This is a genomic window from Aquimarina latercula DSM 2041 (assembly GCF_000430645.1).
GTDB lineage: Bacteria > Bacteroidota > Bacteroidia > Flavobacteriales > Flavobacteriaceae > Aquimarina > Aquimarina latercula.
Window position 1 is genome coordinate 300596 of sequence record NZ_KE387186.1, and the last position, 57671, is coordinate 358266.

The window sequence follows — 57671 nt, forward strand, 5'->3', positions numbered from 1 at the left end:
GGGTTATTTTTAGCACCTAAAGCAAGTCAGGGATTTAATGAGTTTAAATATACCTACTTAAAAAAGGGGAAGAAAGTTCAAGAAACCAGAAATGTATACCGTCAATTAAATGATAGTATATTTTTATATGCCAGTGATTTTAAGCCACTTAAGAAAAAGGCAACAAATTTCACATTGGAATATTTTGATGGAAATAAATTAGTTACAAAAATTTCAGCTAGAACGATAACCTTTATAGAGAAAGATAGTATTTATGAATTAAGAGACTTTGTGAAACGTACAGTTTTAGAAGACAGAGATATCATAGAGAAAGCAAGGAAAAAAGACACGATTTTACCTTTTGATATAGATGAGTTTACTCCTGTGACTTATGTAGCAGAGACACTAAATTATATGGAATTAAGTAAGTTTATAGAAAAGGAAAGTAAAAGAGGTTCTTCAGATATAAACAGATATAAAGTGGTAGCTTATAAGAGATGGAGTATTCCTGTTTCAGCATTTATACTTACCGTTATAGGTGTAGCAGTTTCTTCAATGAAAAGAAGAGGAGGAATGGGTATAAATCTAGCTGTCGGTATCTCTTTAGCCTTCGTTTTTATCTTTTTTGATAAAGTTTTAGGTACGTTGGCCAATCAATCTGATTTTCCACCTTTAGTAGCAGTGTGGTTTCCTAATTTTTCTTTTGGGATATTAGCAATTTATCTTCTTTATAATGCCAAACGTTAAGCTCCAGAATTATCTTCATTTTCATTTTATAGTATTTATATGGGGGTTTACTGCAATACTTGGAGAGCTAATCTCTATTGAAGCACTACCTTTAGTATGGTATAGGATGTTGATGGCTTCAGGATTTATTTACCTTTATATTCTCATTAGAAAAATTTCTTTAAAGGTATCTAAAAAGCTTTTGTTTACATTATGTATTGCTGGTGGGATTATTGCATTACATTGGATTACTTTTTTTGCGGCAATAAAAGTTTCTAACGTTTCTATAACGCTTGCTATTTTGTCTACGGGTGCATTTTTTACTTCAATTTTAGAGCCGATTTTTTATAACCGAAAACTTATTTGGTATGAGGTTGTATTTGGTTTGATGGTAATTGTAGGTCTTTATACTATTTTTAATGTAGAAGGTGATTATTTTTTAGGAATTGTATATGCACTATGCTCAGCTTTTTTATCATCTGTTTTTTCATTAATTAATGGTAAGATTGCTCAACAATATTCTCCTTCAATGATTTCTTTTTATGAATTATTAACTGGAGTGGGTTTTGTGACAATTTACTTGACAGGAATGTCTTTTTTAGGAGCAGAAAATGACGGTTTTACAATTGGTTTCTTTCAGTTATCAACCTCGGATTGGATATTTTTAATAATACTTGCTTCATTTTGCACGGCTTATGCTTTTATAGGTTCAGTTCAGGTTATGAAATACTTAAGTCCATATACAGTAATGTTAACGATAAATTTAGAGCCTGTTTATGGAATTGTATTAGCATTTTTAATTTTTGGAGATTCAGAAAAAATGAACCCAGGATTTTATTACGGAGCCCTTATTATACTTAGCACAGTAGTGTTGAATGGTATATTTAAAAATATTAAAAAAATAAAAAGACAAAGGTCTTAATACTAGTTTAACAAGTATTGTTTTATATTTGTCTGCTAACCCTAGTTAAAAAAAACAAAATATATTCTTGATATGGAATATTTAGAATTTGAACTCCCCATAAAAGAACTCGAAGAACAATTTGAAAAAGCTTGCGCTATAGGAGCAGAAAGTGATGTTGATGTCACGGATACCTGTAAGCAAATTGAAAAAAAGTTAAATGAGACTAAAAAGGAGATTTATAAGAACTTGACTGCTTGGCAGCGAGTACAATTATCTAGACATCCATCTAGGCCATATACATTAGATTATATAAATGCTATATGCGGAGATTCTTTTTTAGAATTACATGGAGATCGTAATGTTAAAGATGACAAAGCGATGATTGGAGGTTTAGGTAAAATTGGTGATCAAAGTTTTATGTTCATTGGTCAACAAAAAGGATACAATACAAAGACAAGACAATATAGAAACTTTGGGATGGCTAATCCTGAGGGATATAGAAAAGCACTTCGTTTGATGAAAAGCGCTGAAAAATTCAATATTCCTGTAGTTTGTTTTGTTGATACTCCAGGAGCATATCCAGGTTTAGAAGCTGAGGAAAGAGGACAAGGAGAAGCTATTGCTAGAAATATCCTAGAAATGACACGTCTTAAAGTTCCTATTACTGTTATTATTATTGGAGAAGGTGCCAGTGGAGGTGCATTAGGAATAGGAGTTGGTGATAAAGTATTGATGCTAGAAAATTCTTGGTATTCTGTAATCTCTCCTGAGAACTGCTCTTCTATTCTATGGAGAAGTTGGGAGCAAAAGGAAATTGCAGCCGAAGCATTGAAATTAACTGCAAAAGATAGTGCTAAACTTAAAGTTGTGGATGAAATCGTAAGAGAACCGCTTGGTGGAGCTCATAGTGATCGTGAAAAAACATTTAAAGCTGTTCGAGACAAAATTTTGTCATCTTTTGAAGAGATGAAAAACTTATCACCAGAAGAATTGGTAGAAAAGCGTATGGATAAATATGCAAATATGGGGGTCTTCAAAGGCTAACCCCTAATAAATCACTTGACACAAAAATCTGAAGTTTTTGACTTCGGATTTTTTTATGCTTATTAACAATATAATTAAGTTATCAACATTTCATTTGTTGAAGACTGGTGGACATTGATTACCTTTGTATAAGGTCCACCTCTTTACAATTTTTTTACATTCGTGGTTATGGAAAAAGTACAGCAAGCTCAGCAATCTAATTATGGTCGGGGGAACGTAATTTCGCTGGAAAAAGGAAAAATACCTCCTCAAGCAACTGATTTAGAGGAAGTTGTGCTTGGGGCGATGATGATAGATAAAAAAGGAGTCGATGAAATTATCGACATTCTTAATCCCGATGTTTTTTACAAAGAATCTCATAAATATATTTTTGACGCTATATATAAGTTGTTCGAAAACTCAGAGCCGATTGACTTATTAACGGTTTCGAGTCAACTTAAGAAAGATGCAAAACTTGAATTAGCAGGTGGGGAATTTTATCTAATTCAACTTACCCAAAAGGTAGCATCTTCAGCACATATCGAATTTCATGCTCGTATAATTTTGCAGAAATATATACAGCGTAGTCTGATAAAAATATCGAATGAGATTATCGAAGAATCATACGATGAGACCGCAGATGTCTTCGATCTTTTGGACATGGCAGAATCTAGATTATATGAGGTAACTCAAGGAAATATAAAAAGATCCACAGAGACTGCTCAAAGTTTAGTAATTCAAGCAAAGAAAAAAATTCAGGAAATATCGAATAAAGAAGGAATGAGTGGAGTTCCTTCTGGTTTTGATAAATTAGATAAGCTGACCTCTGGTTGGCAACCAAGTGACTTGATTATTGTTGCAGCACGTCCTGGTATGGGTAAAACTGCTTTGACATTGTCTATGGCTAGAAATATGGCAGTTGGAGCTAATATTCCTGTTGCATTCTTCTCATTAGAGATGTCATCAGTACAGCTGATTACACGTTTAATATCTTCAGAAACGGGTCTTTCTTCAGAGAAATTACGTACTGGTAAGTTAGAAAAACACGAATGGGAACAACTTAATGTAAAAGTAAAAGACTTAGAGAAAGCTCCTCTTTTTATAGATGATACTCCTTCTCTTTCCATTTTTGATTTACGAGCAAAAGCAAGACGTCTTTCTTCTCAGCATGGTATAAGAATGATTGTTATAGATTATTTACAATTAATGACAGCAGGTGGTAGTGGTAAGAATGGAAACCGTGAACAAGAGATTTCGACAATTTCTCGTAACCTTAAGGCATTAGCAAAAGAATTGAATATTCCTGTTATTGCATTATCACAGTTATCACGTGCTGTAGAAACTCGTGGAGGTAGTAAGAGACCGTTATTGAGTGACTTGAGGGAATCTGGAGCGATTGAGCAGGATGCGGATATTGTAGCATTTATATTTAGACCAGAATATTACAAGATAGATGAGTGGGATGATGAAGAAAGATCACCTACTCAAGGACAAGGAGAGTTTATTGTTGCCAAACACCGTAATGGTGGTTTAGAAAATATTAGGTTAAAATTTATTGGTCACTTAGGTAAATTTGATAACTTAGATGACTTTAGTACTCCTTTTGAGTTTCATTCTAAGATGAATGATGGTAAAGAAGAAGATGATCCTTTTAGTACAAGCCATCTTCCTAGTGCCGATGAAGCCTTTGGGAGTAGCATAAATGACTCTAATGATGATGATGACGTTCCTTTCTAAAATGAAGTGTAAATTTTTGATTTACACACTATTATTTTTCTTTACTTTTCAATCATACGCTTCGTATGTGTTAATTCCTATGGATGCCGAAGGTCAGCAAAACCATTTAAAAGCCTATGGAATTACATATTGGACACTTAGCAAAGATCTAAAAGTTAAATGGCTACTTAATTATAGAGGAGGTTCTTTTTTATTACCTGATACGGATGACATTAAAAAAGAATGTACGATTCGTGGGGTTTCTTATGAAGTTCTGAGCAACGCTAAAACAGAAGAAATTTTAGAGGATATAAGTAGTCCCTCTAAAAATATGGAAGCTGTTATTTTAGAAAAAGCACCTAAAATAGCGGTGTATTCTCCAAAAGGGAATCAACCTTGGGATGATGCGGTAACAATGGTTTTAACGTTTGCCGAAATCCCGTACGAGACTGTATATGATAAAGAAGTTTTAGAAGATAATCTTATTTTATACGATTGGTTACACTTACATCATGAAGATTTTACTGGACAATATGGTAAGTTTTATGCATCTTATAGAGCGGCACCTTGGTATATACAAGAAAAAGCCAATGCAGAGAAATTGGCATTTGAACTAGGTTATGAAAAGGTTTCTCAAGAAAAACTTGCAGTAGCACTTAAGATTCGAGATTATGTAGTAGGTGGTGGGTTTATGTTCGCTATGTGTAGTGCTACAGATAGTTTTGAAATAGCTATAGCTGCAGAAGGAGTGGATATTTGCGAGCCAATGTTTGACGGAGATCCAAGTGAACCAGGTTATCAGTCTAAAATCGATTATAATAAAACATTTGCGTTTAAAGATTTTACGCTCGAACGTAGTCCAAATGTATATGAGTTTTCTTCTATAGATATGACTAGAAAACGTCGTATTTCTAAAACTACAGATTATTTTACGCTAATGGATTTTTCTGCGAAATGGGATCCGATTCCTACGATGCTTTGTCAAAACCATACCGCATTGGTAAAAGGCTTTATGGGGCAGACCACGGCATATGACCCTAAGGAGATTAAATCTAATGTATTAGTTCTTGGAGAAAACAGAACTAATAACGAAGCTAGATATATTCACGGAATTAAAGGAAAAGGTTTCTTCACCTTTTACGGAGGTCATGATCCAGAAGATTATCAGCATAGAGTAGGAGATCCAAAAACTGAGCTAGAATTGCATCCTAATTCTCCTGGATATCGCTTGATTCTTAACAATGTTCTCTTTCCCGCAGCCAAAAAGAAAAAACAGAAAACATGATTACTTTGATTTTGTTTTAAAGAATTAAATCACTGTTTATAGGGTAATTTGAGGATTAAACATTTTGTAGTTTTGATTCTATGGTAAAAAAAATCATAATGATAGTTGCTATTTTGTTTATATCAATAGGTGCCTTGTGTATTTATGGATTGTATCGTTTTTTTAATCCTTTTGGGAGAGAAGTAAATAAAGAATTATCGGACTCTTATTATTATACTAGGGATAAAGAAGGTATTATTTATAGTCCAATGGGTAATTGGTTTGAATTAGGAAAAGATGAAATGGAAGTTGATATGCAAACATTTCAGGTACTAGCAAGGGACTATGCTAAAGATAAAGATCAAGCTTATTTTAAATCAAGAGCAATTAATAATGAAATAGATCTTGCATCATTCGAAGTGCAGTTAGGGTATACACCTATAGATAAAAATCATGTATATGAATTAAACGATAATTATTATCATATAGGTACAAAAGATATAAAAGCACTAAAAATTCTAGAAGGAGCAGATGCAAAAACTTTTACTCAGATAAGTTTCGATTTTGCTAAAGACAAGAATTTTGTATATCAAAATTATAAGAGAAATGACTCCCTAGATGTTGCATCCTTTGAAGAGATTAATAGTCACTTTTGTAAAGATAAAAAAGGAGTGTATTATTATTCTTATGGAAATCCTACATATAAGATTGAAGAAGCTAATATCTCAGGAATTGTTTCTTTGACAGACTACTATATTCGAGACGATAATAATGTGTATTTTTATGTGGGATATCAAAATTCAGAAAGCCTAGATGAAGTTATTACTATTCCTTTTAAAAATAGTAACGCTATTAATTTTTTTGAGGATAATGGATTAGTGAGAATAGACGATAAGATATTTTATCAAGGAGAGGCAATAGAAGAAGTAGATGTTACTACTTTTAAAGAACTAGAGCATGGGTACACAAAAGATAAAAATTACGTCTTTTTTAATGGAAAGATAATCGATGGGGCAGACACAAATACGTTTAGATATAATACGAATACTTATACTTTTTCGGATAAAAATCACATTTACGAAGTTGGTGAAATTGTAAAAAGTAAAAAGTAAATTTTGATTTTTGTAAGGTTGTAAATAAAAGACGACTATTGTAAACTTAAACAATAACCTTACATCCAAAAATGGAAAAAATAATAGTATCCGTACTAATTCTCAGTGTTTTATTTTCTTGTAAAGAAACACCTAAAGAAGAAAAAGAAATTGTTGTAGAAGAGAAAGAAGAAATAATTATTCCTGATCGCTCTAGTGATTTCCCAAAAGATATAGCTGCTGTTTTTAAAGCTCACGGTGGGATTCAATCTTTTGATGAAAAGAATTCCTTGGTTTTTGAACTTTCTAACCCAGAAGGTAATGAAAAGCATACTACGGATCTTAAAACTAGACATGCACGTATCGAAACAGACAAGTTTCAATTAGGTTTTGATGGGAAAGAAGCATGGATTGAGCAAGATTCAACTTATTTTAAAGGGAACCCACGTTTTTATCATAACTTGATGTTCTATTTTTATGCAATGCCTTTCGTATTGGGAGATGATGGTATTTCTTATGAAAAAGTGGACGATTTAAAAGTGGGAGAAGTATCATATCCTGGTTATAAAATATCTTATGGAGAAGCAATTGGTGATTCTCCAAAGGATAATTACTTTGTATACTATGATTCAGAATCATATAAGATGAAATTTTTAGGATACACAGTAACATTTTTTAGTAAAGAAAGTAGTGAGAAAATTAGCCTTATAGAATATTCAGATTGGAATGATATTGATGGGTTATTGTTGCCAAAAACCTTAAAATGGAGATCTTATAAAGATGGAATTGTAGGAGAAGTTAAAAGTGAGAGAAACTTCGTAAATGCCTCTGCGAGTAAAGAAAAAATGGATGCTTTTATATTTAGTAAGCCGAAAGATGTGAAATAGGTCTTCTATAAATTATAAGATATTAAAAAAGAGCTCTGTTAGTTTTTGTCTAACGGAGCTCTTTGTTTTTTCAGAAAGCGAAAACTTTTTTTGATAAAAATACAGGTATGATTTTTAGTATTTGATAATTATATAAGAGAATACTCTTTGTTTATTGCGAAAAAATCATAAGTGGTGCACTTTTAAATAAGAATACCTTAAAGTCTATTCAAGTACATTTTTAGAATTAATTAATTTTATATCCTTTATCTAATTCTATTTACGAAAACGATATAGTAACACACACAAAAATAATTTTATGTATAAAGAACTAACAACGAGTAATAGGATTTTGATGGGACCTGGACCATCAGATGCACATCCTAGAGTACTTAAAGCAATGTCTACACCATTAATTGGGCATTTAGATCCAGAATTTGTAACCATTATGGATGAGGTTAAAACGATGGTACAAGATACTTTTATGACTAACAATCATATGACTTTTGTAGTTTCTGCTCCCGGTAGTGCTGGTATGGAAACTTGTTTGGTTAATTTATTAGAACCTGGAGACGAAGCTATTATTTGTATCAATGGAGTTTTTGGTGGTAGAATGGCGGATATAGCCGAAAGATGTGGTGCTAAAGTACATAAAGTTGAGGTAGCTTGGGGAACAGTGATCACTCCAGAAGATATAAAAAAGGCCTTGGACATATGCAAAAAACCAAAATTAGTAGCACTTGTACATGCAGAAACTTCTACCGGAGCTTTACAACCTTTAAAAGAAATTAGTGATCTGGTTCATAATGCTGGTGGATTATTAATGGTAGATGCTGTAACTTCTTATTGTGGTATGGAACTAAAAGTGGATGATTGGAATATAGATGCAATATACACTGGTACACAAAAGAATTTAAGTGCCCCTCCAGGTTTATCACCTGTAAGTTTTTCTGATAATGCGCTAAAAGCACTAGAGAATAGAAAAACAAAGGTGCAAAGTTGGTTTTTAGATTTAAGTTTAGTTAAAAACTACTGGGGAGGTGCTAAACGTGCTTATCATCATACTGCACCAGTTTCTTCGGTATACGCTTTAAGAGAATCGCTAAGAATCGTATTAGAGGAAGGTTTAGAAAACAGATGGAAAAGACATCAAGAAGTACACGAGGTTTTAAAAACAAAACTAGAATCTTTAGGATTTAGATATTTAGTAGAAGAGCAATATCGATTACCCAATTTAAATGCAGTTTTTTTACCAGAAGGAAATGATGAAGCAATATTGCGTAAAAAGTTACTAACTAAATATAATATTGAAGTAGGAGGTGGTTTAGGCGCTTTCGCAGGAAAGATATGGAGAATAGGAATTATGGGGGAGAGCTGTACACATAATCACGTAAATATGTTGGTTAGTGCATTGCAAGATATGAAAGAATTTAAAAGCTGATATATCAATTGTAGTGTATAGAGTTTCACTGAAAACAGGGTGTGATTTAAGGTTGATTTTCTTGATTTTTGTGTAAATAAATTAGTTCACACATTTTTTAATCTCTTAAAACCTTATTCAATGAGTTCTATTAGTAATGACCAAATGGTAGTAGAAATTTTAAACTTTTTTTATCCTAAGAATACAATCTCAGAACATGATGTATCAGATCAATTAGGTGATTTGGCGGCAGAAATGTATGCAGAAGCATTAGAGGCTTCTGCTGCAATGCATTTAGTCCCAAGACCTACGTATACTCCATCAATGTCTTGGTTAGTAAAAGAAGGTGTGAAAGCTTTCTGGAGATCAAGAGGAGAGGATGAAATATATGAATCCGTAAGAGCTACAGTCGCGCTTAAATATAAAAGTAAACATCAGATGAGTAAATTGGGAATTTAAAAAGAAAGAGGCACTTCTATGAAGTGCCTCTTTCTTTTTAATGAAATAAAGCTTTTTTATTTTGTATACTTATCGCTATAGCGTTTCCATAGTTTTGTTTGGTGACTTTCTAAGCTGATATCTCTTCCTTGGATAAAGGCTTTTTCTAACTGATTGGTTCTCATGTCTAAAGCATCTCCAATACTTATAAATAAAGTAGCATCTTTACCAACTTCTAAGGTGCCTACGATATTATCAATGCCTAAAATTTTAGCACTATTACCAGTAATTAGCTGTACAGCCTTTTCTTTATCTAATCCGTGAGCAGCCACAGTTCCAGCTTGGAAAGGGAGGTTACGCGCATTGGCGCGTTCCATCTGACCGCTGTTTTGTAATGCTACTAACACACCTGCATCTACCAATAACTTTGCATTTTTATATGGCAAATCATAATCATCATCTTCATAATTTGGTGTAGAGTGTGTTCTTGTAAGTAGTACAGGAATGTTTTGTTGTTTAAGCTGTTCGGCTACTTTATAAGCTTCATCAGCTCCTACCAATACTACTTTTTTAAGTTGTTGTTCTTTAGCAAAACGCAATACATCCAAAATAGCTTTTTCCGCTCCAACATGAACAAATAAGGTCTGTGTACCATCAAAAACTTTTTGCATTGCTACATGAGGTAAGTTTTCGTTACTAGTGTTCGATTGCATAGTAGCTTTGGCTTGATTCATATAATCTGCTAGAGCAGTTACCTGTTCCTGATATTTTTTATTAGGTTTAAATCCAGGATCTTCTCCTAGCCACCATCTACCTCTAGTAAAAGGACTTGGCCAATTCATATGGATCCCATCATCGGTTTTGATGGCAGCATCTTCCCAATTCCAAGCATCTAATTGTACAATAGAAGAAGTGCCAGAAATCCATCCGCCACGTGGTGTGGTTTGCGCAATCAATACACCATTTGGACGCATACTTTCTACAATTTTACTTTCTGCATTGTATGCTATAATACTTCGGATGTGTGGATTAAAACCTCCAATTTCACTGTCATCATCGGTAGCTCTTACGGCTCCGATTTCAACCAACCCTAAGGTAGAATTAGGTGCTATAAATCCTGGGTATATATGTTTTCCAGTTGCATCAATTGCTTTTCCTTTGGTAGCAACAGTACCATTGGTACCAACAGTAGTAATTTTACCATTTTCGAAAATAATAATGCTGTTGGCAATCACTTCTCCATTACCGATATGAGCAGTAGCTCCGGTAATAGTAATTGCTTCAGTCTGGCTTTTTGCCGGAGTTTGTTGTGCAGTTACACTTCCGAATGTAACCATTAGCAACAATAGTATATATGATATTTTTTTCATTTTGTAATCGGTGTTTAGTGAATGTGTTCTACAGTATCGCAGTGAAAATGTTGTTTTTCTTTTTTCTTAGGCGGCTGTGTTTTTAATCCACTATTTTTTGCCTTTAATAACATGGTAGACAGCTCGTTTCTTTCATCAGCAATTGATTTTCGCATAGCTTTGTCTTTTTCTAAATCAAAATAAGTAGCTCCATCAATCAACGTTTTTTCTGCTTTGGCATATATAGAAAGAGGGTGATCTGTCCATAAAACAACATCTGCATCTTTTCCTACTTTAATACTCCCTACACGATCATCAATGTGTAACATTTTTGCTGGGTTTAGCGTAACAAATTTCCAAGCTTCTTCTTCACTAATTCCTCCATATTTCACGGATTTTGCAGCCTCTTGATTTAATCGTCGAGACATCTCACCATCATCACTATTAATAGCAACAAGTACTCCTTGATTATGCATAATGGTAGCGTTATAAGGAATGGCATCATTTACTTCATATTTATAAGCCCACCAGTCAGAAAAAGTAGATCCAGCTACACCGTGTTTAGCCATTTTGTCTGCAACCTTATATCCTTCAAGAATGTGGGTAAACGTGTTGATTCTAAAGTTGAATTTTTCAGCCACTTTCATCAGCATATTAATTTCACTCTGCACATAAGAGTGACAGCTTATAAAACGTTTGCCATTGAGGATTTCAACTAAGGTTTCCATTTCTATATCTTTTCGATATGGCTTTCCACTATTTTTTAGTTTTTCATATCGCTTAGCACGTGTAAAATAATCTACATACAATTGTTCTACACCCATACGAGTCTGTGGGAAACGTATTCTTTCTGCATCTCCCCAATTACTTTGTTTCACATTTTCTCCTAAGGCAAATTTGATAAACTTAGGTGAGTTATTGAAAATAAGATTTTCTGCACTTTCTCCCCATTTTAATTTTAGGATTGCTGATCTACCGCCAATAGGGTTAGCCGATCCGTGTAAGATTTGGATAGAAGTTACTCCACCCGCAAGGTTTCTATACATATTGATGTCATCTGGTGAGACCACATCCTCTATTGTTACTTCTGCAGTTGAATTATGGCCAGCTTCATTAATTGCTGCTGCTGCGATATGAGAATGCTCATCAATAATACCGCTAGTTAAATGTTTTCCAGTAGCGTCTACAATTTTAGCATTTCCAGCATTTAGATTTTTTCCGATCCCGGCAATTTTTCCATTTTTGATTAAGACATCAGTTTCTGTCAGAATTCCATCAACTTCGTTTGTCCATACAGTGGCATTTTTGAATAATATGTTTTCAGATTTAGGAAGTTTACTATTTCCGTAGGCGATATTTGGATAGGTTACTGGCAGTACCTTTGGGGTCTCCTTTTTGTCTTCAGATTTTTTTCCATCTTTTTTAGCAGCATCTTTTGGCTTTTGTTTTGCCGTAAAAGTTGTCTCTGATCCGTTTGGCAAAATCGCCTTTCCGCTCCAAAATTTAGGGTTTTTATTAATTGCAGTTACTATTCTAGTATATTGAGTTTTTGTAGTATCAGCGTCCGTAAAAGTAAGGGATACCCAATCATTAGTGTATGTCATTTTACTTCCTAATTTAGTTTCTCCAAGTTTTACTTCGGCCTTTGGTTTAGCAGGTTTTCCCGAAATGGATACATCATACGTTTTTCCGGCAAGTGTTAGTTCATATGCACCATTGATATCCGTGGTATTCATATCATTAACAATGTTCTTATGTCCCTGTACCCAATTTTCATAGATAATATTATCCTTGGAAAATAACTCTTGACTAGTAATTAAAAAATTAGCATATGCCCCTTTTTTAAGAGTTCCTAGTACATCACTTTTTCCTAAGATCTGAGCAGGAACTGTAGTCAACGCTTCTAATGCAATTTTTTTGTCTAATCCGTGCTTGATTGCTTTTTCGATTCTTGCATTGAGATCAGCAATCTTTTTTAGCTTGTGTGTAGTTAGTGAAAATTGAACTCCATTTTTAGCCAAAATAGATGGGTTTGTCGGTGCTTGGTTCCAATGGCGCATATCACCTAAGCTTACTAGGTTAGCCATATACGGGTCAGATACATCATAAGCTTCGGGAAAATCAAGCGGAATTATATATTTGGCATTGGTAGCTTTTACTTTATTGATTCTAGCATATTCGTCACCACCACCAACGATGATGTATTGAATATTAAATTCGTCACCTACTTTATCGGCTCTAAAACCATTAATTCTACTTCCTGCTTCAAAAATTTGAGGTAAGTTTTTGTTTTTATTCAAAGCTTCTATAGATAGATCTTTATAATCTGTATCATTAGTGGTGTACCATTTGGCATCTAAATATACTTGTCTTAGCAGTGCCATCGAACCCATTAGTGATGTAGGGTACATTTGTTTGCTTTTATTGCTTTTTGAAAAAGAAAGTAATTGTGATGATGCATCACTTAATAAACGATCACCTTTGGTGCCATCATTATTAAGAGCGACTAATAAACCGGTTCCTCTCATAATTCCATCAGGCATATGAGTATTTAATGTTCCAAATCCAGCTTTGATAAACTCATCAGCCTTTTTCTTGTCATAAGTAAAATCATCTAATGAATTTGTTTCTGGACGGATATGGTCATTCCAATAATATCCTTCTCTAGAAGCATCATATTGAGGATTGCTTCTAAAAGAACCTCCTTGTCTTTTAGGCTTTTTAATTCCGAAGCTAGTAAAAGGATCAATGAAGGAAGCATATATGTGTTTCCCTTGCAGATCAATTACAATACTATTTTTAGGAATGGATAATCCAGTACCTACTTGTTGAATTTTACCTTTTTGTATAATTAATGTGCCATTAGTAATCTCTGTTCCAGGAGATGTGTGAATGACAGCATTCGTAAAAACAGTATAATTAGAATTAGACGTCTTAACACCGTCATTTTTTGGGAAATATTCTTGAGCATAAAAATTAAATCCCATAAATATCACAGCAAGTGATAAAAATAGTTTTTTCATAAGAGTTAGTGTAAAAAATGAATTGGTTTTAAAGATAACTTTTGCTACAGAAAGACCTTACAAATTAGTAATTTTTTAACAAGGAACAGGAAATTTTGAATTCTACAATTACAGATACATTATAACTTATCCTTATAATAGTTTACTAGTAATGCAACTACATAGCTATACGTTTCCATACCTTTTGGTTGATTATTAGCCTTAAGATAGCTGTCGTATGTACTTTTAAAAATAGGTTCTAGTGGATTTTGATAACTCATCCAAAAGTCATTCACTTCTTTGTAATTTTTTAATATTCCGGGTCTTAGTTTTTCGATCAAGCAAAATGCTTTTTGCTCGTCTCTAAGGTAGAGGTCATTAAGACAGAATTTAAGAGCAAAAGTGGTTCCACTATAGTTGAAATAAGGATCATTAAAATTCATAGTGGTTAAAGCCGCGATAAAATTAGCTTCATTTTCTTTTGCAAATCCTAATTGGTGTGCTTCTTCATGGCAACTAGTGGTCGGAGCTTTATAATTAAGAATTAATCCATTTACTTGGGCTTCATTGGTAATAGGATTTAAATATCCACTAAACCCCATATATGTTAAGGGAATACTCAGTAAAGATTTTTTAATACTTTTTGGAGAATATCGAAGATTAGGAATTACTTCATTAATTTGTTCGTAGGCTGGTATTGTTTTTTCGAATATTTCCTCTTTGTCATAAGGCATTACTATTGATAGAGAGTCATCGGATTCTAAACTTTCATGTATAGAATTAGCGCGTTTAATAAGTTTTTCAGAGACCATTAAAAGTTCAGCTTCACTGTATTGATCTTCAATTTCTAATATTTCGTGCATTGGTAATCTATAATAGTTCATTCCCCATAACAAATGAAAAGCGGCATATACTATAGATATGGTAGCACCTACATCTAACAATATTTTTTTCCATTGAACTTTTTTTCGAAATACTTTCTTAAATAAAAAACGAATCAAAAGAATAATTAAAATACTATACCCTATATCACCAAAAGAAAAAGGAATCCAACCAAATACATATCGCAAGGCTTTAGAGGTGTAAACAAAAACTCCATTACTATAAAAACGATCTATAAATTCTGGAAAGAAAGAAAGAATTTTGATAATTATAAACTGAACTGGTAAAAGAAAAGTAAGGTATAGTTTTGTTTTAGATTGCATGTAATGAAATATATCAGATTGTAAATCTACAACATTTAATATATGATTTGAATTAAGATTATCATAATGTACATTTGCCAAAAACACAATACATATATGAATTCAGAAATAAGAAACCTAGAGCCTAAGAAACTTTGGAATAAATTTGCGGATTTGAACGCTGTACCAAGGCCTTCTAAAAAAGAAGAGCGAGTAATTGCTTTTATGAAAGATTTTGGTACGTCTCTTGGGTTACCGGTAGAAGTAGATGAAGTAGGGAACGTTTTGATAAGAAAACCTGCTACTTCTGGCATGGAGAATAGAAAGACTGTAGTGATGCAATCTCATCTAGATATGGTACATCAAAAAAATGCTGATACGGTTTTTGATTTTGATACTCAGGGAATAGAAATGTATGTAGATGGTGATTGGGTGCGTGCTAAAGGAACTACTTTAGGAGCTGATAATGGATTAGGTGTAGCTACTATTATGGCTATTCTAGAATCTAGTGAATTATCACATCCTGCAATCGAAGCATTGTTTACTATTGATGAAGAAACTGGAATGACCGGAGCAATGGGATTAAAACCAAATTGGTTACAAGGAGATATTCTACTTAACTTAGATACAGAAGAAGATGATGAAATTGGAGTTGGATGTGCAGGTGGTGTAGATGTAACTGCAGAGAGGACTTACAGTCAGGAAGATATGCCGGAAGGTAAAACAGCATATCAAATTTCTGTGACTGGTCTTAATGGAGGCCATTCTGGAATGGATATTCATAAAGGTTTAGGTAATGCTAATAAAATAATGAATAGATTGTTATTTGATGGTTTTGAGAATTTTGGACTTAGAATTCATGAGATTAAAGGTGGGAGTTTACGAAATGCTATTCCTAGAGAGAGTTTTGCAACAGTTGTTGTTGATACGATACAATCTGAAGCTTTTGAATTTGAAACTTCGGAATTGATCTCTACAGTAAAAAAAGAACTTTCTTTGGTAGATCCAAGCCTATCAATAGAATTGAAGCAGGTTGAACTACCGAGTAAAGTAATGGAATTGGGTGTTCAAGAGGGGGTTTTAAAATCTTTATATGCCGCTCATAATGGTGTATACGTTATGAGTTTATCGATCTCTGATTTAGTGGAAACATCTAATAATATAGCAAAAGTAACGATTGGCAACGGAAATATTAAGATTGAATGCTTAACTAGAAGTAGTGTAGATTCTACCAAATTAGATTTAGTTAATAAGTTACGAGCTACTTTTGAATTGATAGGATGCGAAGTAACAACGGATGGCGATTATCCAGGTTGGGCACCAAATATGGATTCTGCAATATTAAAAGTATTAGATAGTTTGTATCAAAAAATAAATGGAGAAAAAGCTCATATTGCCGCTTGCCACGCCGGTTTAGAATGTGGTATTCTGGGACAGAATTACCCAGATATGGATATGATATCTTTTGGTCCTACGATTTTAGGAGCACATTCTCCAGATGAGAGAGCTAGTATTTCCTCTGCTCAGAAGTATTGGGGATTTGTCAAAGAAATACTAGAAAATATTCCTAATAAATAGTTTTTTAATTTATACTAAAAGAAAAGGCATCTCAAATAAAACTTGAGATGCCTTTTTTATATTATTAATAGATAGGTTTATTGTTTTCCTAAGATCCCAACTAATTCTAGTTCGAAAACCATTTCTGTATTTGGTGGAATTGGAGCTCTACCTCTTTCTCCATATCCTAAATGAGGAGGGACAAAGATAATAGCTTTATCTCCTACTTTCATTTGTTGAACTCCTTCTTTAAAACCAGGAATCATTTTAGCTTCTGGAGAATAAGGAATTTCTAAAGGAACATATCCTTTTGGATGGTCAGCACGACGCTGATCAAAAAGTCCCATTTCTCTTGCTTTTTCTACAAGGTTTGTGTCAAACATTTTTCCATCAGTAAAGGATCCTTGATAGTTTACTTGTACCATATCACTTTGCTTAGGTTGTTCTCCATTTCCTTGTTCTAAAAATAGGATCTCTAACCCACTTTCTAACTTAGTCGCCTTTTTTCTTAATTCAGCGAATTCTGCAGCAATAGCAGGAAACTTTTTAGCTATCTCAGCTTGTCTTTCCTTTTCAATACGTTCTTTCTCTAATTTTTCTTCTTCTAGCGCCTTTAGTTTATCTTCAAAAGCCGCTTTAGAATCAAATGCTTTAGCATCTTTTCCTTTACGAATGATATTAACTTGTTCCATTCTTATTTCAGATACAGGTTTGTCTCCAGGTTTAGTTTCAGTGACACCAATACTATCCACGATATCCTGACCAGAAACGATTTCTCCAAAAACAGTATGTTTACCGTTTAACCAAGGAGTTTCTTTTAATGTAATAAAGAATTGACTTCCGTTGGTAGCTGGACCAGAGTTAGCCATAGATAAAATACCTTTAGACTTATGCGTTAATGAGTCTACGATTTCATCCGGAAATTTGTAACCAGGGTCACCTGTTCCTGTTCCTAGAGGATCACCAGTTTGGATCATAAAATCTTTGATAACTCTATGGAAAATAATTCCGTTGTAATACTTCTTTCCTTTATATAAACTATCTACCATAGTGTTCGTTCCTTCTGCTAGAGAAACAAAATTTGCCACTGTCATTGGAGTTTCTTTGTAATGTAATTCAGCTATAGCAGTTCCTTTATTGGTAATGATTTCTGCATAGATTCCATCTCCAAGTTCTGGGTACTTTTCCTCGCAATTAGTAAATGTAAGGGTGATAAGTGCTAAAAATAAAAGACTTAATTTTTTCATTTTTTTAGTTAAGATTTAATTTTTTTTTGTTGATTGTTTTGTGATTTTATTGAGTTTTACTCTAGATATTAACGGAATATTTGTTCCAATCTTATGATTGTCTCCATAATATCCGTATGCTTGATAAGAAGGGAATAGAAATGTTACTATTTCTCCCTCTTTCATTATTTTTAATCCTTCTCTCAAACCAAAAAATAGATCTTCTTGGTCAATAGCGTAGTTTACAGTGTCTAACTCTTTTTCACTATATATAGTATCTCCGTTAAGATCTTTGATGTCATAATTGAAATTAACAATATCACCAAATTTGGCAGTACCAGAAGTTAAAGTGTCTTTTTTTTCATAATAATACCAAAACCCCCCTTCAGAAGTAATGTAATTATTAGAAGAATCTTGCTGTATTATTTTTTGTATCCTAGCCTCTTCTCGTGCGCTAAGTTCTTTATTTCGATTAATAGATTCATTAATAAATGATCCTGACGAAATACTTACAGGTTTTCTTGCTTCTGGAGCTTTACAAGAGAAAAATAGCGTTAGGAAACTTATTAATAGGAGAAAATATCTCATGAATTCAGGGCATTTTTATAAGACGGTAAGATACTAATAAATTTTTCAACAGTTTCGCCTAGAGAAAGATTACTTTTTCCTCCAGCAGCATTATGATGTCCTCCTCCTTCGAAGTGATTTCTAGAAAATTCATTCACCGAAAATTCACCTTTAGAGCGTAGTGATATTTTTATAATATTTTCGCCTTTGTTTTCTATAAAAATGAGTGCAAAAACAATTCCTTCTACAGATAATCCCATATTAACAAATCCTTCGGTATCACCTTTTTTGAAATTATGATCATCCAATTCTTTTTGAGACAATGTGATGTAAGCAGTATTGTATTCTGGAAGTACTTTTAAGTTTTTAAGTGCTACACCTTGTAATTGTAATCTAGAATAGGTGTTGTTGTCATAAATATTTTCGTGAATAGCAGTGTTGTTAGCTCCACGTTCAATTAGGTCAGCGATCACTTTATGCGTAATATTTGTCGTGGATCGAAATCTAAACGAACCTGTATCTGTCATAATACCAACATATATACAAGTAGCTATATCTGCTGTGATTTTATCCAAATCATCTAGATTTTCAATAAAATGATAAATCATCTGACAAGTTGAACTCATGTCGACATCACTATAGGTATAGGTAGCATAATTATCAGGTTGTTGATGATGATCAATCATAATGAAAGTGGTGTTTGTATGCTCTAACACGCTTTCCATATTTCCAGTTCTGGAAAAATGATTAAAATCTAATGTGAAAATTATATCTGCTTCTCTAATTTTTTTAACTGCTAATTCGGTATCACTATCATATTTAATGATAGAAGATTCACCTGGAATCCATTTTAGAAAACTTGGATAATCATTAGGCGTTATAACTGTAGATGTATGTCCTAAACTTGATAAATAATGATGTAGGGCTAGAGTAGATCCTATAGCATCACCATCCGGATTTTTATGAGGAATAATTACAATGTTTTTTTGAGTGCTTAAAAGCACTTTTATTTCTTTAAACTCACTTGTATTCATAGGTCAGCGAAGATACTATTAATTAATAATATGGTAATACTGGAATGATTACTTTTACCAATATCTAATTGTTTCGAAAAATGAAAACCCCAGTATCTATTTTCTTTTTTATACTATGTATCTTAAATTTTGTCTCTGCTCAAGAAATTTCTCAAAAAGGAAATACTGATTTTACAATAGCTTTTGGAAGTTGCAATAAACAAAATAGTCCTCAACCATTTTGGGAAGAAATTCTAAAGAACGGACCCGATGTTTTTATTTGGGGAGGAGATAATATTTATGGTGATTCTGATGATATGTCTAAAATTGCTGATGATTATAAAATTCAGAATAATAATTTGGGATATCAAAAATTAAAAAGTAAAGTTCCCATAATGGCCACCTGGGATGATCACGATTATGGCAAAAATGATGTAGGTGCAGAATGGCATAAGAAAAAAGAAAGTCAACAATTATTTCTTGATTTTATGGGCGTAGATAAAGATCATAAAAGAAGACAGCAGGAAGGGATATATGCATCTCATTTTTTTGAAACTTCTAAAGGTGGCATTAAGGTGATGATATTAGATACTCGATATTTTAGAGATTCACTTCGTAAAGATATTACAGGAAAAAAACGTTATGTACCTAATGATAACCTGAAGAGAACAATACTGGGTAAAAAGCAATGGATATGGTTAGAGAAAGAATTAAAATCTAGTCAAGCAGATTTTAATGTCCTTGTTAGTAGTATTCAGTTTTTATCCGGAGAACACGGATGGGAAAGTTGGGCTAATTTTCCGAATGAAGTATTAAAATTAGAAGAATTAATATCAAAAACAGAGGCTAAGAATTGTGTGATCTTAAGTGGTGATCGTCATATTTCAGAATTTTCAAAAAAGAATATATCTACTATTCCTTACCCTTTAATTGATTTTACTTCTAGCGGGTTAACGCATGCATATTCTAAATATAGTGGAGAACCTAATCAATATAGAACTGGAAAAGTGATTGCTATTCCAAGTTTTGGTATCTTAAAATTTGATTTTGACAGGAAATTAGTAACCATGCAAATGCGAGGAACTAGTAACGCCTTACTACAAGAAATAAAACAAGAGTATTTAAAAAAATAGAATAATTAAATTCGATTTTATAAAAGACAGTACTTTCTTAGGATTTTTATTGTTTTTGATGCTTTTATATATACTTTTGCACAAAATTTTGCATTTGACATTAATAGTCAAAAAGATAATTAAAAATCAATTTCCTTAACTAGGAGATAGGATAAAAACCAAACTTTAAAAATGGCAACAAATAGAACTTTTACAATGCTTAAGCCGGATGCGGTAAGAAAAGGATACATCGGTGCAATCCTTGAACAGATAACTGCTTCAGGTTTTAGAATTGTAGCAATGAAATTAACACAGTTAACTACTGATGATGCTAAAGCTTTTTATGCGGTGCATAGTGAGCGTCCTTTTTATGGAGAGTTAGTAGAATATATGACTAGTGGTCCAATAGTAGCAGCAATTCTTGAAAAAGAGAATGCTGTTGAAGATTTTAGAACTTTAATTGGAGCTACGAATCCAGAAGAAGCTGCTGAAGGAACTATCCGTAAGAAATTTGCTACTTCTATTAGCGAAAATGCTGTACACGGAAGTGATAGTGATGATAATGCTGCTATAGAAGGAGCTTTCCATTTTTCAGGAAGAGAGCAATTCTAAGAAAATTACATTATATAATGTTTAAAAAAGAGGTGTTGAATTCAACACCTCTTTTTTTGTAAAATAAACTTATTTATATTCTTTTTTCAGGAATAAGAGGTTACCAAAAAATCCTAAAACTAATATTAGGAGTAATGCCCAATGCTACAATATCAGAGTTTATAAATCGATTGTCTAAAGAGTTGGTTGTTCTAAATTCTCGATTTAGAAGGTTTTCTCTATCATATAGATTCAATACAGAAAGTCCTAATCGATATTTAGTATTAGGATTAGCACCAATTTTAAAATCATATATTGCAGAAAAATCAAGACGATGGTATATTGGCAAGTTATTTCCATTGATTTCTCCAAAATCCAGTACTACCAAATTTCCATTTTCGTCTACGCCATCTACATTAGTAAACGCTTTACCAGTATGCCATAACCAGCCTAATGAGAATTGAAAGTTATTAACTTTATAAAAGTGAGACCATTTAACAGTATGTTCTATGTTCCAATTACCAGGAAAAGATTGATTGTTATTAATGTCTTCAAATTTGTTTTTAGTGTTAATGTAGGAGTAACTCACCCAGGTTTTATAATTGTTAAATCGTTTCTTTAGGAAAAGATCAACTCCATAAACTCTACTTTCACCGGTGTGATAGGTGTTATCAATTGGGTTTATAAATCCTGCGGTTAGGGAAGTTATATCATCTATCTGCTTGTAATAAGTATCTATGTCAAAATACCATTTGTGTTTTTTAAAGCTACTTCCCAAAGTAAATTGGTAGCTGGTTATTACAGGAAATTGCTCTTTGTTGGATAAGGTCCAAACCTGATTCTCTAGAGATAGATCACTTACCACGGATTCTCTTATTTGGCTAACAGCTTGACTTCTGTATTCTCCTGTAGCATTAATTTCCCAAGATTTAGAGAGGTTTTTTTGTATAAAGATTCTAGGTTCTATAAATGATTGATTCAGTTCTGCATAATTATTAAATCTTACGCCCATAGAAAGGTATAAGTTTTTTGGTATTTCATATTTATACTCACCGTATATGGAGTGTGTATTAAGAAGGCGATTGTCTTGATCCAGAATCAATTCATATGTTGGTGTTGTTGTAACAAATGCATATTTAATAGTGTTATTAGAGAATTGATACCCGCCTAAAATTGTATGATATTGAGATAAAGAATATGTTACATCAATAGCAGCTCCTAAGTCTTTTACACTGTTCTTCTTACTTTCTGTTTCTATAATGTTTCCAGACTCACCTGTAATAAATTGATAATTTAATAGATACCTCGTATAATATCCACTGGTTTTAAGGTTAAAGCCATTATTCGATTGATGTTTCCAGCTAAGGTTATATCCTTCATTCTCCGTAATTAAATTATCATTAAAAGACATTAGGTTATCACTTCGTTTAAAATCAAGATCATTTTTACTGTAAAGCGCATTGGCTTCTATTTTATCAAAATCAGAAATTTTCGCGATTAGGTTGGCATTATAGTCTTCATAGAAAAAATCATTTTTTGCATTATTAAGTTCGATAGTTTCTGCAATTGTAGTATTTTGAAAAACTCGATCAGCAAACTGTTTATATGTAAAAGTTTCTAGAATATCGGTGTATGATCTTCTACCAGATATTTGTAATGAGACCTTGTCTTTGATAATTGGAGTATGAATAACTGCGTCTGCATTAATCAAATTAAAACCGGCTCCTCCAGAAAACCGATTAGCAATTTTATCTTCAGTCTTGATATCGATTATTCCAGAAATCCGATCTCCATATTGAGCGCTTACTCCACTTTTAGAAAAATCTACTTCTTTTACCACATAGGGGTTAAAAGCTGATATCATGCCAAAAAGATGTCCTTGATGATATGTTTTAATACCATTCCAGAGTACTAAGTTTTGATTAGGAGCACTACCTCTAACATATAACCCTGATGCTGTTTCGAAAGGGCTGTTGACACCAGGAGTTAATTGAATACTTTGTAAAATATCTGGCTCCGTAAGACCAGGAAGTATTTCTATATCTTCTAGATTTATATTAACTACACGCTTATTTTGAGTAATTCCCTTGGTAAGATACTCTTGTATAACAACTTCATCAAGGGTTTCAATAGCATTAATTAAGTATATATTGGTACATTTGGTATTGGTAAATTCGGATGAGTTTAAAACTTTTTGTCTAAATCCTGGTGCACTTATTAGAATAGGAGTATTAAAGGGTACTTCTTGGTTTTCAAAATAACCTTGATCATTAGTAGTAGTATTTGTTCTAGACCCTTTAAAGAATACTCTTATTCTCTCTAAAGGTTCATTACTTTCATTATAAATATAACCACAAATTGAAATAGTATCTGTTTTAGAATATTTTCTAATGGTGATGAAATTTTTTCCAGTAATTTCAAATTTTAGCTGCGTTTGTTTTTGCAGTAAATCAATTACTTCTTCTAAAGTAGTTTTTACACTTGTCTGTAAAGAAATTGGTTTATTTATAATCGTAGCATCTATATAAGAAAATTTGATTTTAAATTGTTTTTCGATAGAAGGGATTATTTGGGATAGCGCTTCATTTTTTGCACTGATAATAGTTGTTTCTTCTTGCGAAAAAACAGACATTCCCCAGAAAAGTATGCAAACACATAAAAATCTTGTCATTCTCTTATTTATCTAATACCACTGTTTTTTGGTCTTGCAATAATTTGTATTGTAAACCTAAGGTACTAAAAACTGTTTTAAGAGCAACTTCTATATCATTATTAGGAAAAGTTCCTGTATAGATTGTTTTGGTGTCAATTCCATTCGTATCGATAGAGATATTATACTGATCTTCCAATTCTATAAATACATATTTTAATGGTACACTTTTAAATGAACTGGTATTACTAATCCAAGAAGGTTCTAAAGCTTCTAACACCCAGTTCTCAGAAGCGATTTTAGCAATTTTTCTATAACCTTTCCCCGCTGTAAGTATAGTGTTTTCATCTCCTCGAGTAACATTAACTTTACCTTCATAGCATACCGCTTCGAAATAAGAAGGTAGCGATTGTACGTTAAATTCTGTACCAAGTACGGTAACATCTCCATTTGTGGTAGTAACCGTAAATTTGCTTCCTTTTTTTACTTTAAAATACGCTTCTCCTTCTAAGGATATTATTCTATTGTTTTCCCAATCATTTTTGTTAAAAGTAGCTTCTGATTTCGCATTCAATATCATTTCCGAACCATCTGGTAATGTAACAGCTAATTGTTCTCCATATGAAGTGGTAAAAGAGTTGCTTGATTTAAAAAAGAAAAAACCAAATAGTATAGCAATTGAGGCTGCAACAGCCATAGCTGGCCATAGTTTAATAACAGGTTTCTTATGCTGCTTTAAAGAAGTTTGTTTGTTAGATTTAATATTATTTAATGCGGTATCTAAATCATACGGTATTAATTCCAGAGTGTCTGCACCAGCCATAATCTTAGCGTAATGATCATATTCCGGATGAGATTGAAACTCACGAAGTTCCTCTGGAGAAAGCTCTCCATTAATCCATCTGGATAAGAATATATCATCTTTTTTATCGTCCAACATAACTTGTCTGTATATAATAGAAACGTTTTATTATCTAATAACCCTACCCCTATATTTATTTTTTTTCAAAACGATCTAGTGGTTTACTACCAGAAAACAATTATAAATCAAATATTTCCAATTTTTTTTCTTAGTGTTACCAATGCCTTATGCATTAATTTTTCAATTGCCTTTACTGATACATTAGATAATTCAGCAATTTCTCTATATGTTTTTTTATCGATTCTACTAAGTAAAAAAACTTCTCGTTGCCTGTCAGGTAAATCAGCTATAGCATTTTTTAATTTCTCCATATATTCTTTTTCGAGCATAACAAATTCTGGAGATTCATTAGTCACATCACTTTTTCTTTTTGTAATATAATTTTGATGTTTAAACTTTACCTGTTGATGTCTAGCATTACTAATTCCCAAATTAGTAGCAATCGTATAGACGTAACTTTTTGCTTTGTCTAAAGAAACCTTTGCACAATTATTCCATAGTTTAATAAAAGAATCTTGTACGATATCTTCTGCTTGATCAAGATCTCCAAACTTATAGTATAGATAATTCCTCAAAAGTTTAGCATGACTTTTGAAAAATTCATTAAAGACTTGTTCGTCACAAGTAGTGTTTTTACTATCAGACATTTGGGGGATTTATTTAGTGCCAAAACTAGATTTTTTTCTGATACCAAAAAAAATAAATCATAAAAAAAATAAAAGCTGGGGTGGGGTAGGATGATTGATTAGCGTTTTACTAGTGTTATAACACACAGAATATCTCAATTGAGTTTTACTTAATCTTTAATTAAAAAATTAAAATGAAAAATCTTAAAATTCTTGGCCTACTTATGCTAGGGCTTGTGCTAACATTTACTTCTTGTGAAGAAACTGATGATGGTGATTCAACCACCGATTGTCCTGAATTATCTTTTGAAAGAGATGGTGGGAAATTAATTGCAAATTTTGAAGAAATAAACAGTTTGGATGTTTACGAGTGGTTTGTAAACGATGAATTGGTAGAAACCGAAAGTTTAGAAAATCAACGTGATAATATATTAGATATTTCGGAATATAATCCTGGAACTTATACTGTTTGTATAAAGGCAGAGACTCCAGATTGTCCTAATGGAGTAGAATTTTGTAAAGAAATAGTTGTTGGAGAAGACATGGAAGGTTGCCCAGAACTAAAGTTTACCAGAGATGGAGAATATCTAATTGCAGATTTTGAAGGTATCGATACATTAGAATTTTATGCTTGGCAGATTTCAGGGGAAACTCTGGGTAATGAAACTATCATAGAAAATGAAGGAACCGATAACCAAGGAGATAATAAATTCTCACTTGCTAATTTAGAAGAAGGGACATACACTGTCTGTTTAATTTCAGAAAGTCCTACTTGTACTAGTACAGAATATTGCGAAGAAATAACTATAGATGGTGACGGACAGGATTCTTGTCCAGATCTTTCGGTTAGCTCAGAAGGAGGTATCGTTATTGCTACTATTAATGGTACCGATAATATCGATTTATTTAAATGGTATGTAAACAATCAACTTATTGGATCAGATGAGTTACAGATTCAAGGTGGAGTTGTAACATTAGATCTTAGTGATTACAATCCAGGTTCTTATGAAGTTTGTGTGAAATTTAATTCTAATGATTGCTCTCAAGGAATCGAAGCTTGCGTATCAGCTCAGGTAACAGATGATAATAATAGTGGTGATGACTGTCCAGATTTATCATTCATTGAAGAGGGAACATTAATGTTTGCTAATTTTTCTGGAATAGACCAATTGGACGTGTATGAATGGTTTGTGGACGGAGTATTGGTAGAAACCGAAAGTTTACAGAGTCAGGATAGAGATAATAAACTTGATTTATCATCGTATAATCCTGGAACTTATACAGTTTGTATCAAAGCAGAAACTAACGAATGTCCTAATGGCACAGAATTTTGTAGAGATGTAGTAATTCCAGAACCACAGCCAGTAGATTGTTCAGTATTTAAGCTGGAATATATAGCAACAAATGGAGCTGAATTTGTAAATGCTAATGGAGTTATTCTATTTGGATTAGAGGGTAATTCTGTAGTGTGGGAAATTGATGGAACTCAAATTAATCCTACAACTACAACAGGACATTTTATCATATTAAAAAATCACCTTAGTCAAGCAGGAAAGTATGAGATTTGCTATAAGGCGGAGTCAACTGAATGTGGAGCACTACAAGAGTGTATCGAAGTTGATTTTCAAGGATTGTAATATGAATAATAAATGTTCTTAATAGATCATAGTTCATAATTTTAAAGAATGAGGTTGTATTGATATACAACCTCATTTTTTTATTCTAAAAATGACTTTTAACATTTTTTTTGAAGGAAGGGGTAGGGTATTCTTTTTTAGCTGCGTTTCATAATTGTAGGGCTGATAAAAAAGGTTCTAAACAATTAATTATTGACAACCCCTAAAAATTATAATGATGAAAAAACTTAGTATTTGGTATGTAATGATTTTTGCATTACTGTTAGGAATTATTTCTTGTGAAGAGATTGAAGAATTAGAAAATTGTCCAGATGTTACTATTAATGTAGACAATGTTTCTGGAAGCGCAGTTTATCGATTTGCAGCTCAATTTGATGGTATCGAAGATGTAAGACTTACTTGGTCTATTGATGGTGAAGAAATAGATACTGGTAACTTAAGCGATATAGCAAATCAGATTTTTGAATATCAGTTTGAAGAAGGAACATATACTGTTTGCGTAAAAGTAGCAAGCGATACTTGTCCTATAGAAGTGTGTAAAGAAATTGAAGTCGATGTTGATGAAACTGATCCTTGTCCGGATTTGTTTTTTGAAGCAAGACAGTACGAAAGACCAAATAAGTATAAGTTTATTGCAGATTTCCCAGGGATTGAAGATGTTCGTTATGAGTGGTTTATCAATGGAGAAGTGGTGGATAATGATAATCAGAATGATGATAACTATTTATTTTGGGAATTTAATGAACCTGGTAGTTATGAAGTATGTATTAAAACAGAAACTCCAGATTGTCCTAATGGAACTTCTTATTGCAAGACTATTGAAATAGAAGAGACAGATATAGACGAAGAATGTCCTGAGTTATTTTTTATTGCAGAACAAGATGGAGATAATCCAGCATATTATTTTCAAGTAGAGTTTGAAGGAGCTGATCAAGTAGAATGGTTAGGATGGTATATTGATGGAGAGTTTGTAGAAGATTCAAATAATGGAGATAACAATAGATTCTATTATCAATTTGCTCCAGGAAGATATGAAGTATGTTTAAAAACAGAAACTCCAGAATGTCCAGAAGGAACTTCTTATTGTAAAATTATTGAAATAGAAGGTGATACTAGTGTTTGTCCAGAATTGTTCTTTGAAGCAGAACAAGATGGAGATAATCCAGCATATTACTTTTACCCAAACGCTTTTGATGGTATCGACGATGTAACACTAGAATGGTCCGTTAATGGGGATTATGTAGGAGCAAGTTCTGGTCATAACGATCCTTTTTATTATCAATTTGGTACAGGTAGTTTTGAGGTGTGTCTTTCTGTAGAAACTCCAGAATGTCCAGAAGGAGTAACATTTTGTAAAGTAATTGAAATAGAAGGATCAGGAAATGATTGCCCTGATTTATTTTTTAGTATTGAACAAGAAGGCAATACTCCAGGATATAATTTTTGGGCAGAATTCGAAGGAATGAGTAATGTTAGCTACGAATGGTTGATCAATGGTGATGTCGTAGATTCTGAAACAATGAACAGTAATGATAGAGATAATTATCTATACTATCAATTTGGAACCGGAACATATGAGATCTGTATTATAGCAGAAACACCGGATTGTCCAAATGGTGTAACATTTTGTAAAACATTAGTCATAGAATAGTACAGTTAGTTAGGTTAGATTAATTAGGTTGATTCCCTGGAAGCATTGTCATTCTTTCAGGGAATTTTGTTTATACGCATAAGATATGTTAGATTGTAACCTAAAATAAACGAATAATTTATTTTAATTAAGGGTAGGGTAGACTGATTTTCAGACGTTTTACTTATATAAATGCAAATTATTTTGAAGAATTTCAATACTTATATACGATTATATGCATTGCTAATAATGATTTCATTCTTTAGTAGTTGTGTAAATGATGATTCGTTTCTTCCTGAAGAAAACACCGGTAATGTAATATCAAGTGCCGCTTTGGTTACGGTTCTTAATAATTTTGATAGTGTCGCTAATTTCCCTACAGAGAACGAGCAGTGCTTTAGGTTTGTATATCCGATTACACTTGGTTATAATACGGATTCTACTATTAGAGTAGAGAGTTATGATGGATTAGTAGATGTCATTTCAAGTCAAGGTGCTAATTTTAATGTTACTGGATTAGAATTTCCGATTAATATAATTTTTAAGAATACAGATGTCACTATATCCATTATAAATGAAATAGCTTTATTAAATGTTTTAAGTGAATGTGAGTTTGACACAATCAGAGATGATTTTGATCAATTTTTTGATGGATGCTTTACGTTTGATTATCCGGTAACTTTATTTAATAATGCTGGAGAAGAAACTGAAATTACAACGGATGATGCATTTCAGACTTTTTATCAAGAGCAAGGAATAGCTTATCAGCCTAGTTTTAAATTTCCATTAAATGTATTAGTGTCGCCAAATTTTGAAAGTACTGAAATAGAGACGTATTTTGGGTTCTATAGACTAATAGAATCTTGTGAAAGTAGATGTCCAAACCTTAGTTTTTCCTTCGAGTTAACAGACCAATTTAATTTGGGATATCAATTTACTGCTGATTTTCCGGATATAGAAGTAGTAGGAACGTATGATTGGTTTGTAGATGGCCAATTTATTGAGAGTGATGGCCCAAATAATCAAGGCGATAATTTATTGATGCGTGATTTTGGATCATCTGGAACTTATGAGGTTTGTATAAAAGCAGAAACTCCTAATTGTCCAGAAGGAATAGAGTTTTGTAAGCAGATCGATGTTGCTGAGGTTTGTCCAGAATTATTTTTTGATTTTGAACAAGAACAAGGAACACTAGCGTATACTTTTACATCAAGTTTTTCTGGGATAGAAGAATTAGGTTATCAATGGTATATAGATGACCAGCTTATAGAAGAAGATGGAGGAGCTAATGGAGATAATATATTGTCTTCTAATTTATCACCTGGAGTACGTGAGGTGTGTATAAGAACAGAAACTCCTTCTTGTCCTAATGGAACTGAGTATTGTAAAGAAATAACTGTAGAACCAATCTGTCCTAATTTATTTTTCACTTTAGAACAAGAAGGAAATACAACAAGCTATAATTTTACTGCAGAATTTGGAAATATTGACACAATAACATATCAATGGGAAATAGATGGGGATGTTATAGAACAAGATGGTGGACAAAGTGGAGATAATATATTCTTTTTTCAATTCGATCCTGGATCATATGAGATCTGTATTAGGACCACAACTGATACTTGTCCAGATGGAACTGAATTTTGTGAACAGTTAGTGATCGAGTAAATCGCATTTTTTAAAGATTCAAAAGTGCATAAGTAATAATATTTTATATTCTATTTTTTCAATTTGGTAGTAATCCTTTGGTGATTTTTTGGATTAGATAATTCTTTCCGTGTAAGTGCTAAATTTATAGAAAACACCCGGTGTTTCAGTAACTTTGTAATAAAGTAAAGGAATATGAGATATCACACTAGGAAGATTGTAAAACCTGGAGATTTAAATCCTAATGAGACATTATTTGGAGGGAGATTGTTGGAATGGATTGACGAAGAAGCAGCACTATATGCAGTTATTCAGTTAGAAAGTAAGAAAGTTGTTACCAAGTTTATGTCTGAAATTAATTTTGTGAGTTCTGCAGTACAAGGTGATATTGTAGAGATAGGAATGGATGTTGTTAAATTTGGAAGTTCATCCTTAGTACTGACTTGCGAGGTTAGGAATAAGTTAACTCGTAAAACAATCATTAAAGTTGAAAAGATTACGATGGTTAATCTTAACGAGAGTGGTAAACCTACACCGCACGGTAAGACCAAAATAGAATTTGTAAGAGATAGGCTAGCTCAAAACTAATCCTTTTTAGTATTAGGATGTAATTTGACTAAACAGAAGTTACCTTTCTTAGATAACTTCTGTTTTTTAGTTGTTTAATTAATTACCATAATAAGCTTCACATTCAGAAGACATATCATAAAACCAAGTTTCTGGTTTATCGCAGTTTTCATAATTAATACCTCCACTAATCACTTTTTTCTGATCTTTTTTTAATAATGTAATTCCTTCTAAATTTAGCATGTCTTTTAACATAATGAAATGATTTGAATGATTTATACTAAGTATTAATAACATTAAAGAAGAATATGTTACTAGGTAAAAGGAGGGAAAAAGTAGTATTTTAACAAAAGATTTGCACGAAAGTAGTGTTCGCTATCTAAGAACAATCTTTTTAATGAGTGAGCGTCCTAAAGCTTCATTTAGATTGGTAATAATCTTTTCTTTACCGTAGCTTAATTCTTCTCTAAGAACAGAAGAGGTAAGTTCTATATATAAGGTTTCACGATCAAGTTTGATATTTCTTGTGTATTTGTTTATGGCAGGTCCCATGATTTGTTCCCAAACATCACGCACTTCTACTTTATCCAGCCCTTTCTGGAGTTTGTTTTCATTTACGAATTCTTTGAGCACATCACTAATACTTAGGTGATCATTTTGCCTTTTTGCCATTTATAATTCAAGCTTTTTATATGGTTTGTAAAAGTATAGATTTCCAGCTTCATTCTTTATAATTAATTGGTTTTCTTTTGCAGAGACAAGTGTTTCTTTCCATTTTGATAATGGAGTCGTGTAATATATCCTTAGACTATCATTCTCTATCTCCAATGTAAAAAATTCTCTGTCTTTCGTAGTTATAAAATTACCATCTAATTGAGGTTGTACTTTTTTACGAATCCCTTTTTTATCTTTCACTTCGAAATAATCAATACTTTGATTAAAATTATATTGTTTTTCGATGCCGTCATATGTAATTACCTTTTCTATTTCCCAATAACCTGAGATATGTTTTATAAACGTTTCGGGATTAGGTTTGGAACAAGAAGTTATTATAAGGATGAATATGAATAGACCATTTTTTAGCATAAAGATCGTTTTTTATTTAATTAGGAATCTAGTTTAATAATCTTATAGGATTGTGATATCTTTTTTATAACACTTTCCGTTCGATCAGCGTGCGTATCACTAATAAAAAGTTGTCCAAAGTTTTGATCATCTACTAGTTGTATAATATGTTCTACACGTTTTTCATCTAACTTATCAAAAATATCATCTAATAGTAATAAAGGATTTACCTTACTTTGTTTTTTAATAAAATCAAATTGTGCCAGTTTTAAAGCAATTAAAAATGATTTTTGTTGCCCCTGACTTCCAAATTTTTTTATAGGATATCCTTCAATTTCAAAAGATAGGTCATCTTTATGAACACCAACACTTGTATATTGTAACATTCTATCTTTTGAGAGGTTTTGTTCCAATAATGTTAATAGATTATTTTCAGATAATTTACTTTGATAACGTAATGACACGGATTCTTTACCTGAGCTAATAGCCTCATAACGTTCTATGAATATTGGGATGAATGTTTCAAGAAAAGCAGTTCTTTTTTGAAATATGGAATTACCAAGTTCATTTAATTGTTGATTGTATATTTCTAAAGTAGTAGGGTCAAAGGTGTTATTAGCAGCAAAATACTTCAAAAGTGAATTTCGTTGAGAAACTACTTTAGAATATTTTAATAATGTGGATAGATATGCTGTATCACTCTGAGAAATCACACCATCTATAAACTTACGACGAGTATCACTCCCATCGGTTATAAGATCTCTATCGGCTGGAGAAATAATCACTAGAGGAAGAAAACCTATATGTTCACTAAAAGTATCATACGCCTTACCATTTCGTTTAATTACTTTCTTCTGTCCGCGTTTAGCACTTACAATTACTTTTTCTTCACGATCAGATTTTTCATAGCGTCCTTCTACCACGAAAAAATCAGTACCATGTTTAATATTTTGACCGGTAATAGGATTAAAATAACTTTTTCCAAAAGATAAATGATAGATAGCATCCAGAATATTAGTTTTTCCTACTCCATTGTGTCCAACAAGGCAATTAATCTTAACATCAAAATCGAAATTCTCCGATTCAAAATTTTTGTAATTGATTAAAGAAAGTGATTTTAGAATCATAAATTACTGATCGTCAGCAAGTAGCGACTTTTTAGAAATTCTCAAATAAGAAGTGCAAAATATTGAAAAATAACAAATATTTTCGCTTTTAATTATGAATAAAAATTTTATTTTTGCCGTTCATTAAATATAATTTATGGCAACTTATAAGAAACGAGGATACAAACCAAAAAATAAAGCAGAAGAGGTAGAGCAATTAGAAGACAATTCTACAACTGCTGAGGTATTTAATACTTTGGATGAAGGTGCTTCCCGAACTGAAGAATGGGTTGCTGCTAATCAAAAGTATATATTTATCATTGTTGGTGCTATTGCCGCTGTAGTATTAGGATATCTTGGATATCAGAAATATGTTCAGGAGCCTAAAGAATTAGAAGCTTCTAATGAAATGTTCAAAGCGCAACAATATTTTGATAATGCAGTAAATGGAAACACCACTGTTAGTGATTCTTTATATACATTAGCTCTTAACGGAGGAGAAGGGAAATACGGATTCTTAGAGATCATTGAAAATTATGGTGGTACTAAGGCAGCTAATCTTGCTAATTATTATGCAGGATTCTCTTATTTAAATATGAAAAAATATCAAGAAGCTATTGATCATCTTGATAAATTTAAGAGTGATGACGAAATGTTAGGACCGCTAGCATTAGGAGGAATAGGTGATGCTTTTGCTCAATTAGATCAGACGGGAGAAGCTTTATCGTATTATGAAAGAGCCGCAAAAGCTAAGAGCAACGAATTTACGACTCCTAAGTTTTTATTAAAATCTGCTGTAACTGCAATATCATTAGGGAAACCGGAATTAGCAGTTACTTATTTAGAAAGAATTAAAGAAGAGTTTTCTAAAAGTGTTGAGGCTAACCAAGCGGATGTACATTTAGGAAGAGCTCAAGGAATGCTTAAGTAGTATTCATAGTTGTTCGGTCATAGTTTTTGCGGTAGTATTAATTTACAGTAAGCACTATCAACTTTTCAACAATAAACCATTAAATAAAATGGCTACAGAAAATAAAAATTTATCTCAATACGATAAAACAACAATCCCAAATTCGAAAAATTTTCGGTTTGGGATTGTTGTTTCGGAATGGAATGATACCATTACCGAAGGACTTTTTCAAGGCGCATTTGACGCGTTAATAGATTGTGGAGCTATCAAGGATAATATTGTGCGATGGAATGTTCCTGGTAGTTTTGAACTTATCTATGGATGTAAGAAAATGCAAGAATCGTATGATATGTTAGATGCCGTAATTGCAATCGGGAGTGTAATTCAGGGAGAGACTAAACATTTTGATTTTGTATGCGATGGAGTTACTCAAGGAATTAAAGACCTAAATATCCAAAATGATATTCCTGTTATATTTTGTGTACTTACAGATAATAATATGCAACAATCTATTGATAGATCTGGAGGTAAACACGGTAATAAAGGAACAGAGGCAGCTATCGCTGCTATAAAAATGGCTCAGTTGCGCAAAGATGCAAAGTTTTAATTGATCTTGAGTATACTAGCTTATATCATTATATTCTTTTCTTAATTCTAAAACGGCATCATACTTGCTGTTCATATTTTCAATGTTATTGTAATGCTAAAAGCTTTAGATTACTATGCATTTTAAGTATATTTGAATAATATAAAAAGAAAGGAGCATCACGTGAAATTAAGTATCCCTAAAAGAAAAACTAATCGCAGGTACAACTACACTCCCCGATATTATAAGGGAAAGAGTGATGGTAATATCTATGATTTCGAAAATAGAATTACTAAATATCGCGATACTAGAAATGCAATTGACTTTGGCTCTCAATGGAGTGAGGATCGAAAAGCTAGTAGAAATAGAGGCAATCGAGAAATAAATAAAAGAGTCATTTATGTCGCATTTGTGTTAATCTTCATTTTTTTATATTTAATTGATTTTGATTTATCCATATTTACTGCCCGACAATAAATGTCAGATATCATACAACTATTACCGGATCACGTAGCCAATCAAATAGCTGCCGGAGAGGTAGTGCAGAGACCTGCTTCTGTAGTAAAAGAACTATTAGAAAATGCAATTGATGCTAAGGCTGAGCATATCAAATTAATAATTAAAGAGGCTGGAAAAACACTTATTCAAGTAATTGATGATGGAGTAGGGATGAGTGTTACAGATGCGCGACTTAGTTTTGAGCGTCATGCCACTTCTAAAATAAAATCAGCAGAAGACCTTTTCCAATTAAATACAAAAGGATTTAGGGGAGAGGCACTTGCTTCTATTGCAGCTATTGCTCATGTCGAGTTAAAGACTAAGCAGGAAAATGATGAGGTTGGAACTGAAATAAAGATAGAAGGGAGTGAAGTGACTTCTCAGGAAGTTTGTGTTACTCCGAAAGGAACTTCTATATGTGTTAAGAATTTGTTTTATAATATTCCGGCAAGACGAAATTTTTTAAAATCAAATACTGTAGAACTTCGACATATAATTGATGAATTTCATCGAGTAGCTATGGTACATCCAGATATTAAGTTTGATATGTATCATAATGGAAGTGAGGTTTTTAGTCTACCGGCAGCAAATCATCGTCAGAGAATAGTACATATTTTTGGAGGAAAAACGAATGAGAAATTGGTTCCGATTGATGAGGAAACTGATTTAGTAAGTATTACCGGGTTTGTCTGTAAACCTGAATATGCAAAAAGAACTAGAGGTGAACAATTCTTTTTTGTAAATAATAGATTTATTAAAAGTGCATATCTTAACCATGGAGTAAATTCAGCTTTTGAAGGATTGTTAAAAGAAAAAACACATCCAAGTTATTTTATTTATCTCACAGTAGATCCAACCTCTATAGATATTAATATTCATCCGACAAAAACTGAAATTAAGTTTGATGATGAGCACGCATTATATGCAATGTTACGTTCTACAATTAAACATAGTTTAGGGCAATTTAATGTAGCTCCTGTTTTAGATTTTAATAGAGATTCTTCCATGGATACTCCATATGAGTATAAAAGTAAAATGGCCCAAACACCCACTATAGAGGTAGACAGAAGTTTTAACCCTTTTAAGGAGGATAAAAAAGAAGATTCATCTTTTTCATCTACAAAGAACTATAATAATTTAAAAAAAGAATCAGCAGGTAGTTGGGAAAATTTATATGCTGGTTTGGATACAACCGAAATACACTCTAAACAAACAGAGAGTGAGTTTTCTTCTATTCAATTTGAGAGTTCGGAAGTAACAGGTTCGTTATTTGATGGAGATCAGCAGACAGAATTAGAGCATAATACTACATACCAGTTGAGAAGGAAGTATATCATTACCACAATTAAAAGTGGAATGGTAATAATACACCAAAATAGAGCACATCAGCGAGTACTTTATGAAGAGGTACTACGTAATATTACTATGGCGAGTGCTGTTAGTCAGCAATTGCTGTTTCCATTAAAATTGTCTTTTTCTAAACAAGAAATACAATTATTAAAGGAGGTTCAGGAGCAGTTAGAAAATACAGGGTTTGTTTTTGGAGAAATTACAGATGGAGAGGTTTCGATATCAGGTATACCTACAGTTACAACAGAAAGTGAAGTTTCGGTACTGTTAGAAAAATTAATTAGTGATATCGAACAAGAAGTTCCAGATAGTGGATTCTCTTTAACTGATCTTTTAGCAAGATCTATTTCAGGAAGTATTGCAGTAAGAACTGGTGTTAATTTAGGAAAAGAGCAATTGCAGCATATAGTAAATAGTCTTTTTGCTTGCACAGAACCAACAGTAACACCAGATAATAAGCCAACATTCATCACGTTAACAGTAGATGATATAGATAAAAAATTTTAAAAGTACATGGGGAGAATTACAGATACAGTAAAAACTTTATTAATAATTAATGTAATCTTTTTTATAGGTGCATTAACTCTCGGAGATACAGCTTTTAGATTATTTGCATTGTGGTTCCCGAAAAATGATAATTTTCAAATATGGCAGATTGTTACGCATATGTTTATGCATAGCCAGTCAACATTTACGCATATTCTTTTTAATATGTTTATGTTATATATGTTTGGAAGTCATTTAGAAAATTCGGTTGGACAGAAAAAGTTTTTGTTTTTATATTTTTCTTCTGGGCTAGGCGCAGCAGGTTTGCAAATTTTGTTTACTTATTTCCAGTTTTTACCAGGATATCAAGCGTATCAGGAGGCAGGATTTACTGTTTTAGAGATAAAAGAATTTTTGAATAACACATTGGCAACAGGGAAGTATACGGTATATCCAAATATATCGCAAGAAGTAACTGAACAAATGATTGGTTCATACTTAACTCCTATGGTGGGTGCTTCTGGAGCTATTTCTGGAGTTATAGTTGCTTTTGCTGTGTTATACCCTAATTTACCATTATATCTAATGTTTATTCCAGTGCCGATAAAGGCTAAGTATATGGTTGCGGGATACTTTGCTTTAGACTTGTTTGGAGGAATAACTGGTCAAAGTATTTATGGGGCAACGAATGTTGCTCATTGGGCGCATATCGGTGGAGCAGTTATAGGGTTTATTACCATGTGGTACTGGAAAAAGAATTCGTTTAATCAAAATCGTTGGAATTAATGTCACAGATGGACGATTTAAAATTGAAGTTCAAGAGTTTTTCTATCATAGAAAAACTAATTACGGTTAATGTGGTGGTATTTATAGCATTTTATTTTATAAATACATTTGCATACTTATTTGATTCTTCCAGCGGATTTATAACGGATTGGTTCACTTTTCCGAAAGAGCTAGGAGAGTTTTTAACGAAACCTTGGTCAGTCGTTACGTATGCTTTTCTACATAGTGGGTTTTGGCATATTGCTTCTAACATGATTATCTTATACTTTTCTGGGAAATATTTTGTTTCTTATCTTACCGGAAAACGGGTGTTAACTGTTTATTTTTTAGGAGCAATTATGGGAGCAATATTTTATATGTTGTCATATAATTTATTTCCAGCATTCTCTAAAGTAGGTAGTTCCGTATTACTTGGAGCTTCTGCTTCTGTAATGGCTATTCTAATAGCTACCGCGGCTTATATACCGCATATGTCGGTTAGGTTAATGTTTATTGGGAGTGTTAAGTTCTGGTGGATTGCAACTTTTTTTGTGATATTAGATGTTATTCAAATACCTTCTGGGAATGCAGGTGGACATATAGCACATTTGGGAGGAGCTTTATTTGGTTATTTGTACGCTGTGCAACTTAAAAAAGGAAATGATATTGGAAGTGGTTTTGAGAAGTTTATGGATGCTACGGTAAGTATGTTTAAACCTAAAAAGAAGAGTCCTTTAAAAACAGTTCATAAAGCTAAGAAATCTAAAAATGCTGTTTCTAAAAAGCCTGGTGCACCCAAAATTAAGAACCCCAATCAAGCAGAAATAGACGCGATATTGGATAAAATAAGTAAAAGTGGTTATGATAGCCTAACCAAGCAGGAAAAAGACTTTTTGTTTAAGGCGGGCAAAGATTAGGTATGAGAAAGCTGATAAATAAGATAGTGTTTTTTATCAATTCGTTGGCGGCTTTTGCCTTATTGATGTCTTATTTATTACCCTATGTTTCTCCTCAAACATTTCCTTTATTATCTGTCTTAAGTCTTGCAGTTCCTATATTGATTGTTGTTAATGCATTATTTTTATTGTATTGGGCAGTCCTTCTTAAGCGTAAGATGTTATTATCGTTAATTGTACTAGTATTGGGTATATCTCATGTAACATCCTTATATAAGTTAAGTGGGAAATCGTCAGATAATACAGATAAAACACTTTCATTACTTAGTTATAATGTTCATGCATTTAATCGATTTAAATGGATTGATTCAGACGAAATACCAAAAGAGATTTCGGAATTAGTAAAAACCGAAAATCCTGACATTTTCTGTGCGCAGGAATTTTATAATAACCCTGATATAGATTTTACACAATATGATTATAAATATGATTATTTTCATCATCGCAGTAAAGAACTAGCATTAGTTATATTTTCTAAATTCCCTTTTATAAACAAGGGGTCATTAAGTTTTGAAAAAACCGCTAATAATGTCATTTTTGCTGATATTGTTACTGATATGGATACAGTAAGAGTCTATAATGTGCATTTGCAGTCACACGGCATTAGCACTAAAACAGATGATCTGGCAAAAGCGGATTCTCAAAAGTTATTAAAACGTATCCAGACTTCTTTTAAAAAACAACAAAGTCAAGCAGAGCAACTAATTGATCATATGAAGTCATCACCATATAGAAATATCGTAATGGGTGATTTTAACAATACTGCATATTCTTATATATATGATAAAATAAAGTCAGAAGATTTGCAAGATACTTTTAAAGAAGCAGGTAAAGGCTTTGGGAAAACCTTTAATTTTGAGTTATTTCCAGCTAGAATTGATTTTATTTTAGTTCCAGATGATACAGAAGTAATTAGTTTTAAGAGCTATGATGTGGAGCTTTCGGATCATTATCCAATATCTTCTAGAATCAAGCTTTGATCTATTGATTTTCTAATCTTATAGCGTTATTGGCCATCTTTTTTTCCCAATCGTCTGCAAAAACAGCATGACCATTTTCAATCATTGATTTCATTATTGTTTTAACAGCTTCTTGTATTTGTGGCGGGAAATTATAGAACTTTTTATTTATTTTGGTAGTTCTCCCATCAGGAATTTCGCTATTCTGGTGTTTGATAGTCACTCTGCTTTTTTTATTATAAGCAATGATTCTTACCCTGCCATCTTCGTATTTACTCGGAGTAATTGTGCCATAAACGATTATAGGATCTATTATACCATCTCCATCAAAATCTGATAGTCGCGAATATTGATTCCAGAAACCAACTGATGCCTCCCAATCTTTATCTATTTCGCCTTTGATAGTTGATCTTTTTTTGAATTGATTTTTTTCTACTCGTAAGTTTACTCCATATATATTGTCATATAAAGTATCTTTTTCTTCGTTTATTATTTTTTTATGATCCGTAAGTAGTAGGTAATATTCACCAGAATCATCTTTATAATTATATGCTTGATATAATGGATAGGAAAGGCCTAATTGAATCTGTCTTCTGTTAGAGAAAACGGCGTTCATTTCTTTTTTGGTAAGTTTTCTAGCTAATGCAGTGTCTACAGGTATTGTAGCGTGTTTTTCTATTGGTAATGCGTTAATTTTTTTTGTTTGCGCATTAGAATCTTCTTTGGGATCTTTGGTTTGTTTACCACAAGAAAAAAATGTAAGAATAACGATAGAAAGTAGAAGTTTATTCATAGATATATGGTTTATAAATAACGTTAGGGGGCTTATTTATGTACTAAATTTAAAAAATATTTTCTAAATAGAAGATCTATATCATTAAACAATCAATAGAGTCAGTAAGAATGTGCCAAAGCAATGCCATTCCAATAATTCTTGTTTTTTTAGGAATTAGTATTAAAAGGTACAAAATAATTGCTGGTAAGCTATGTAAGAAGTGAAACCCAATACTACATCTGTTTGGATCAAAAATAGGATTTGCTATTAAATGATCTAAATCAATTAACATTGCTCCTAAAAAAAAAAGATATACTTTTTTCCATTGTTTAGGGAATAGTATAAGAGCAATACCAAGTGGTATAAGAAAATGAAATCCGTAATGTACTAATGTGCGAAACATTAAAAAATTTGTTGTTCTTCTAAATAAGTAAGCGCGTTCGTTCCCTCATTAAATAAGAGATCTAAAATAGAAAGGTTAGAAATGAAACCGTACTTATTCGAAAACACCTGGATATAAGACGATAGCTCGTATTGTTTCTCTTTTTTGGCATTTACCAATGTTCTAAGATCAATTACAGTTTCGACTTCTTTTTGATAAGTTAATGTTTTCGTATACGAAATATCTAGTTGCAGGCAATCCTGAATAACCTCCATACATTCATAATTAAAGTCTAATAAGAAATTTTTTCTTTTTTCAAAAAGATGTATCATCTCATCTTCATAATATTCAAAAAACGGAGAAGTTCGATATGCAGATTCGATAGATTTCCAATGGAGTAACTGCCACTTAAATTCGTTTTCTATTTTAACATCCTTATATAATTGCTTATTATTTTGTTTATCTCCAGTATGTTTTATTGGGATGGTTAATAATAGCTTTCCATTTGCGCCATAAATATAGTTTCTGCTGCGATACGTTTGTTTTTGATAGTTGTCCTCATTTTCAAAAATAATCGAATCAGATTGCGCTATTACTGCATACTGAGAAATAGACCCAAAATACATAGGGTGGAGTAGGACGTTTTTCAATCTAAAATTGTATTACTTGTTTTATTACGATAATAAGCTTGATGGATATACGGACAAATATATAGTATTACGCAGCTTTCTTTTTCTTGCGGTATTTACTGAAAACTATCCACCCTGCTAATGCAATTAAGAAATAATAGAAATAAGATACAGGTTTACCATTACCTCCAACGGTTGTAAACAGGCGTTCCCATCGTATTTTATTAAATAAACCTTTAGCATTAGTGTCCCAGCTCATCCAGATAAAAACAGGCTTACCTACAATATGATTCGCTGGCACATATCCCCAAGCACGACTGTCTTCACTATTATGTCGATTATCTCCCATCATCCAGTAATAATCTTGCTTAAAGGTGTAACTATCGATAGGGTTTCCATTTAGTAGGATTTGAGTTCCATTTACGGATAATTTATTATCTATTCCCATTTCTGAACCTTCATAAACTTCTATGATTCTTCTGTACAAAGAAAAACTCTTTAGATCCATTTTTACTGTTTTACCAGCTTCAGGAATATAAATTGCACCGAAATTATCAACATTCCAGTTAACTTTTCCGTTGTTAGGAAAAATTCTAGAATCTCTTTCTCCCTTAGGTTCAATTCTTCTTTTTAATTCAGAAACACCTGGTTTATTTTTAAATTTTTGGGCATTTTCTTCAGTTAAGAATACGAAAGGCCGCTGTAGTTGTCGGTCGAAACCAATTTCTCCAGGTTTGATTCTGTAACGTTCGTATAATGCGTCTTCAGAAAATTGACCTCCAGTATTTTTAAAAGTATAAGTAAATTGAGTTTCGGCTCTATCAGGTAACTCGGTTTGTTTTCCGTTAATATATACATATCCATCAACTACAGATAAAGAATCACCAGGAATACCTACGCATCGTTTTACATAATTTGATTTTTTATCAATTGGTTTATAAACGTTGATTCCAGAAGGGTCTCTAAAAAATCGAACCGTATCCACAGGCCAGCTAAATACTACAATATCATTACGTTTTATTTTTTGAAAACCTGGTAGTCTAAAATATGGATATTGGATGTCACTATTGTATGATTTAGTCTTTACTAAAGGAATGGTATCGTGAACCATAGGAAAAGAAACTGATGTCATTGGTGTTCTCGCCCCATAATGAAACTTACTTACAAACAAGAAATCACCAACCAAAAGTGTTCTTTCTAAAGATCCTGTTGGTATAGTATATGGTTGCATAAAATATGTGTGAACCAATGTTGCTGCGACTACTGCAAAAAGAATAGAGCTGATCCATTCTCCAGTGCCTGTTTTGGGTTTTAGATCCCTATCCTCTATGTGCTTTACATCTAACATATAGTTTACATAATAAATGTAGAAACCTAATGTTACAATTACTAGTATGGTATCAGTTGTTGTATTTTTTCCAAAACTTCTAATGGTTTCTACCCATACAACCGGAAGCATAATCACATTGATTACCGGAATAAACAGTAATATAACCCACCACCAAGGACGGTTAATTATTTTCATTAAAACAACTGCATTGTATACAGGTACTGCTGCTTCCCAAGCTTTCCTTCCTGCTTTAACGTATAGTTTCCAAGTTCCCAAGAAATGTATTACTTGTACTGCCAGGAAAAAAATAAACCATTCTGATAGTGTCATTCTGTATATGTTTTTAATATAAGTGTAAGTAATATCAAAAGTGTTACACTTTTTGTTTTTTAGTTATAAGCCTAAAACGTCTTTCATTCCATAAACACCTGTTTTACCAGATAACCATTCTGCAGCCACAACAGCTCCCAACGCAAAACCTTGTCGGTTATGTGCAGTATGCTTGATTTCTATATCATCTACAGCAGAAGTATAGGTAACGGTATGAGTTCCAGGAACATTTTCAATTCTTTTTGCAACAATAGGTATTGTTGTCTCATTTCCTTGATCTAAAAGCCATCCATCTTTATTACTATTTTCGATAACTCCTTCGGCTAAAGTAATAGCGGTTCCACTTGGAGCATCTAATTTTTTCGTATGATGAATTTCTTCCATTTTGATGTCATATCCTTCAATAGGATGCATCATTTTTGCTAATTTTTTATTTAGTTCAAAGAACAAGTTAACACCTAAGCTATAGTTTGAAGCATAAATAAAACCTCCTTTTTTCTCCTTACATAAAGATATGATATGATCATAATTATCTAACCAACCTGTAGTGCCAGATATAATCGGTACTCCAGCATTGAAGCAGTTCGTGATATTGTTTACCGCTGCAGACGGGATGCTGAAATCAATAGCTACATCAGCTACAGATACATCATAATCCTTATCATCCTTATCAACAATAAGAACAATGGAATGACCTCTCTCTGTTGCAATTTTTTCTATGGTTTTACCCATTCTGCCATATCCTAAAAGAGCAATATTCATATTTTTTGGTGGTTGTTGGTTATTGGTTATAAAATCTAAAAACTATAATTTAATGACATAACATAACTAGGTCTGGCATCAAATTCGTTGAATTTTATTTTGGGTTTAAAAGAAAGGTCTTTTGAGACATTAAATTGTTGTAAATGAGCAGTAACATTAGCATCTATAATGTTAAGAACATACAAGCCAGCAGTAATCAATAAAGATAACTCTTGATCTCTTCTAAAACGTCTTTGTAAATCAATTAATTGTTCATCACTAAAATCAGGAAAATCTAAATCATTTGGATCTATCCCAGCTAATCTACCTTTGTAAGCATCTCTTAGTTCGTTGTAAATCCTGTTGTTGTCCAAATAAAAGTATACTCCTGCACCTAACGCTCCATAAACAATTGGTATTTTCCAGTATTTCCCTGTATATGCTTGACCTAAACCGGGAAGTACAGCAGAGTAAAAAGCAGCACGAGCTGGCGCCAAAGGCTCATAGGGTCTAATTTTTTTATTTCTTTTCTTCTTTTTCTTTTTAACTGCTACTTTTTCTGTAACTACTTTTAATTCATCATTCTCTTTATTCTCATTTTCTTCTTGAGAAAAAGCATTATGAACAAAAAAGCATAAAAATAAAATAATATAAAATGACTTAGTTTTCACTATCAATAAGTTTCTTTAGGCGTTTAAAATCTTCTTCAGAAGAAAACGGGATTATTAATTTCCCTCGTCCATTACTGGAAACTTTAACATCAATCTTAGCTCCAAAATATTCTGAGAAATCTTTAATTCCTTTCAAAATATATTGAGGAGCCTTATTTTCCGTTTTTTCAGTATCGGTTTTTTCTTCTTTATTGTTTAAAGACCTAACTAATTTTTCAGTGTTACGGACAGATAAAGAATCTCCTATAATTTTTTCATAAATATCGAGTTGCTGTTGTTGATCGTCGATATTAATCAATGCTCTTCCATGCCCCATAGAGATAAAACCATCTCTAATACCTGTTTGTACAATAGGGTCTAATTTTAATAGTCTTAGATAATTCGCAATAGTAGATCTTTTTTTACCTACACGATCACTTAATTGTTCTTGAGTTAACTTAATCTCATCGATCAATCGCTGGTATGATAGAGAAATCTCTATTGGATCTAAATCTTGACGTTGGATATTTTCTACCAAAGCCATAGTTAACGATTCTTGATCATCGGCAATACGGATGTATGCAGGAATCGTTTTTAAGCCAACTAATTTAGATGCACGAAAACGTCTTTCTCCACTAACTAATTGATATTTATCAAAATCTAACTTACGAACAGTTATAGGTTGTATCACACCTATTTCTTTTATTGAAGTAGCAAGCTCTTGAAGTGTTTCGTCATTAAAACTGGTCCTTGGTTGAAAAGGATTAACCTCAATACTATTAAGATCTAATTCTATAATATTACCAACTACCTTATCAGCATTTTTATCATCAGCTGATTTTATATCATTTTCCGGGTCTTTCAGCAAAGCTGATAAACCTCTACCTAATGCTTGTTTTTTGGTTGCCTTCGCCATGAATCCTTAACTATTTTTCTTTATAATCTCGTGTGCCAAACTTAAGTAATTGCTGGCACCTTTACTAGAAGCATCATAATTAATTATGCTCTCACCGTAACTAGGAGCTTCACTTAAACGTATATTTCTCTGAATGATTGTTTTAAAAACCATTTCATTAAAATGTTTTTGCACTTCTTCTACCACTTGATTCGATAATCGTAATCTAGAATCATACATGGTAAGTAATAATCCTTCTATATCCAATTGTTGATTATGGATTTTCTGAACACTTTTGATAGTGTTAAGTAATTTCCCCAACCCTTCTAAAGCAAAATATTCACATTGGATAGGTATAATAACAGAATCAGATGCGGTTAATGCATTTAACGTTAATAAACCTAATGAAGGTGCGCAATCAATCAGTATGTAATCATACGCTGATCTAAGATCATCGATTGCTTTTTTTAGCATATACTCGCGTTCGTCTTTATCTACTAATTCGATTTCGATAGCAACAAGATCGATATGTGCTGGTATAATATCTACATTAGGAGAAGTAGTTTCTAATATTGCTTCTTTAGGATTGATGGTGTGTTCTAGAATCTGATACGTTCCTTTTTCGACACTTTCTACATCTAATCCTAATCCAGAAGTCGCGTTGGCTTGTGGATCAGCATCTATTAATAATACTTTTTTCTCTAATACTCCTAGAGAAGCAGCTAAATTTACAGAGGTGGTTGTTTTACCAACACCACCCTTTTGATTGGCAATCGCTATTATTTTACCCATAGGGGGAGATTTGGATTTTAAGCGATAAAAATACAATTAATTATACATTATAAAAATGAAAAATATTAACAGTGCTTAATAAAAAAGAGACCATCAGTGTTGACGGTCTCTGAGAAGATGTTATTATTATATAAAAGTTATAAATTAAAACTATAACCTAATTTTAGAGTGAATGTATTACTTGCATATGTAGCTCCTACAAAATCTAAAAAATCTCCTATTCTTTCATACCCTACCTTAGCTATTATGTCATTATTTTTATAAACATTGTAATTAAAACCTAGCTCTATCGCAAATCCCGAAGAAGACTTTAATATTGGAACATTAAAATCTTCATAAAAATATTCTTCATTTCCATCAGTATCAATCCTTAGATATGTTTTATCTGAATTAAGTAACCGACTATTTATATAAAATATCCCTAAGTTGCTATTTAATTTTTTCTTTGATTGACTAAAGTTATAATAAATACCAAACCTAAGATTTAAAGTTTTAGGATTTACTTTGGTTGTGACATAATCTCCTATTAAAACAGGGACGTTTCTAAAGTAGTCTGTTTCTGAGTTTATCTCATTATAGGAAGCTCCAATCGAAAGTGAAGTTTTAGAGTTGAATAGAGTAGAAGTATATATATAATGGATTTCTATTGATGGCGTTAAAGAGTTTTCAAACCCCATTCCTCTTATTCCGTCTCCTTTTTCTTTAATTTTTGTAGAATATAAACCTGCTAGTATTACAAGGTCATGTATATCTTCTCTTTTTAATCGTTCGGAACTAAAAGAGGTACTTCCTGAACAATTGTTATATTCTAAAAAGGCTTTAGATAAACTGGTTAGTGTTAGTTTAATATTATTTGCTCGGATTTTTAAGTTTTCACAATCATTAAATTCAAGATTTAAAATTCCAACATATCGTTTTAACTTGAATTGTCCTTTACTCAAGTCCCCTTTGTTTTTTGTAATAATATCCAGTTCTTTCAAACCTGATTTTTTGGATTTCAGAAAATATCTTTTGTCACCATTTTTATCATTGTATAAAAGGAAACTTGCTTTTCCTTCAATAATTACTTCAAGAAAAACAGGAGAGAGGTTGATTAACTCGGTAATTACTTTTTTATCAACATTATCAAAAGCATAATAATCAATTTGATTAGTTGTAAACGTTTTTACCTCACTCTCTTCTAGTTTTTTAAATAGAATTGATTTGTAATTTTTTTTATTAAAAAATTGAATCAATCCCTTTTGTTTTGATCCGTCTTTTAAATGGATAGTTCCTGGTTCAAATTTATTTTGAGCAGAAGTTATTGTACTTATTAATAATGCGATTAGTAAAATAATTGTATTCTTCATTTTTGCTATTTATTTATACATTATAGTGTCATTAAATGAATAAATGTAACTGTATAGAATGGGATATTTTTTTAATTTTATTTAGGTTCATAAATAAAAAAGGCCGTCTACTGAAACAGACGGCCTTCGGAGTGAATATTATGTTTTATTTATTCTTTTTCTGGCATTAATACACCTAAAATATAACCAGTATCTACATATTTTTGAGCTATTTTTTGAATATCTTGTTTAGATAATTTTTGAATAGTTTCTGCATATGTATCTCCGATTTCTAATTTGATCTGATTATAATCTGCATTTTGAAGATTACCTAACCAGAATGAATTTTGCTTACTTTGTTCTTTATAATCTAATAATCTGGATTCTTTTATTTTAGCCAAATCCTTATCAGTTGGCCCTTCGGTTATTATTGTTTTTACTTCTGCAATAGCAGCATCAGTCAGTTTTTTTACATTTTCTGGTCCACAAGGGAACGAGATTGAAAAACGATATCCACTATAACCGCCAGATGGTCCTATCTTGTACATATTACCTCTAGCTCCAACACCATATACACCACCTTCTTCTTCTCTAAGTTTTTCAATAAGCTTGATACTTAGAATTTCTCCTAAAGCTTCGATTGCTAATTTTTCTGATTTATTATAGGTTGTTTCTCCTCTCCAAATAATGTTTACAGAACTTTTTGGATCTTTACCTCTATACACTGTTTTTTCATGAGCACCGGATAATGGTCTGAAATCAGAAACTTTATAGGTCTCATCTTTACCAGTATCTGGCAAGCTAGCAATATATGTTTCTGCGTATTGTTTTAGTTTAGATTCGTCAATGTTACCCACAAAATAGAAATTAAAACCTCCAGCTCCGGCAAATCTTTCTTTATATTTCTCATAGGCTAAATCATAATTAACAGCATCTAATTTCTCCGGCGTAGGAAAACCAGTATACCTTGGATTTTTTTCAAATTGAAATTTGTTAAACTCTTCTCTAAAATAACTTTGTGGATTGGATAGATAGTTTGCTAAAAAACCTTTTGTTTTTTCTTGATCTGACCTAAACGCTTTTTCATCTTTATTAAGACTCGTAAAGTAAAGGTGTATTTGTTGAAATAGCACTTCTAAATCTTTGGGAGTAGCAGACCCATTAAATCCTTCGGATAAATTATTTATATACGGACGAACTCTAGCAATTTTCCCAGCCATTACTTTATTCATGTCGTTAAGAGATAATCCTCCGAGTCCGGTTTGAGCAATACTCCCCAATCCAAAACTTACTTGCTTGTAATCTTCTAATGAAAATAAAGAGCTTCCTCCATAGCTATACGCAGAAAATAAGATTTCATCATTTTTAAAATCAGTTTTCTTATATGTGATTTTGGCTCCGTTACTTAATTCTAAAATAGTAACATCAAGTTTTTCGTCTTTTTTAGATGATACCACTGTACCAGGACTTGGCATTTTTTCAATTAAATTTTCACGAACTTTCTCATCTTTGTAATCCTCAATATCTGCTGTTTCTATTTCTTTTAGTAATGCAAGGATTTCTTCTTTTGTTACTTGTTTTAAACCATCTTTTTCTGGTCCAGTCATAACTACAGCTCGATTGTCATCGTGTAAAAAATCTTTAATCAGTCCATTAACCTCTTCAAGAGTAATGGTTGGTAGTTGTGACATTGTGTATTGATATTCCCATTCGATCCCTGGAATTGGTTCTTGTTCTAGATAGTTGTTAATATACTCACCGATAATACGAGCAGATTCTCTTTTGTCTTTATCTTTAAATTGCTTTTCCCAATTAGCAGAAATTTGCTTCTTTGCACGCTCTAATTCACTAGCTTTAAATCCATGTTTTTGAACTCTTTTGTTTTCTTGAAGTATTGTTTTTAAAGCGATTAACTGACCTGTTTCTGAGGTTAAGGCAAAGGATTGATATGCTTCCCTATTACGGGCAAAAGTTCCACTATGACTACTTCCTGCGAATACAAATGGTGGATTAGGTTTATTACGTAATTCGTTTAAACGGCTATTCATCATTTGGGTAAATACTCTTTCTACAATGGCCTTCCTGTAATCTCCTACTGTAGTCATTGGTTCTGAAACCTCTCTGTCTTTATACATAAGTCTAACAACAGAGTTTGAGGCTTCTTTATCCGATACAACAGCAATAAGCGTTTCTTTATGATTAGGGGTGTCGTAAGTTTCTCTTTTCTTAGGGTTTAACGGCATTTGTAAGCCACTAAAGTGATCTTTAATTTTTTGCTCCAAGGTAGCTACATCAAGATCACCTACTGCTACTACGGACATTAAATCTGGACGATACCAGTCTTTGTAAAAACTCCTTACATCTTCATATTTGAAGTTTTCTAATATTTTTTTAGTCCCTATAGGTAAACGTTCCGAATATCTAGAGTTATATGCTATAATAGGTAAATACTCTTGTAGCATACGCTCATTAGCACCTTTACCTAAACGGTATTCTTCTAGTACGACACCTCTTTCTCCATCAATAGCTTCTTCGGTTAATTCTGCGTTATGCGCCCAATCTTCAATGATTTGAAATCCTTTTTCTAGCTTTTCTGGATCATCACTTGGAATAGGGAGAATATAAACTGTTTGATCAAAACTAGTATATGCGTTAAGGTCCGCTCCAAATTTAACTCCAATGGTTTGTAGGTAATCTACAAGATCATTCTTTTTAAAGTTCTTAGTTCCATTAAAGTTCATATGTTCCATAAAATGAGCCAAACCTAATTGGTTTTCGTCCTCTAAAATAGAACCTGCGTTTACAACTAATCTTAATTCGACCTTGTCTTCAGGTTTTCCATTATTACGTATATAATAGGTGAGACCATTTTTTAATTTCCCAATCTTTACATTAGGATCTACGGGTATTTTATCTTCATTTTTTACATTAGATGCTGCGTTTAACTCTTTAGTATCGCTAGATTGAGCTATTCCGGAAAATGGGATACTACATAAAAAAGCTCCAATAAATGTATTAAAAATTGTTTTTTTAATCATCGATGACATATTATGGTTAGGTTAGTGTGAATTTGTTCCTTGATTATTTTTTAAAAGTAGTTAAACTTTTTATTATTGAACTATTTTTTTAGTTGAATATTTGATTTTGATGAGTTTTCTGTTGTATAGAAGTTCTATAGCTGGTAATCTTTTATAATTTTTTAATTAGCTATTCTATATATATATAAGTGTCGTAAAGAATAGATTTGTTACCTAGTTACTTTATAAAAAAACGAAGACACTTTATCTACAACTGTAAAATGACCTGTGAAGTATATTGCATTTCTAGTTTAGTGGGGGAAGCTTGGGTATTAGTTTTTAGGAAAGAAATGAAGGATTTCATTTTTTAATCAAACAAAATGTTTATGGACAAAATTACAAAGAAAAATATACTGGGAAGTTTTGCTTCCCAGTACTATTATAACCTATTTTTATTCCTTTTGATAGGTGTAAAAATGTTTGACTATAATAATTTAAAATGGATTAAAGGCACAATGTCCATCAATACATATGTAGTCAGTTGCGCTACCAGTTTGACCTGTTGCCATCCAACACTCTCTAGCGGACTTACATTCGCCACCGAATTTACCTCCAAAGACTTTCTTTTGTTCTATTTTGTTTAAAGGCTTTCCTATGTTTAAAATTTGATTTTTCATAATAGATATTTAAAAATTATTTTACAGGGAATATTTATAGACACTCACCATTTATGTCTATTCTTTTATAGTTTTTAAACTAATTAGATAGAGGATCACTACCATCAGTACATTTGTCATTGCAGTCTACATAAACAGGATAAAATCCTCCAAATTTTTGTATTAAGCAGAAACATCTGGAAGAATCTCCTGAACCTCCTCCATTTCCTCCACCTCCAGGAAAACCAGCAATAGGATCTGTACCTCCTTTAATGAGTTTCTGATCCAATTTAGTTAAAGCTTTTCCTAGTTTTAAAATTGATTTTTTCATAATAAATATTTAAAAATTATTTTGCAGTGAACATTTTAAGACACTCACTGTATGTGCCTATTCTTTGCGAGAGAATTTATTTAAAGAGACGTTTGCTAATAATCTAAACGCTTTTTAAAGATTTTTTTGCTTGATAAATACATAAAAGAAGTAGATTCTACTTCTTTTATGTATTTTAAATAATCTGATGTTAACAAGAATGTCCACTACAGGTACAATGAGAAAAATCTGCACCATATAACTCCATTTGAAGTGCTATATGATATTGTCTATCTTCTTCCCTAATTCTACATAAATCTGAACAGTCAAAAAATGCGCGGCCTCCGTTAATTTCTTTTTGCGCTGATTTGTTTAAAGTTTTCCCCAGTTCTAAAATTGATTTTTTCATAATAAATATTTAAAAATTATTTTTGTAGTGAACATTTTAAGACACTCACTTTATATGTCTATTCTTCGCGAGAGAATATGTTTATGCAAAACCCCAGTTTGGGGTTTTGCTATTGATGCTATGCTAGTAGGTGAGTACTGATTCAGTATTGTAGCTTTCTTCTAAGTCTTCTATAAAAAATAGTAGATCTTTTCTTTCATATTCTTTTGGATAAGCCTTTCCGTTTATTAGTATTTCTGGGGTAAAATTTATACCATTATTAGTACACCATTCTTTTTCAGTATTCAAAACAGATAAACTAGCTTTTAAGTTATTAGTAACACCCCAAGTTTGGATCCATTTTTCAACGTTCTCTCCTTTATAAATAGCGCTCATTGCTTGTCGGCATATTTCTGGGCCTTGTGTATTATATAGCTCTACTAATCTACTTGTTACTTTTATTTGATTTGATTCTAAATGGTCCACATTAGTGTTAAAACGAACTATTATTCTAACATTATTCCCGTGTTGTTTTAAAATATTTTCAATAATTGTGTGTACTGGTTTACAATGTCCACAAAAGGGATTCGTAACAATTAGTAGTTCTAATTTGGAAGAAGCGTTTCCAAAAATTATTTCTTGCAAATTGTCTATGTTAGTATCTAATGTTGCAGACCTTTGGAGTAAACTGTCAAATAAAGTGTAATTTCTTTTAAATTTTAGATACGCTATTTTGTTTTTTTGTAGATCTTTTTGCTGTATAAAAATGGGTTTTAAATAATTCCAGATGGTGTACACGATAGTATAACTTAAAATGAATATGGCAATACTGTATACTGTAATTAAATTAGATGATTCAATATTGGAATAGCTAATGACAGATTGTACCCATAAAATGCCAACTATTGTTAAACATAGTAAACACCATTTTTTGATAATAGCATATTGGTAGTATATAGAGTATAATGTAATAATAGAAGCTAAAATGCTAATGAGATGAATCGTGTAAAAATTTGCGGTGAGTAATAAAGAAGTAAGAGTTAAGCCCGAAAAATACAGTAAACTTAGATCGCTTAGTTTATGACCTTTAAAAAGATTAGCTCCTTTAGAAGTTAAAACAGCATCACAATCTTTTTTTTCTGTATTTCCTGAGCAAAATGCATTTCCAATACTCGTTTTTTCTCCATTTTCTTGTTTTAGTATCACTAAACTAATTATAATCCCGAGTATAGATAATACGGTATGAACAAGATTAATTAATAGAGGTCGTTGATAAAATAACGCTATAAAAAACGAGACTGTAAGTACACCAAATAATAAGATTTCTTTTGTATTAGACGTTTTTACGGTTTTACTTTCATTTTTTTCATTTTCTACAGCTACTATAATTCCCGTAAATTTTTGTAAGAATTGTTCTTGAGAGACAGTTTCCTTTTCGTTATCCTTTGAAAGGATATTATAATCTTTTGTTTTTTTGTCTTTTTCAACAAATACTAGGTCTTTACCATTATTATCAAGATAGATCTGGGCTAAAAAATTATTAGGTAATTGTGCTAGTGTTTCTGAGTTTACGGGAACATCGGCTGCAATGTTCTCTATGTTAAAATGATCTAATACTCCAGTTATTGCATGTAAGCTTGGGTATGATGGATGACTTTGGATCTGAAAACTAAACTCTTTTTTATCAAAAGAAATTTTATTCTTTTTTAATAACCTTTGTGTAATATATATTAAACTGTCTTTCAAAATTTAGAATATTTACGAGACTGTTCAATAATGATTGAAATGTTACCCTTTTTTTTTCATAAAAAATAAAAATAAAACTAGAAGTAGTAAAAATGCGATTAGGTAATAAGCGTGAAAGCTACTATTGAAGGTTGGTTCAGTATCGCCTACTAGAATAAATGAGGCCCAATAATAAGGTGATTTTTCTGATAAGCTGTTTTCTGATAAGTATTTTCTCTTCGCATTGTTTAATGCTGAGACTTTTGACTGTTTGTCTTTTAAGTTAGAATAAAAATCTTGCATGATTGAGGAGCTTGTACCATCATTAATTTTCCAAATGGATGAAATAACCGAATTTGCACCAGAATAAAAGAAACCTCGGGTGAGGTTGAGCACTCCTTCTCCTTTTTTAACTTCCCCAAGATTTGTTTCGCAGGCACTTAAAACAACTAAATCAGCATTGTTTTTGTATGTATAGAGTTCGTGAAGTTCTAATGAATCTTTTGCGAAATAAATTACAGGTTTTTTGCTAGCATCAGCGTGTGTTGCTAAATGAATAATTTTAGAATCAATGCTACTGCTTAAGAAGTTGTTTTTAGACGCATTAACGTGCATATAACTTTGACTTGAAGTAAACATCTCATGAATCTGATTAATTTCATTTTCTGAATATGTTAAGGAGGGGAGTTTGGATAGATTAAAATGTACAGGCGCAAAAGAGGATAGTTCTTTAGTATACTTTCTTTGAATGTCTTTATTGAAATTTAGGAACGACAAGGAATACGCATAACTTAAGTCATGATCTTCTATAAGATACTTTAGTTTATTGTTAGTTGTCGTAAAAGCTTCGAAAGGTGTGTTTTGTAATTCATCATCAAGAATAACAATAAGATGCTTTTTATGAATACCTTTTTTGATCCTATCGGTTGGCATAAGATTATTATATAAAAGGTACGATGTCTTATAAAACTGGTGAAACTCCTTTTTGGTTCTTAATGGTTTCGAAATTACTTTTTTATACTTTTTTAACTGCTTTAAGGTTTCCTCTGAGTCTTCAACTTTAAAAGGAATAGTGACGGTTTTAGAGATAAATACACCTAAAATGGTTTTTTGGTTTATTTCATTCGTGTTGTCTAATATGCTATATGAAATAACAACACTTCGGTTGTCTAATTGTGCAATTGCATCTTCTAACGAAATCAGTTGTACTTTATTTTTGTTTTCGAAATAAGTGGGATACTTCTCTTGAAGAGAATCTTTAAAATTCTGATAGACAATCTTGAGGTTAAACAGAGAATCTTTTTTTTGAGATAGATTGCTATTTTTACTTTTGCTCTCTAATTCAAGGATTCTTTTTCTAAATTGTATTTGTTTGTTAATAATATGTTGAGGAAGGTTTACATTTTTAATATTAGCATTAATATCCTGAGTTAGAAGAAATGCTTTGTCTTCTTCTATAAACTGAAACATTAATTCTGAGTCCTTTAATAAATAGGCAATATAAACACCTAAATTAAAGATTTCAGAAACTTCTTCTCGCCATAGATATTTAGTTGCCGTTTCAGTGCTATAGTTTACAAGTAGTGTAACCAACTTATTGGCAAAATGAACCGTTTTAATACCTTCTAGTAAATGTTCATTATTATGCTCTTTTTCGTAAAGGCTTAATAATATTTTTGTTTTAGCTTTTAGGGCACTAATGATTGATCTTTGATCTTTAAGATCTAACAATTTTTTTATAGAAATTAAATCAAGATTGTCTGATGAAGTAACCCTTAAATTATGAGTTATAGATGTTTCTACTTGGGATAGTGCTTTATTGTATTCTAGTTTAGAGGTATAATAATCGGCTAAGTTTCTATAAGTTTCATAAGTGTCTGTTTTTTTTATCGAGTCATATCGTAAACTTTCTTTGAAAAAATAAAGGCAGCTATCATTTTTTCTTTTTAAATATAATTCTCCTATGTTTAAATATGTATTAGCTATTGTTAAACTATCATCTTCGGATAAAGAACTACGAAGGTTTTGGTTATAATAGTCCTTCGCTTTATTAAAATTGTACCTATGCGGCAATGCATATAGATTTGCGAAACCCGTGTTTAAACCATGAATATAACGGTTAAACCTATTAGTTTCTGGAGAGTTTTTGATGATACTATCTCCTTTTTTTAAATAATAAATTCCAAGATCAGTACTTTCTTTAGAATTCATTTTATTACAATTTTTAGAAAGCTGATTGTATTTTAAAACAAGACTTACTTCTGATCCGTGTTTCTCTAGAAGAGGTAAGCCTTTATTATAATAATTTATGGATTTATAATAATCTCCTTTTTCAAAATAACAATCCGCAATTTCACAATACGATTGGGCAACTTTTTTAGGGAATTTATTGGATTTAATCGCTTTGTTGTAGTATTCTATAGCCTTATCGTATTTTTCTTTTAAAAAAAAGAATTTGCCTAAATTATATAAACCATTAGTGTAATTACTATCATTGATGTTTAAGCTATCTAAAGTTGCTATCTCAATTTGACCATATTTTATGGCTAAATCATAATTTTTTTGATTCTTTTTAAAGAAAAAGGATAAACTGTGTGCTGTTTTAGCATAGAGCGTATCCCTTTTTAATATCGAATTAAGTATATGGTCTGCTTTTTTTTCTGTAATATCTTCAGTTAAGCTTAAGGATTTAATCTCTTGGTAGCTATATTGAGCATTTAGTTTTTGTACTAAAAGAACTGAAAAGAATAAAAAAAAAGTAAGTATATAAAACTTAAATTTTAAATACATTCTAAAAAATAATCAGATTATCACAGTTGATTATTTCAGTAGCATCTAAAAGACCACATTCACTAGCGGCTTCTGATAGTTGATCAACAGAAATGACAATAGGATTGAATTCTAAGTATAATGGTGGTGGTTTTTGCTCGTCTTCATCATCAGCTTCAAGCGGATCTCCATTTGTAGGTCTTAAAACTGTATTTGGAAATCTTAATATTTCTGTATTCGGGTTAGTGTTGCATTGCGTCACACTTTGAATGGTTACGTCAAAGTAATCTGCAAAACATATTCTTTTAGCTTCTTTTTTAGATTCTGGAAATCCCGGTTGATGAGTAATAAGAACTTCTGCATATGGAATGCCTGTGGCAGATTTGTTTTCGAACAATGATTCTGTTTTAGAGTTATCATTGTTGACAAGAAGTTCCTTTTGTTCACAACTGATTATACTGAAAAGAGCAAGTACTCCTAATAAAAATTGATTTTTCATTTTTTACTTTTTTTTTGATTTACTCCTCTGTTCAGAAAAATATATAATGTTACCCATGCGAAAGTATAAAATTTTACTTTTGCTTTACAAAAAAATAATAATGGGGAAGAATGTCTTGGACGCACTTATAGATGGTGATTCTAAAATTATCAATAAAGTTTACACAACAAATTTTCCTTTAGTAAAGAAATTTGTTTTGCAAAACAATGGTAATGAGGAGGATGCAAAAGATGTTTTTCAAAAGGCATTACTACAAATTGCAGTGCGGCATAGAAAAGAAGGTATTACTATCGAGACTAGTTTTGGTGGATATTTGTTTAAAGTTTGTAAAAATTTATGGAGGAGAGAGTTAAATAGTTACAAAAAGAGGGTAACAAATAAGGGTGTTATTGAACTGACAAGTGAGTATAGAGATTATTCATTAGCGGTTATGGAACAAAAACGACAGGAATTGTTAGTTGAAAAATTAGATAAAATTTCAGGCAATTGTAAAAATATATTGACACTTTTTTTTGCTAAAACACCTTATAAAGAAATAGTAGCAACTACTGAATATAATTCTGAATCTGCCGTTAGACAACGTGTTTTTAAATGTAAAAAGAAGCTAATAGAGTTAATTGAAAACGATGAAAGATATAAATCATTGATCGAAATATGAGTTTAGAAGAAGATATATTAATAGAACAGTTTTTAAGAGATGAACTTTCTGAAGAAGATAGAATTGATTTTCTAAACAGAATAGAAACGGATGATGAATTTAAAAAATCATACCTCTTGGAAAAACAGCTTTTTGAAGGCCTTAATGATAAAGATTGGAGTTACTACACTAAAAAGCAGACCAAAGAAATAGAAGAGTATGATATTTTGTTTAATGATTCGAAGACTCAGGAAATAAAGGAAAATATAGAAAAAGCATCATTCCAATATCAAAATCGAACGAATAGAAACATTTTTACCCTTTCATCTATAGCGGCTGTTGTAGTGGTAATAATTACATTTAGTATTTTCTTTTTTAATTCTTCTGTTACTACTGAAGAGCTTTATACAGAGTATATTATGAAAGAGAA

At 31.9% G+C, this 57671-nt stretch carries 54 protein-coding genes (2 of these 54 running past the window's edge); 25 read left to right on the plus strand and 29 right to left on the minus strand.

The genetic code is table 11. From position 1 onward, the window contains the following. From H526_RS0125955 to H526_RS0125995, 9 genes are all read left to right on the plus strand, one after another. Nucleotides 1-726 carry the 3' portion of an LptF/LptG family permease gene (locus H526_RS0125955; RefSeq protein ID WP_027395613.1) on the plus strand. Its footprint begins 351 nt before the window's first position, so 726 of the gene's 1077 nt are visible here — the last part of the coding sequence; the start codon falls outside the window, past its left edge; the stop codon is at nt 724-726. Beyond that, nucleotides 713-1627, plus strand: coding sequence for a DMT family transporter (locus tag H526_RS0125960; protein ID WP_027395614.1), 915 nt, complete (start codon nt 713-715; stop codon nt 1625-1627). Before H526_RS0125955 ends, H526_RS0125960 begins: the two co-directional genes overlap by 14 nt. Nucleotides 1628-1699: 72 nt before the next feature. Further along, nucleotides 1700-2653 carry an acetyl-CoA carboxylase carboxyltransferase subunit alpha gene (locus H526_RS0125965; RefSeq protein ID WP_027395615.1) on the plus strand — a complete coding sequence of 318 codons (954 nt, stop codon included), beginning with the start codon at nt 1700-1702 and terminating at the stop codon, nt 2651-2653. A 168-nt stretch (nt 2654-2821) separates the two neighbouring features. After that, a complete protein-coding gene (gene dnaB / locus H526_RS0125970) occupies nt 2822-4369 on the plus strand; it encodes a replicative DNA helicase (RefSeq protein WP_027395616.1) in 1548 nt (515 codons plus the stop codon). Nucleotide 4370: 1 nt separating this feature from the next. After that, nucleotides 4371-5633, plus strand: coding sequence for an asparagine synthetase B (locus tag H526_RS0125975; RefSeq protein ID WP_211237863.1), 1263 nt, complete (start codon nt 4371-4373; stop codon nt 5631-5633). A 98-nt stretch (nt 5634-5731) separates the two neighbouring features. Then, nucleotides 5732-6724 carry a DKNYY domain-containing protein gene (locus H526_RS0125980; RefSeq protein WP_035086704.1) on the plus strand — a complete coding sequence of 331 codons (993 nt, stop codon included), beginning with the start codon at nt 5732-5734 and terminating at the stop codon, nt 6722-6724. A gap of 71 nt (nt 6725-6795) precedes the next feature. After that, nucleotides 6796-7590 (plus strand): DUF6503 family protein, encoded by a 795-nt coding sequence (locus tag H526_RS30260; protein ID WP_035086705.1) that lies wholly within the window; start codon nt 6796-6798, stop codon nt 7588-7590. A gap of 298 nt (nt 7591-7888) precedes the next feature. Next, nucleotides 7889-9010, plus strand: coding sequence for a pyridoxal-phosphate-dependent aminotransferase family protein (locus H526_RS0125990; RefSeq protein WP_027395619.1), 1122 nt, complete (start codon nt 7889-7891; stop codon nt 9008-9010). Nucleotides 9011-9130: 120 nt separating this feature from the next. Continuing rightward, nucleotides 9131-9448, plus strand: a complete 318-nt coding sequence (locus H526_RS0125995; RefSeq protein WP_027395620.1) for a hypothetical protein — start codon at nt 9131-9133, stop codon at nt 9446-9448. 56 nt (nt 9449-9504) lie between these two features. Here H526_RS0125995 and H526_RS0126000 read toward each other — a convergent pair whose 3' ends face one another. The 3 genes from H526_RS0126000 to H526_RS0126010 form a co-directional block, all read right to left on the minus strand. After that, a complete protein-coding gene (locus H526_RS0126000) occupies nt 9505-10797 on the minus strand; it encodes an amidohydrolase family protein (protein WP_027395621.1) in 1293 nt (430 codons plus the stop codon). Nucleotides 10798-10811: 14 nt separating this feature from the next. After that, nucleotides 10812-13799: an amidohydrolase family protein gene (locus H526_RS0126005; RefSeq protein ID WP_027395622.1), complete on the minus strand. Its 2988-nt coding sequence runs from the start codon at nt 13797-13799 to the stop codon at nt 10812-10814. A gap of 119 nt (nt 13800-13918) precedes the next feature. Then, a complete protein-coding gene (locus tag H526_RS0126010) occupies nt 13919-14983 on the minus strand; it encodes a DUF3810 domain-containing protein (protein ID WP_027395623.1) in 1065 nt (354 codons plus the stop codon). Between the two features lie 96 nt (nt 14984-15079). Here H526_RS0126010 and H526_RS0126015 point away from each other — a divergent pair, with 96 nt between their 5' ends. Then, nucleotides 15080-16540 carry an aminoacyl-histidine dipeptidase gene (locus H526_RS0126015; RefSeq protein WP_027395624.1) on the plus strand — a complete coding sequence of 487 codons (1461 nt, stop codon included), beginning with the start codon at nt 15080-15082 and terminating at the stop codon, nt 16538-16540. Between the two features lie 77 nt (nt 16541-16617). On the opposite strand, the gene H526_RS0126020 is transcribed toward H526_RS0126015, so the two are convergent. The 3 genes from H526_RS0126020 to H526_RS0126030 are packed head-to-tail and all read right to left on the minus strand — an operon-like array spanning nt 16618 to nt 19346. Further along, nucleotides 16618-17766: a peptidylprolyl isomerase gene (locus H526_RS0126020; protein ID WP_027395625.1), complete on the minus strand. Its 1149-nt coding sequence runs from the start codon at nt 17764-17766 to the stop codon at nt 16618-16620. A gap of 15 nt (nt 17767-17781) precedes the next feature. Then, nucleotides 17782-18333: a gliding motility-associated peptidyl-prolyl isomerase GldI gene (gldI, locus tag H526_RS0126025; RefSeq protein WP_027395626.1), complete on the minus strand. Its 552-nt coding sequence runs from the start codon at nt 18331-18333 to the stop codon at nt 17782-17784. Beyond that, entirely contained in the window at nt 18330-19346 is a 1017-nt protein-coding gene (locus H526_RS0126030; RefSeq protein WP_027395627.1) for a DHH family phosphoesterase, read from the minus strand. The genes gldI and H526_RS0126030 overlap by 4 nt, the downstream gene beginning before the upstream one ends. Before the next feature lie 80 nt (nt 19347-19426). On the opposite strand from H526_RS0126030, the gene H526_RS0126035 reads away from it, so the two are divergent. Then, the gene (locus H526_RS0126035) at nt 19427-20458 is read left to right on the plus strand and encodes an alkaline phosphatase D family protein (RefSeq protein WP_027395628.1); all 1032 of its coding nucleotides are present in this window, start codon (nt 19427-19429) and stop codon (nt 20456-20458) included. Nucleotides 20459-20629: 171 nt separating this feature from the next. Next, nucleotides 20630-21049, plus strand: coding sequence for a nucleoside-diphosphate kinase (locus tag H526_RS0126040; protein WP_027395629.1), 420 nt, complete (start codon nt 20630-20632; stop codon nt 21047-21049). Between the two features lie 100 nt (nt 21050-21149). Here H526_RS0126040 and H526_RS0126045 read toward each other — a convergent pair whose 3' ends face one another. The 3 genes from H526_RS0126045 to H526_RS0126055 form a co-directional block, all read right to left on the minus strand. Next, complete coding sequence (locus H526_RS0126045; RefSeq protein ID WP_081415707.1) at nt 21150-23699, minus strand: TonB-dependent receptor domain-containing protein; 2550 nt, start codon at nt 23697-23699, stop codon at nt 21150-21152. A 4-nt stretch (nt 23700-23703) separates the two neighbouring features. Then, nucleotides 23704-24618 carry a FecR family protein gene (locus H526_RS30265; RefSeq protein WP_051336365.1) on the minus strand — a complete coding sequence of 305 codons (915 nt, stop codon included), beginning with the start codon at nt 24616-24618 and terminating at the stop codon, nt 23704-23706. Nucleotides 24619-24725: 107 nt separating this feature from the next. Next, nucleotides 24726-25247 carry an RNA polymerase sigma factor gene (locus tag H526_RS0126055; RefSeq protein WP_027395631.1) on the minus strand — a complete coding sequence of 174 codons (522 nt, stop codon included), beginning with the start codon at nt 25245-25247 and terminating at the stop codon, nt 24726-24728. A 173-nt stretch (nt 25248-25420) separates the two neighbouring features. Here H526_RS0126055 and H526_RS0126060 point away from each other — a divergent pair, with 173 nt between their 5' ends. The 4 genes from H526_RS0126060 (at nt 25421) to H526_RS0126075 (ending at nt 30728) form a co-directional block, all read left to right on the plus strand. Continuing rightward, on the plus strand, nt 25421-26863 hold the full coding sequence (locus tag H526_RS0126060; protein WP_027395632.1) for a hypothetical protein: 1443 nt from the start codon (nt 25421-25423) through the stop codon (nt 26861-26863). 217 nt (nt 26864-27080) lie between these two features. Next, the gene (locus tag H526_RS0126065) at nt 27081-28514 is read left to right on the plus strand and encodes a hypothetical protein (RefSeq protein ID WP_027395633.1); all 1434 of its coding nucleotides are present in this window, start codon (nt 27081-27083) and stop codon (nt 28512-28514) included. 183 nt (nt 28515-28697) lie between these two features. After that, a complete protein-coding gene (locus H526_RS0126070) occupies nt 28698-30161 on the plus strand; it encodes a hypothetical protein (RefSeq protein ID WP_155839790.1) in 1464 nt (487 codons plus the stop codon). A gap of 174 nt (nt 30162-30335) precedes the next feature. Next, nucleotides 30336-30728 (plus strand): acyl-CoA thioesterase, encoded by a 393-nt coding sequence (locus H526_RS0126075; RefSeq protein WP_027395635.1) that lies wholly within the window; start codon nt 30336-30338, stop codon nt 30726-30728. Between the two features lie 78 nt (nt 30729-30806). On the opposite strand, the gene H526_RS32030 is transcribed toward H526_RS0126075, so the two are convergent. The 4 genes from H526_RS32030 to recF form a co-directional block, all read right to left on the minus strand. Next, complete coding sequence (locus H526_RS32030) at nt 30807-30962, minus strand: hypothetical protein (protein ID WP_155839791.1); 156 nt, start codon at nt 30960-30962, stop codon at nt 30807-30809. Between the two features lie 120 nt (nt 30963-31082). After that, nucleotides 31083-31379 carry a DciA family protein gene (locus H526_RS0126085; protein WP_027395636.1) on the minus strand — a complete coding sequence of 99 codons (297 nt, stop codon included), beginning with the start codon at nt 31377-31379 and terminating at the stop codon, nt 31083-31085. Next, nucleotides 31380-31793 (minus strand): lipocalin-like domain-containing protein, encoded by a 414-nt coding sequence (locus H526_RS0126090; protein WP_027395637.1) that lies wholly within the window; start codon nt 31791-31793, stop codon nt 31380-31382. A 20-nt stretch (nt 31794-31813) separates the two neighbouring features. Beyond that, nucleotides 31814-32899, minus strand: a complete 1086-nt coding sequence (gene recF, locus H526_RS0126095; protein WP_027395638.1) for a DNA replication/repair protein RecF — start codon at nt 32897-32899, stop codon at nt 31814-31816. Between the two features lie 136 nt (nt 32900-33035). On the opposite strand from recF, the gene H526_RS0126100 reads away from it, so the two are divergent. The 7 genes from H526_RS0126100 to H526_RS0126130 all read left to right on the plus strand — a co-directional run bounded on the left by H526_RS0126100 (nt 33036) and on the right by H526_RS0126130 (nt 39409). Continuing rightward, nucleotides 33036-33809 carry a tetratricopeptide repeat protein gene (locus tag H526_RS0126100; RefSeq protein WP_027395639.1) on the plus strand — a complete coding sequence of 258 codons (774 nt, stop codon included), beginning with the start codon at nt 33036-33038 and terminating at the stop codon, nt 33807-33809. 88 nt (nt 33810-33897) lie between these two features. Continuing rightward, nucleotides 33898-34395, plus strand: coding sequence for a 6,7-dimethyl-8-ribityllumazine synthase (ribH, locus tag H526_RS0126105; protein WP_027395640.1), 498 nt, complete (start codon nt 33898-33900; stop codon nt 34393-34395). A gap of 162 nt (nt 34396-34557) precedes the next feature. Next, nucleotides 34558-34851, plus strand: coding sequence for a hypothetical protein (locus tag H526_RS0126110; protein WP_027395641.1), 294 nt, complete (start codon nt 34558-34560; stop codon nt 34849-34851). Then, nucleotides 34852-36729 (plus strand): DNA mismatch repair endonuclease MutL, encoded by a 1878-nt coding sequence (gene mutL, locus H526_RS0126115; RefSeq protein ID WP_027395642.1) that lies wholly within the window; start codon nt 34852-34854, stop codon nt 36727-36729. It abuts the gene before it with no gap. A gap of 6 nt (nt 36730-36735) precedes the next feature. Continuing rightward, nucleotides 36736-37494, plus strand: a complete 759-nt coding sequence (locus H526_RS0126120; protein ID WP_027395643.1) for a rhomboid family intramembrane serine protease — start codon at nt 36736-36738, stop codon at nt 37492-37494. Next, on the plus strand, nt 37494-38390 hold the full coding sequence (locus tag H526_RS0126125) for a rhomboid family protein (RefSeq protein WP_027395644.1): 897 nt from the start codon (nt 37494-37496) through the stop codon (nt 38388-38390). Before H526_RS0126120 ends, H526_RS0126125 begins: the two co-directional genes overlap by 1 nt. 2 nt (nt 38391-38392) lie before the next feature. After that, nucleotides 38393-39409 (plus strand): endonuclease/exonuclease/phosphatase family protein, encoded by a 1017-nt coding sequence (locus tag H526_RS0126130; RefSeq protein WP_027395645.1) that lies wholly within the window; start codon nt 38393-38395, stop codon nt 39407-39409. Nucleotide 39410: 1 nt separating this feature from the next. On the opposite strand, the gene H526_RS0126135 is transcribed toward H526_RS0126130, so the two are convergent. From H526_RS0126135 to H526_RS0126210, 16 genes are all read right to left on the minus strand, one after another. Beyond that, nucleotides 39411-40181: a M949_RS01915 family surface polysaccharide biosynthesis protein gene (locus tag H526_RS0126135; protein WP_027395646.1), complete on the minus strand. Its 771-nt coding sequence runs from the start codon at nt 40179-40181 to the stop codon at nt 39411-39413. A 76-nt stretch (nt 40182-40257) separates the two neighbouring features. Further along, entirely contained in the window at nt 40258-40566 is a 309-nt protein-coding gene (locus H526_RS0126140) for a DUF6122 family protein (protein WP_027395647.1), read from the minus strand. Next, nucleotides 40566-41195 carry a WbqC family protein gene (locus H526_RS0126145; protein WP_027395648.1) on the minus strand — a complete coding sequence of 210 codons (630 nt, stop codon included), beginning with the start codon at nt 41193-41195 and terminating at the stop codon, nt 40566-40568. The genes H526_RS0126140 and H526_RS0126145 overlap by 1 nt, the downstream gene beginning before the upstream one ends. A gap of 67 nt (nt 41196-41262) precedes the next feature. Further along, nucleotides 41263-42834, minus strand: coding sequence for a signal peptidase I (gene lepB, locus H526_RS0126150; protein ID WP_027395649.1), 1572 nt, complete (start codon nt 42832-42834; stop codon nt 41263-41265). 63 nt (nt 42835-42897) lie between these two features. Next, nucleotides 42898-43596, minus strand: coding sequence for a 4-hydroxy-tetrahydrodipicolinate reductase (gene dapB, locus H526_RS0126155; protein WP_027395650.1), 699 nt, complete (start codon nt 43594-43596; stop codon nt 42898-42900). 35 nt (nt 43597-43631) lie between these two features. Next, nucleotides 43632-44246 (minus strand): DUF5683 domain-containing protein, encoded by a 615-nt coding sequence (locus H526_RS0126160; protein WP_035086784.1) that lies wholly within the window; start codon nt 44244-44246, stop codon nt 43632-43634. Further along, entirely contained in the window at nt 44236-45141 is a 906-nt protein-coding gene (locus tag H526_RS0126165; protein WP_027395652.1) for a ParB/RepB/Spo0J family partition protein, read from the minus strand. The genes H526_RS0126160 and H526_RS0126165 overlap by 11 nt, the downstream gene beginning before the upstream one ends. A gap of 6 nt (nt 45142-45147) precedes the next feature. Beyond that, entirely contained in the window at nt 45148-45912 is a 765-nt protein-coding gene (locus tag H526_RS0126170; protein ID WP_027395653.1) for a ParA family protein, read from the minus strand. Between the two features lie 137 nt (nt 45913-46049). Next, the gene (locus tag H526_RS0126175) at nt 46050-47261 is read right to left on the minus strand and encodes a hypothetical protein (protein ID WP_027395654.1); all 1212 of its coding nucleotides are present in this window, start codon (nt 47259-47261) and stop codon (nt 46050-46052) included. A 149-nt stretch (nt 47262-47410) separates the two neighbouring features. Then, on the minus strand, nt 47411-50278 hold the full coding sequence (locus H526_RS0126180; protein ID WP_245591240.1) for a M16 family metallopeptidase: 2868 nt from the start codon (nt 50276-50278) through the stop codon (nt 47411-47413). Between the two features lie 473 nt (nt 50279-50751). After that, nucleotides 50752-50934: a hypothetical protein gene (locus H526_RS0126185; RefSeq protein ID WP_027395656.1), complete on the minus strand. Its 183-nt coding sequence runs from the start codon at nt 50932-50934 to the stop codon at nt 50752-50754. A 79-nt stretch (nt 50935-51013) separates the two neighbouring features. Then, nucleotides 51014-51244: a hypothetical protein gene (locus tag H526_RS0126190; protein ID WP_027395657.1), complete on the minus strand. Its 231-nt coding sequence runs from the start codon at nt 51242-51244 to the stop codon at nt 51014-51016. Between the two features lie 190 nt (nt 51245-51434). Further along, nucleotides 51435-51632: a hypothetical protein gene (locus tag H526_RS0126195; protein WP_027395658.1), complete on the minus strand. Its 198-nt coding sequence runs from the start codon at nt 51630-51632 to the stop codon at nt 51435-51437. Nucleotides 51633-51755: 123 nt separating this feature from the next. After that, nucleotides 51756-53357 carry a vitamin K epoxide reductase family protein gene (locus tag H526_RS0126200; protein WP_027395659.1) on the minus strand — a complete coding sequence of 534 codons (1602 nt, stop codon included), beginning with the start codon at nt 53355-53357 and terminating at the stop codon, nt 51756-51758. A 42-nt stretch (nt 53358-53399) separates the two neighbouring features. Then, nucleotides 53400-56126: a CHAT domain-containing protein gene (locus tag H526_RS0126205; protein ID WP_027395660.1), complete on the minus strand. Its 2727-nt coding sequence runs from the start codon at nt 56124-56126 to the stop codon at nt 53400-53402. Nucleotide 56127: 1 nt separating this feature from the next. Then, the gene (locus tag H526_RS0126210) at nt 56128-56604 is read right to left on the minus strand and encodes a hypothetical protein (RefSeq protein WP_027395661.1); all 477 of its coding nucleotides are present in this window, start codon (nt 56602-56604) and stop codon (nt 56128-56130) included. A 55-nt stretch (nt 56605-56659) separates the two neighbouring features. Here H526_RS0126210 and H526_RS0126215 point away from each other — a divergent pair, with 55 nt between their 5' ends. Both H526_RS0126215 and H526_RS0126220 read left to right on the plus strand, forming a co-directional pair. Continuing rightward, on the plus strand, nt 56660-57262 hold the full coding sequence (locus H526_RS0126215; protein ID WP_245591241.1) for an RNA polymerase sigma factor: 603 nt from the start codon (nt 56660-56662) through the stop codon (nt 57260-57262). Further along, nucleotides 57259-57671 carry the 5' portion of a tetratricopeptide repeat protein gene (locus tag H526_RS0126220; protein WP_027395663.1) on the plus strand. It continues 388 nt past the right edge of the window, so 413 of the gene's 801 nt are visible here — the first part of the coding sequence; its start codon is at nt 57259-57261; its stop codon lies beyond the right edge, outside the window. The genes H526_RS0126215 and H526_RS0126220 overlap by 4 nt, the downstream gene beginning before the upstream one ends.

What these genes read in the sequence shown, in the direction of transcription:
- H526_RS0125960 (WP_027395614.1), top strand. Translation starts at nt 713, where the DNA reads ATGCCAAACGTTAAGCTCCAGAATTATCTTCATTTTCATTTTATAGTA.
- H526_RS0125965 (WP_027395615.1), top strand. Translation starts at nt 1,700, where the DNA reads ATGGAATATTTAGAATTTGAACTCCCCATAAAAGAACTCGAAGAACAA.
- dnaB (WP_027395616.1), top strand. Translation starts at nt 2,822, where the DNA reads ATGGAAAAAGTACAGCAAGCTCAGCAATCTAATTATGGTCGGGGGAAC.
- H526_RS0125975 (WP_211237863.1), top strand. Translation starts at nt 4,371, where the DNA reads ATGAAGTGTAAATTTTTGATTTACACACTATTATTTTTCTTTACTTTT.
- H526_RS0125980 (WP_035086704.1), top strand. Translation starts at nt 5,732, where the DNA reads ATGATAGTTGCTATTTTGTTTATATCAATAGGTGCCTTGTGTATTTAT.
- H526_RS30260 (WP_035086705.1), top strand. Translation starts at nt 6,796, where the DNA reads ATGGAAAAAATAATAGTATCCGTACTAATTCTCAGTGTTTTATTTTCT.
- H526_RS0125990 (WP_027395619.1), top strand. Translation starts at nt 7,889, where the DNA reads ATGTATAAAGAACTAACAACGAGTAATAGGATTTTGATGGGACCTGGA.
- H526_RS0125995 (WP_027395620.1), top strand. Translation starts at nt 9,131, where the DNA reads ATGAGTTCTATTAGTAATGACCAAATGGTAGTAGAAATTTTAAACTTT.
- H526_RS0126000 (WP_027395621.1), bottom strand. Translation starts at nt 10,797, where the DNA reads ATGAAAAAAATATCATATATACTATTGTTGCTAATGGTTACATTCGGA.
- H526_RS0126005 (WP_027395622.1), bottom strand. Translation starts at nt 13,799, where the DNA reads ATGAAAAAACTATTTTTATCACTTGCTGTGATATTTATGGGATTTAAT.
- H526_RS0126010 (WP_027395623.1), bottom strand. Translation starts at nt 14,983, where the DNA reads ATGCAATCTAAAACAAAACTATACCTTACTTTTCTTTTACCAGTTCAG.
- H526_RS0126015 (WP_027395624.1), top strand. Translation starts at nt 15,080, where the DNA reads ATGAATTCAGAAATAAGAAACCTAGAGCCTAAGAAACTTTGGAATAAA.
- H526_RS0126020 (WP_027395625.1), bottom strand. Translation starts at nt 17,766, where the DNA reads ATGAAAAAATTAAGTCTTTTATTTTTAGCACTTATCACCCTTACATTT.
- gldI (WP_027395626.1), bottom strand. Translation starts at nt 18,333, where the DNA reads ATGAGATATTTTCTCCTATTAATAAGTTTCCTAACGCTATTTTTCTCT.
- H526_RS0126030 (WP_027395627.1), bottom strand. Translation starts at nt 19,346, where the DNA reads ATGAATACAAGTGAGTTTAAAGAAATAAAAGTGCTTTTAAGCACTCAA.
- H526_RS0126035 (WP_027395628.1), top strand. Translation starts at nt 19,427, where the DNA reads ATGAAAACCCCAGTATCTATTTTCTTTTTTATACTATGTATCTTAAAT.
- H526_RS0126040 (WP_027395629.1), top strand. Translation starts at nt 20,630, where the DNA reads ATGGCAACAAATAGAACTTTTACAATGCTTAAGCCGGATGCGGTAAGA.
- H526_RS0126045 (WP_081415707.1), bottom strand. Translation starts at nt 23,699, where the DNA reads ATGACAAGATTTTTATGTGTTTGCATACTTTTCTGGGGAATGTCTGTT.
- H526_RS30265 (WP_051336365.1), bottom strand. Translation starts at nt 24,618, where the DNA reads ATGTTGGACGATAAAAAAGATGATATATTCTTATCCAGATGGATTAAT.
- H526_RS0126055 (WP_027395631.1), bottom strand. Translation starts at nt 25,247, where the DNA reads ATGTCTGATAGTAAAAACACTACTTGTGACGAACAAGTCTTTAATGAA.
- H526_RS0126060 (WP_027395632.1), top strand. Translation starts at nt 25,421, where the DNA reads ATGAAAAATCTTAAAATTCTTGGCCTACTTATGCTAGGGCTTGTGCTA.
- H526_RS0126065 (WP_027395633.1), top strand. Translation starts at nt 27,081, where the DNA reads ATGAAAAAACTTAGTATTTGGTATGTAATGATTTTTGCATTACTGTTA.
- H526_RS0126075 (WP_027395635.1), top strand. Translation starts at nt 30,336, where the DNA reads ATGAGATATCACACTAGGAAGATTGTAAAACCTGGAGATTTAAATCCT.
- H526_RS32030 (WP_155839791.1), bottom strand. Translation starts at nt 30,962, where the DNA reads ATGTTAAAAGACATGCTAAATTTAGAAGGAATTACATTATTAAAAAAA.
- H526_RS0126085 (WP_027395636.1), bottom strand. Translation starts at nt 31,379, where the DNA reads ATGGCAAAAAGGCAAAATGATCACCTAAGTATTAGTGATGTGCTCAAA.
- H526_RS0126090 (WP_027395637.1), bottom strand. Translation starts at nt 31,793, where the DNA reads ATGCTAAAAAATGGTCTATTCATATTCATCCTTATAATAACTTCTTGT.
- recF (WP_027395638.1), bottom strand. Translation starts at nt 32,899, where the DNA reads ATGATTCTAAAATCACTTTCTTTAATCAATTACAAAAATTTTGAATCG.
- H526_RS0126100 (WP_027395639.1), top strand. Translation starts at nt 33,036, where the DNA reads ATGGCAACTTATAAGAAACGAGGATACAAACCAAAAAATAAAGCAGAA.
- ribH (WP_027395640.1), top strand. Translation starts at nt 33,898, where the DNA reads ATGGCTACAGAAAATAAAAATTTATCTCAATACGATAAAACAACAATC.
- mutL (WP_027395642.1), top strand. Translation starts at nt 34,852, where the DNA reads ATGTCAGATATCATACAACTATTACCGGATCACGTAGCCAATCAAATA.
- H526_RS0126120 (WP_027395643.1), top strand. Translation starts at nt 36,736, where the DNA reads ATGGGGAGAATTACAGATACAGTAAAAACTTTATTAATAATTAATGTA.
- H526_RS0126125 (WP_027395644.1), top strand. Translation starts at nt 37,494, where the DNA reads ATGTCACAGATGGACGATTTAAAATTGAAGTTCAAGAGTTTTTCTATC.
- H526_RS0126130 (WP_027395645.1), top strand. Translation starts at nt 38,393, where the DNA reads ATGAGAAAGCTGATAAATAAGATAGTGTTTTTTATCAATTCGTTGGCG.
- H526_RS0126135 (WP_027395646.1), bottom strand. Translation starts at nt 40,181, where the DNA reads ATGAATAAACTTCTACTTTCTATCGTTATTCTTACATTTTTTTCTTGT.
- H526_RS0126140 (WP_027395647.1), bottom strand. Translation starts at nt 40,566, where the DNA reads ATGTTTCGCACATTAGTACATTACGGATTTCATTTTCTTATACCACTT.
- lepB (WP_027395649.1), bottom strand. Translation starts at nt 42,834, where the DNA reads ATGACACTATCAGAATGGTTTATTTTTTTCCTGGCAGTACAAGTAATA.
- dapB (WP_027395650.1), bottom strand. Translation starts at nt 43,596, where the DNA reads ATGAATATTGCTCTTTTAGGATATGGCAGAATGGGTAAAACCATAGAA.
- H526_RS0126165 (WP_027395652.1), bottom strand. Translation starts at nt 45,141, where the DNA reads ATGGCGAAGGCAACCAAAAAACAAGCATTAGGTAGAGGTTTATCAGCT.
- H526_RS0126170 (WP_027395653.1), bottom strand. Translation starts at nt 45,912, where the DNA reads ATGGGTAAAATAATAGCGATTGCCAATCAAAAGGGTGGTGTTGGTAAA.
- H526_RS0126175 (WP_027395654.1), bottom strand. Translation starts at nt 47,261, where the DNA reads ATGAAGAATACAATTATTTTACTAATCGCATTATTAATAAGTACAATA.
- H526_RS0126180 (WP_245591240.1), bottom strand. Translation starts at nt 50,278, where the DNA reads ATGATTAAAAAAACAATTTTTAATACATTTATTGGAGCTTTTTTATGT.
- H526_RS0126185 (WP_027395656.1), bottom strand. Translation starts at nt 50,934, where the DNA reads ATGAAAAATCAAATTTTAAACATAGGAAAGCCTTTAAACAAAATAGAA.
- H526_RS0126190 (WP_027395657.1), bottom strand. Translation starts at nt 51,244, where the DNA reads ATGAAAAAATCAATTTTAAAACTAGGAAAAGCTTTAACTAAATTGGAT.
- H526_RS0126195 (WP_027395658.1), bottom strand. Translation starts at nt 51,632, where the DNA reads ATGAAAAAATCAATTTTAGAACTGGGGAAAACTTTAAACAAATCAGCG.
- H526_RS0126205 (WP_027395660.1), bottom strand. Translation starts at nt 56,126, where the DNA reads ATGTATTTAAAATTTAAGTTTTATATACTTACTTTTTTTTTATTCTTT.
- H526_RS0126210 (WP_027395661.1), bottom strand. Translation starts at nt 56,604, where the DNA reads ATGAAAAATCAATTTTTATTAGGAGTACTTGCTCTTTTCAGTATAATC.
- H526_RS0126215 (WP_245591241.1), top strand. Translation starts at nt 56,660, where the DNA reads ATGCGAAAGTATAAAATTTTACTTTTGCTTTACAAAAAAATAATAATG.